A 57671-nucleotide genomic window follows, 5' to 3' on the forward strand; every position below is an offset into this window, starting at 1 on the left:
ATGGAGCCGCTCGTTGACCTGAGCGGAAACGAGCCTGACCCCGGCGCTGACAGTCGCGCAACTGCGGCTTCAATGGAGCCGCTCGTTGACCTGAGCGGAAACGAGCCTGACCCCGGCGCTGACAGTCGCGCAACTGCGGCTTCAATGGAGCCGCTCGTTGACCTGAGCGGAAACCTGAGCATCGAGTTCGGCATCAGCCAGCGCCTCCGCCAGCTTCAATGGAGCCGCTCGTTGACCTGAGCGGAAACCGGGCGCGCTCGCCAATGCGGCGAATGGGCCGATCACGCTTCAATGGAGCCGCTCGTTGACCTGAGCGGAAACGGGCGCCAAACGCGATCCTCACCGCCGAGGCGATGGTGCTTCAATGGAGCCGCTCGTTGACCTGAGCGGAAACGCGCGCGGCAGGAGGGGCGTCTCCTCACGGTGCAGCAGCTTCAATGGAGCCGCTCGTTGACCTGAGCGGAAACTGGCCCGACTGCCGCGCAGATCCTCGCGATCTACACGCTTCAATGGAGCCGCTCGTTGACCTGAGCGGAAACCGGCACCGGCATGGAAAACACCTACTTCTCGCTCACGCTTCAATGGAGCCGCTCGTTGACCTGAGCGGAAACGAATCGCAGTGGGATGAGCTGGGCACGCTGTGCGACGTGCTTCAATGGAGCCGCTCGTTGACCTGAGCGGAAACGCCACGAGGAGCGGGATGCCCTGATTCGAGCCGAAAGCTTCAATGGAGCCGCTCGTTGACCTGAGCGGAAACATCCTGGCCGAGCTGAAGCCGCGTGGCGATCGCGTCGGGCTTCAATGGAGCCGCTCGTTGACCTGAGCGGAAACGGTGCCCACGTCCGCCGGCAACCGGTGTGCGGTCGTGCTGCTTCAATGGAGCCGCTCGTTGACCTGAGCGGAAACCCTACATATCCCAAACTACTTCCCTGCAACAGCTTACAAGCGCCCCTGCGAGCGGGTACCCAGGAAGCCACCCAACGGAACCGCGCGCCGGGCGCCACGACCACACTACCGCCGCCAACGTGCTGCCACGCAATGACTTGGCGCACGCGAGCGGCCCGGGCGAAACCTGAAGCACCCCACCGCTCGCACCTCAGATGATCACCGCCCCTGGCTTGTCACGCAGGCTGATCCCCTCGCGCCCCACGAAACTCACCGCATGCGGCGCGCGACCGCTCATCGGACCGAGATCCACGAACATCACGCGATCCTCGGCCTGATGCATCACCTGTAACACCTGTTCCCGGAGCAACTGCAACTCCACGTCCGTGAGGTCGCAGATGAACACCGAATACTGCACGCCATCGCCATACCCGTCGAGCAATCGGTGCATCCGGCGCAGCCGCTTCGCCTCGCTCACGTCGTACGCGATCAGCCAGCGATGCCGCATCGTCCCTCCGCCTCAGCGTGTCGTGAACGGCCGGTACGCCGCCGTCTCGGCCAGCAACACCGCCCGCAACATGCGCGCCTGCAGGTCGAACAGCCGGCGGTAACTCACCTGATAGCCGAAGACGGGATGCATGATGAACTGCTCCAGCCGGCGCTCGAATCCCGCCAGCACGACCCGGCGACCCTTCGGCGTCAGCATCACCCCGCGCGCGCGGGCGTGGAAGGCCGACGGCTCGAGTTCACCCTGATTGAACAGAGTGATGCACACGGAATCGGCCACCAGCGGCCGGAACTCTTCCATCAGGTCGAGCGCCAGCGATGCACGGCCGTGGTGCGGCTCGTGCAGGATGCCCACGTACGGGTCGAATCCGGCCTGCAGCGCGGCCGAGGTGCACTCCCGCACCAGGTGCGAGTACAAGAAACTCAACACCGCGTTCACCGGGTCAAGCGGTGGACGCCGGTTGCGCCCGTTGGCCCGGAACTGCGCACCCGCCCACGCACCCCGTTCGCGGAACAGCGCCGGAAAGGCCGCGAAGTAAGTCCGTGCGGCGTAGCCTTCCATGCCCAGCAGCGTGTCGCGATCCGCCACCGTCCGTGACTGACGCGCGAGTTGAGCCAGTCGTCCCGTCACCGCATGGTCGGCCACCGGAAGATTGCGCCGCAGCAGGGTGCGCTGGTTCTGCACCTTGCCCGCCACCAGCGCCGCCGCGATCCGACCCTGCAGTGGTGTGCCGAGCGCACGGTGCTGCGCCATCCGGACCGATACGTTCCGGTGCCCGATCCCCGCGCCCGCCTGTCCCACGAACCAGCCGCCGAAGGAGTGGAACATCACCGGCGTTTCATCCTCCATCAGCGCGCGGATCGCCTGGGTGGTGACCTGGATGTTGCCATGCAGGACCACGGCGGAGATGTCCTTCGACAACACCTTGACCGGGTCCGCATCCGGGGCTGTCACCACGAGGGTGTCACCGACCTTCTTCACCACGCTGCCCTGTTCCTGCACGTACAATGGTCGTGCCACCGGCCGCGGCGCCACCAGACGGCGCACGGTGGTGGCGTCACCCCGACCCGCGAGCAGATTGGTCTCATCCAGCAGGCAGATTCCGTTCAACGAGCACCGGGTGCACTTCGGGCTGTCCACCAGCGGCGCCGGGCAGCGGCCGGACGACGCCATCGCCTGGACGCCCCGGATCGCGTCAGTGGCCAAGCTCACGAGCGCATCGTCGATCGGCACGTCGACCCGCTCCTTCACCTCGGCGAAGTACAGCACACCACGCTCCACGTGGTAGCCGTTGGCACGCAGGATCATCGCCTGCACTGCCAGCTGCACGCGCTCCGGATCGTACGCGCGGGCCGCGTTGTCGGGCGGCGCACCCTTCTTGTACTCCACCGGAGTGGCGAGGCGTCCGGACATCTCCAGCAGGTCGACCCGCGCGATCAGACCGTCGACCTCGGACGAGAGCAGGACCGAACGGGCCGTGAGCTCGTGCGCGGGCTCAGGTGTGTCGGAGCCATCCGGCACCTGGCGCGGCGTCGGCACATCGACACGCCGGTGCACCCAGCGCCCCTCGATCGTGTCGAGGTTGTCCGACCACTCGCCCTGCACCCATTCCAGGTACGCCAGACGCGGGCAGTAGACATACTCGTTCACCATCCTCGCCGGCACGAGGAGCTGATCTGATTCGGCGGTTTCCGACATGCTCGATGCGGTGCGTGAGGTCGACGGTTCCAGACCCAGACCGCGCGACGCCCGGAGCCCCCCGGGCCGCGATACGCGGCACACCGTTCATGACGTCACCATCCGCCTTCGTCTCTCACTGTCCCGAATGCCCGTCGTCCACGTTGCCGGCAGGGCACCGTGCCGGCATCCACCTACCGCTCCCCCCCCACCTCCCCCACCCGCTGCTCCACCCGCATCACGAACCGCATCGGCGGCATCCCCCCCTGACCGACCATCACCGCCCGCATCGTCATCAGCATCCGCGACCGCGTGATCCACCCCCGCCGACGGTCCAGCAGCACCCACCCGGTCACGCTCGCCCCCGCATCCACCGCCACGTCCTTCATCAGCCCGCGCACCGACACCCACGCGAAGTCGCCGAAGTGCGTCAGCGAGTCGAGCGTGAATTGCACATCGATGCCGTCGCCCGGCGCGCCGGCCAGCGCCATGTGCCGCGTCCAGCGCTCCCGCGCCCGCACCGGCGTCACGGGCAGCGCCGCCGGCACCCGGTCCACCAGCGCCGCCAGCGTCGCGATCGTGGCCGCGGTCTGCACCGACGCATCGTCCAGCACGATCAACTCACCATCCGGCGCCACCTTCATCCGCAGCGTGCGCCCCTGCAGCGCCATCCCGCTCGCGATCCGCGCCCGCCGGCTCTCCTCCTTGCCGCCGGTGGCCCGCACGGTCACGCTCTCCACCAGCGACGTGACCACCGCCCCCAGCGAGTCCACCGCGTCCACCCGCGACCGCAGCACCACCATCGTGCGCGTGCTCACACGCACCGTGGAATCACCACCCGCCAGCGCGATGGTGCCCTGCTCGTCCACGTCGTGCTCCACACGCTGGCGGATCATCTCGCCGGGATAGGGCCGCAGCACCAGCATCACCCGCAGGTCGGCGGGCGCCCGCGGGGCCGCCGCGCGCGCCCGCTGCGCCTGCAGCGATCCACACGCCAGCAGCACCAGCGCGGCACCGCGCCACACGTCAGAAACCGTACGGATCATCACCACCGGGCAGGGCGAGGGGCTGGACGAGCGGCTGCGGCACACCCAGCGGACGGGGGGCCACCTGCCGCCGGAACTGCGCCGTGAAATACGTTCGGACATCCCGCGGCTGTTCCCGCTCGGTGGCACGCACCGCACGCAGCACGTCCGCCTCGTCCACCAGCGCAGTGGCACTGCGCAGCCAGTCCAGCGTCAGCCCACCCTCCAGGCGCCGCAGCCGGCGCAGCATCGCGGCGTCGAACTCCTCCACCGGCGCCGCCGGGAACCGCTCCACCCCGGCGCGACCGGTGAGCACGCTGGGTCGCGGGAACCGCACGAAGACGGGCTGCGAGAAATGGGGGTGCCGGACCATCAACTGCCCCTTGTCGAGGGTGGACAACTTCGTCCGGACGGCCGGACTCAGCACCGCATACCCCGGTGTGGCCAGTTCGTCGCCATCCATCCGCCCGTAGAGCGCCGTGCCGGCATTCCCCACCACCCGCTTGTGCACCTGGCTGCGGAACTGCTGGGCCGAGAAGAGCACCATCCCCAGGTAGCGGCCCCGCTCGGCGATGTCGAGCAGCATCCGGCGCACGTAGGTCTCGGGCCCGTCACCGGGCGCGTACTTGTTCAACTCGTCCACGAACACCACCACGTGGTTCACCCCCAGGTCGCGGCGCTCGAGGTGCTCGCGCAGCTTGCTGACGACGCGCGCGAAGATCAGCCCCTGCGCATCCTCCTCCAGGTTCGCGACGTCGATCACGTGCACCGAACGATCCGCGAAGGTGCCGAACGGCAGGTCGCTCACGTCGGCACCGTCCGTCACCAGGCCGGCACAGCGCGTGGCCAGGTTCACGAGGCGGTTGCGCACCTTGCGCACGGTGGCCACGTGGTGCGTGCGCCACGTCTGCGCGTCCTTGCGTTCCAGCCCGTCCAGCAGCGTGCGGAACCACGCATCCAGGTCGGCGAAGGTCTGCACCACCATCTCGCCGCCGATCAGCGGGTCGCTGAACTTCTGGCCCACCACGCGGTCGGTGATGAAGTCGATCAGCGCATCGGCCTTGGCGTCGATGTCCTCGCGGTCCAGCAGCACGCCGGCATACTGCAGCACCTCGCGCAATCCCCACGTGAGCGGCTGCACGTTGTGCAGCAGCGCCTCGTTGCTCCGGATGGTCGCCAGTCCGCGCAAGGCCGCGTCGTAGGGGGCGTAGTATTGCACGTTCGCGAACGGTGCGGCCGGCACGCCGAGTTTCTCGTACATCGCCAGGTCGTCCGGCGCGAGCGTGGCCGGCTGGTCGAGGTAGAGCAGGTCGGGGCCCTTCACGTTGAAGCAGACCGCCGCCACCGAGCCCTTCTCCGCCGGGAAGTGCTGGAAGATCGACTGCAGCAGCCACTCCACGGCACTCGTCTTCGTCGCCAGCCCGCTCACGCCGGTGATGTTCAGGTGCGCGGCCTCGGGGCCGAGCAGGAAGTCGGCGTCGAGGTACACCGGGCTCTCGGTGCCACCGCTGCGGTACAGCCCCACCGGGATCGCGGTGCGGTGGTCGGAGGCGAGGTAGCTGTCCATCCGCAGTGCCAGCGCGACATCCGCGTCGTCCGCCAGCCAGACGGTGCCCATCGGCACCGGCTGCAGCGGCTCGTCGGGCATGTGGCGCAGCACGCTGGCGGTGTAAAGCCGGATCTCGGTGCGCTGCGTCGCCACCAGGCCGCCGTCGGGTTGCCCGTCGCGGCCGAGCACGTCGTCCAGCGGCGAGAGCATGTCGGTCCAGCCCTGCCCCTCCATCACCACGCCGAACACCTGCGGCACGTGGCCGTTCACCGCCAGGCTGCCGTCCACGCGCACGATGGTGCCGATGCCGACATTCGCGTCCAGCGCCGTCCAGAAGTGGAACTCGTGCGGCGTGCTCGGGCGGCGCTCGGTGGCCACCACACGGCCCAGCGGGCGGCGGGTGTCGTCTGCAGGCAGGTCAATCATGTCGGACATCATCTCGCACGATACGGCTCGGTGAAACGGGGATCGAACGTCAGGCCACCGCACGGAGGTACACTTCGCAGTCACGGATGGCGTACGGCATCACGTCCCAGCGCGAATCCGGGCGCGCCAGTGGTGCGCGCTCCGCCAGCAGCCAGCGACTCACGCGATCGGCGTGCCCCTCGGCGGCGGCGGCATCCATCTCGCGTGCCCCGGTCTCGACCCGGACCAGCCCGAAGAAGGGATCGTGCCCGCTGGCGCTGCGCAGGCGCAGGTACCACGTGAGGAAGTGCGGGTTCCCGTCGCCGCCGAATGCGGTGATGCAGGAGGTGCGCTGGCCGGACGCGAGGGACGTCACCAGCGGCAGGGCATCATCGGGGAGGTAGAGCGTGGCATGGCTCTTCACCACGCCCACCACGCCGGTGCTGCGCAACATCGCGCGGCTCGACCGCAGCGAGCCGTCCACGTACAGCGCGCGGGACGGGTGCGCACTGCACCAGGCCTCGCCCATGTCACGTTCCAGGTCGTTGCGCACGCGCGAGAGGCCGTCGAGCGCCTGCCGCAGCAGTGCGGACGGATGGCGGGACGGCACCGGGAGGTCGTCGTCGGTGTCGCGCAGCAGGTGGCCGCGCGTGTCGAGGATGTCACAGAGCGCCGCCCACGTGGCGTCGCCGATGAGTGCCCGCGACCCGTACACCGCGTGATCCACGGCCGGCCGGAGCCAGGTGGCCATGCGCCCCTCGAAGTCGCGCTCGCGGATGGCCGCCGCCGCGGTGCCGTGCAGCAGGGGCACGCCGTCGAGGTAGGCCACCGTGGCGCTGCGCTGGATGCCGTCCAGGAACCCCTCGAACGCCGCCACGACCGGTGCCTCCACGTCCAGCACGCGGAGCACGCCGCCCACGGGTTCCACGTTGGCCTGCTGCACGAGCGGCGTGTTGTCCTGCGCCAGGGCCTCGAGGCGATCCGGGCCGGCGAGGCGGACCCGATCGCCGAGTGATGCGCGCAGCACGCTGCGCGCCACCTCCACGGCACGGCCGGCAGGCGGTGCCGACGTGCTCACTCCACGCCGAGGTCCCACGCCTGCTCGAGATCCCGCTTCGAGTAGGCGCGGAAGGCGGTGAGCGTCTGCGTGCGCACGATGCCCGGCACCGTGATGAACTCCTCGGTCACCACCCGCGCGATGTCGTCCAGCTCCGGCACGCGCACGATCGCCACCAGGTCCCACGCCCCGCTCACCGAGTACACCTCGGCCACACCGCGGATCTCGGCCAGTTTCGTGGCCGTGGCCGGGATGCTGGCGGGTTCCGCCTGGATCAGCACGATGGTCGTGATCATGCGGACACCCGCGTGAGGGACCGGTACGTTTCACAGATGCGCCGCACTGCCTCCAGCACGTCGGCTTCGGCCGCCGCGTAGCTGAGGCGCACCCAGCCCGGTGTGCCGAACGCGGTGCCGGGCACGATCGCCACGCCGTGTTCCTCGAGCATCTTCGCCGCGAACACGGTGCCGGCGTCATCACCGCCGCCGCTGATCGCACTCACGTCGAGGTAGAAGTAGAAGGCGCCGGAGGGGTGGATGTAGGGTGGCGCCCCCGCCTCGTCCAGGATCACCATCGCCGCATCGCGCCGCGCGCGGAAGGCGCGCACCATCGCGGTGATGCTCTCCTCGGCGGCGTCACGCTCCGTGAGCGCCGTGAGGGCGGCGTACTGGCTGGGCGTGGCGGCGTTCGACGTGGTGTGGCTCTGCAGGTCTGTCATCGCCTTCGCGACGGCCCGCGGCGCCACCGCCCAGCCGATGCGCCACCCCGTCATCGCGTACGACTTCGCGACCCCGTCCACGATCACCAGGTTCGAACGGTCCGTCACGAGCTCCAGCGCACTCACCGCCGGCACCTCGTAGGAGATGCGCCGGTAGATCTCGTCGCTCAGCACCCACCAGCCGCGCGCGCGCGCCAGCGCCAGGATGTCGCGCAGGACGGCGGCATCCCAGGTGGCGCCGGTGGGGTTGCTCGGCGAGTTCAGCATCAGGCCGCGGGTGCGCGGCGTGGCCGCCGCCTCGAGATCGGCGACCGTCACCTGGAAGCCGTTGGCCGGATTCCCCATCACGGCCACCGGCGTCGCCCTGGCGAGGGCCACGATCTCCACGTAGCTCGTCCAGGCCGGCGTGGGGATCAGCACCTCGTCACCGGCGCCGAAGAGCGTGAAGCAGGCGTTGAAGAGCGTCTGCTTGCTGCCGTTGCTGACCACCACGTCGGCGGCGGTGGGCGCATCGGCCACCGCGCCGGCCCAGCGGTCGGCGGCGTGGCTGGCGATGGCCTCGCGCAGCGGCAGGATGCCCTCGGTGGCGGTGTACTTGGTGTGTCCGGCGGCCACGGCGCGGGCGGCGCCGGCCTTCACGAAGTCCGGGGTGTCGAAGTCCGGCTCCCCCACCCCCAGGTCGATGATCTGGCGGCCCTGCGCCTTCAGCGCCTTGGCCCGCGTCGAGACGGCGATCGTCGCCGAGGGGCGAAGCTGGGCGATGTTCGGGGACGGGACGAACTCGGCAGGCATGCGGCGTTTGGGCGGCGGGCGGTTTCTGGGTACCTTGATTGGCTTCCGTATGCTAATCCGCCGTGGTCAGGCGGCAACGGAGCACCCGCGGCCGGGATGTGCGACGCAGTGCGTGCGCGCGCCACGCGGGTCAGCGCAGTTCGATGTTTGACATCCCAGCGTCCGATCCCGCGCGCCCGTGAGTGGCCCGCCGGCTTCCTCACGTCTTCCCGCAACAACTCCGAGGCCCTTGTGCCCAAGGCCGATAACGCCGCCCCGTCCGCCCCGAAGGTCACCCGCAACCAGCAGGTGGTCCTCACCGCCCCGCCCACCGTGGCGGCGATGGTCTCGCTCGTCCAGCCCGCCCTCGAGCGGCTGCCCGCCGGATCGGCTGGGGTGCATCTCGTCATCCTCGTGCCCGACGCCGATACCGCGCTCGCCGTGGCGCAGGCCGTCCTGCCCGCCGGCGATGCCGCGCCGGTGCTGGTGCCCATGACCTCCGCCACTCGCGGCGCCCGCCTGCTGGCCGGCAAGCCCGCGGCGATCGTCGGGGCGCCCGCCGACCTGGCGGCGCTGCTGCCGAGCGGCCTGCTCAAGCTCGAGGGGGTCACGCAGCTCCTCGTGCTGCAGGCCGACCTCACCCTCGCCCTCGCCGACGAGCCGTCGATCACGACGCTCATGACCGAGCTGCCGAAGGACATCGCGCGCACGCTCACCATGGCCGGCGAGACCGATGCCGTGACGGCGTTCGCGAAGGCCTACATGAAGCGCCCCCGCCGCGTGGGTGACGACGTGATGGCCGAGGGCAGCGCCCCGGTCAGTGTGCACTACGTGCTGACCAGTGCCGCCACGCGGCCGGCCACGCTCCGGCGTGTGCTGGATGCCGTCAATGCACCGTCGGCGGTGGTCGTCGCGGCCGAGCCGGCGCAGCTCGCCGAGGCGGGTTCCGCTCTCCGCGCGCTGGGATACGACGCCGCGCAGGGTGACGTGCAGGCCACCGCCGGCCCGGTCACCGCGCACAGCGTGCTGCGCGTGCTCTACGACGTGCCGGCCTCCCGCGCCGCACTCGACGCCGCCATCGGTGGTGCCCCGGTGCAGGTGATCGTGCTCGTCACGCCGCGCCAGGTGCCGCACCTGCGCGCCCTGCTCGCCGGCGGGTCGCTCACCTTCTTCATCCTCCCCGACACCATGGCCCATGCCGTGGGCCGCGACGGCGCCCGCATGGGTGAGCTGCGGAAGATCCTCGCCGAGGGCGTGAGCGCCCGCGAGCTCGCCGCGCTCGAGCCGCTGCTGGACGAACACGACGCCATGGAAGTGGCCGCGGCGGCGCTGCGCCTGCTGGAGCGCGAGCGTGAGACGGCGAAGGCCCTGCGCATCGGTGTCACCACCGCGCAGCCGAAGGACGTGAAGCGTGCCCTGGCAGCGACGGCCGCGCAGGACGCCGGCGCCGCCCCGATGACGGCACCGGCACCGATGGCAGCCCCGGCGCCGACGGCACCCGCCGCACCGTCGCCGATCGCCGCGGACGGCACCCCGCACGAGTTCGTGGTGCTGTGGCTCAACATCGGCAACGATGACGGCGCGACCGCCTCGTCGTTCGTCGGCGCGATCACCGGTGAGACCGGCCTCGATCGCAGCGTCGTCGGCAGCATCGACCTCCGTGACAGCCACACGCTGGTCGAGGTCTCGGGTGCACACGCCGAGCAGATCGTGGCCGCGATGAACGGCACCACCATGCGCAACCGGCAGGTGATCGCCCGCATCGATCGTGTCGGCCCGATGCGCACCACGCGCAGCGCGCCGGCCGGCCGCGGCGGTGATCGCCCTGGGGCAGGCCGCAGCAGCGGCGGCTTCTCGCGCGATCGTGGCGATCGTCCGGCGCGTCCGTCCTTCCGCCGCGACGAGGGTGATGCGCCCCGCGAGCGCAGCGGCTATCCGCGCCGCGACGCCGGTGACCGGCCGGCCCGGCCGTCGTTCTCGCGCGATGATCGTCCCGCGCGTCCGCCGCGTGAGGGAGGCTTCTCGCGCGACGAGCGTCCGGCGCGCCCGTTCAGCCGCGACGACCGTCCTGCACGGCCGCCGCGTGAGGGCGGCTTCTCGCGTGACGACCGCCCGGCCCGTCCGTTCAGCCGCGACGACCGTCCCTCCCGTCCGCCGCGCGAGGGTGGGTTCTCGCGTGACGACCGGCCGGCCCGCCCGCCCCGCAGCGGAGGCTTCAGCCGTGACGAGCGTCCGGCGCGGCCTGCCGGTGGTGGCTTCAGCCGTGCCCCGCGTGACGCGGGCGCCCCGACCAGCCGCGGCTTCACCCGCGACCGCGGCGACGCCCCGTCCGGCCCGCGCACCGAAGGCAACGACTTCGCGGAGCGTGCCGAGCGCCTGCGCAATGCGCGCAAGCCGTCACGCACGGAGGACTGACTGCGGTGAGCGACGGCTTCGTGACGTCCTCCGGCGGGTGGATCGAGGTGATCGCCGGCGTGATGTTCAGCGGCAAGAGTGAGGAGTTGATGCGACGCGTGCGGCGGGCGACCATCGCCCGCAAGCGTGTCCAGGTGTTCAAGAGCCATCTCGACGATCGCTACACGGGGTTGTACAACGTCTCCAGTCACGACGGCCGTGACCTGGAGGCGATTCCCGTGGACTCGGCGAGCCAGCTCGCACACCAGCTCGACCCCATGGCGCAGGTGGTGGCCGTGGACGAGGTGCAGTTCCTCGATGCCGGCATCATCGCGCTCGCCACGGCCCTGGCCGTGCGCGGGCGGCGCGTGATCCTCGCCGGCATCGACACCGACTTCCGCGGTGAGCCGTTCGGCGCCATGCCGCAGCTCATGGCGGTGGCCGAGCAGGTGACCAAGCTGCACGCGATCTGCGTGCTGTGCGGCAATCCCGCCAGCCGCAACCAGCGGCTGATCGACGGCAAGCCCGCCCGCTGGGACTCGCCGACGATCATGGTCGGTGCGGCGCAGTCGTACGAGGCGCGCTGCCGCGCCTGTCACCGCGTGCTGCTGGACGACGACGTGCAGGTGCCGCTGCTGTAGTCGCGCCGCCGCGGCGCCCGGACACACGAACGCCCCGCCGGAGTCCCGGCGGGGCGTTCGTGTGTCCGTGGCGGCCGGCGATCAGTCGTCGGGCGTGAGCCGGTCGAAGAGCGTCGCGATGCTGAAGCCGACGGGGTCGATCTCCATGTACCGGTTGTCGAGGTACCGCCCGGTGGTGGGGAAGTACGGCGGTGGCCGCAGGTTCGCACAGCGGTCGTAAGTGTACTGCTTGATGAACCCGGTGCCGTTGGTGGCGGTGAAGGTGCCCACCGCGCCGCGGGCTTCCTGGATCAGGCCGCCCAGCAGCGCGAGGCAGCCCCGCCCGCGTTCCGTGCCGTTGCACGGGTTGCCGGTCACCTGGCCCTCGTCGTGGTTCTGCACGCGGAACGACATGTCCATCGCCATCACCACGCTGTGGAGCGTGAGGTCCTTGCTGTCGTCGAGCAGGCGGAAGCTGGTGGCGGCCGTCACGTCGGCGTCGGTCTGGTTGTTCAGCATGTTGTCCGCCACCACCACGTCCTTGTCGGACAGGATGCCCAGCACGTCCACGCAGCGCCCGGTGGTCGCCGGGTTGGTGCCGTAGCGCAGGTCGTCGAGCACCACGGCCGTGCCGGTGGTGTGCAGCGTCACGCGACCCACCAGCAGCCCGCTCAGGCCGACGGTGCCGGAGACGTTGATCACGCCGCGGGCGCCCGGGTTCACCGAGCGGTGCAGCGGGAAGAGGTAGGCGGCCTGGTTCGGGGCGCGCAGCAGCAGGCGCGGGTCGACCGCGCCACCGTACAGGCGCCAGGTGCCGTAGGCATCGGCGGGATCGAAGGTGGAGTTCGGCCCCACGTTCGTGCTGGTGCCACCGTACGAGGCCGGTGCCAGCTCCGCGAAGTTGAGCTCCGGCGCACCGCCCAGGAAACACTGCGACCGGTTGCCGGCCAGCAGCGCACCGCTGCGCGACAGGATGGAGCGCGTCTCGGCGGAGTTCAGCGGCGTCGTCTTGAAGTTCAGGCTGTTCACCATGTTGGTGCCGGCCACTGCGCCCAGCGCCGCCTGGAACCGCCCCAGCAGCCAGGTGCGCACGGCGGTCTGCTCGTGTGCATTGGCGGTGAAGAAGCGGTCACCGAAGCCGGGCACGTTGATCCACTCGCCGCAGAGGCCCTTGCGGGTCACCAGGTCGGTGGAGAACAGCTCCTGGTCGCCGCGGATCCACGCAATGGACTGCGACGAGCCGCTGTTGGTCGTGTAGACGCGGATGAAGCCGTCCTGCGGATCGGTGGAGCTGCCATCGTTGTCGAGGTCGATGTTCACGAACTCGATGCGCATCCGGACCGTGGTCTCGTCGCCGTTGGACGGGGCCACGAAATTCAGCCGGCCGCTGGCGGCGTACGTCGCCATGTTGCTCAGCGCCGCCGGCGTGGGCATCGGGATCGGGATCGAGTGCTCCGTGTAGCCCTTCCAGAAGTCGGCCTGGTCGGGCTGGATGATCATCTTCGCGGTGCCCACCACGTCGCGGAACTGGGCCGCCCACGGCAGCGCCGCCTTGCTGGTGATGCGGATCGTGTCGTTGGACCAGGTCGGGCCGAACAGCACGTCACCGCTGCCGAACCAGATCGGGCCACTGCCGCGGTTCTCGCGGTTCGACCAGTAGGCGAAGCGGGCGAAGTTCTCCTGCGCCAGCTCGAGCCGGCGCACGACCTTCGCGCCGGTCTGGTCGGTGGCCTGCGCGATCACGGAACCGAACGCGCCGAACTGGCCGGTGGTGGCACCGGTCGGCCCGGCCCACACCCTGACCTGCACGCCCGGGATCACGTTGCCCGAGGCGTCCTTCAGCACGCCACCATTGAACGTGATCTCGCGGTAGCCGGACTCCGGCATCGCGTCGGGGTCGGCGTTGATGTAGCTCTTGCCCATCTGCAGCGCCGCATCGGCCGCGTACTGCAGGTCGGCGGCGCGGTTCGAGAGCCCGGTCGCCAGCTTGGTGCCGCTGGCGAGGTACACCGCCGACAGCGCCAGCGCACCGAGCGCCACCGTCAGGATGAGAGTGATGATGATCGCCATCCCTCGGCGATCCGCCGGTCGCGTCGTCGCGCCGGACACCGGAAGTCGGGTGGAGAGTCGCATCAGGGCACCGTGATTTGGATGGCGGAAGTGAGCGCCGAGGGCGCTGGGGTGCAGTCGAGGGCGGAGATCGCGTACTCGTAGATCGTCCCGGACGCGACGGTGTTGTCGATGTACTGCAGCGACGACATGCCCGCCCCGGGCACGTTGGTCAGCGGCTCACCCCAGTCCACCGCGCCGGCCAGGCGCCGGTAGACGGCGTACATCTCCACGTCGCGCTCGCCCGCCAGCTCGTCGGTGCTGGCATTCCACACCAGCTTCACGGCCGGCAGGCCGGACAGCGTCACGATCGTCAGCGCCGGCGCGCCCGCGGCCAGCGGGCTCTCGCCGCACTGCGCGCGCTGCAGCAGCCCCTGGTTCGCGATCCGGATGTCGCGCGTCACGGTGTCGATGATGGTGCCGCCCTTCGAGTCGGTGTAGGTGGCGATCAGTGCGATCTTCACCACCGCGATCGAGTCGATCAGCGCCGCGCTGCCGGTGTCGGCGGCCGCGCCGTGCTTCGACACGCTGTGGAACATCGGCAGCGAGCCCGCCGCCACCTGTGTCAGCACGCCAGACAGGTTGCGCTTGTAGTAGCGGAACACCGGCAGCCCGGTGGTCTGCACCAGGTTGCGTGCGATCACCTCGGGCGACTGCCGGTTCACCTTGCGGTACAGCACCACCTTCTGCCCGCCGGGAATCGGCGAGGCGCCGGTGTCACTGACCACGTAGTAGTTGATCGTCTCGGCGTTGCTCACGTACGATGCCGTCGGGTAGGTGCTGGCCGAGTTCGGCAGCGTGATCGCCGTGCCGGTGTTGAGCGAGCCGAGCGCGGTGCTGTCAGCGTCCGGGTCGTAGAACACCGCCACCAGGTCGTTGGAGCGGGCCGTGACCATGTTGGCGTTGAAGGACACGGCGTTCACCGCCCCGCGGACCATCAGCGGCTGGCCGTCGAACACGCCGACCCCCGTGTTGCGCATGTCCTGCTCGATCGCATCGATGGCGAAGGTCGCCGACCGGGTGGCGTCCGTGCGCCCGGAGGTGCGGTTGACCGCCGCCGTCTGGGCCTGGTACAACGGTGCCGCCAGTGCGATCAGCACCAGCGTCACCGAGATCGCGATGAGCAGCTCGAGGGTGGTGAAGCCGGCTCGCAGCGTTCGCGCGCGCGGCATCGCGTGGACGAATGGCTGTGGCATCAGAACGCTCCGACGAAGGATGTCTTGGAGATGGTCGCACGGGCACCGGGGAGCTGGACCCGGACCGTCACGATCTTGTAGTCCACGGTGTCCGTCGGCGTCCCACCCACCCGCGTGACCTGGGTGGTGCGCGAGAAGCCCGGGGAACCGGGCAGGGCGGACTCGCTCGAGACCATCGTGTCGAGCGACGCGTACGGGGTGGCCGTGCGCACCGCCTCCAGGCGCTGGTTCGCCAGCTCCTGGGCACGCGCCGTCATGCGCGCGTACGAGTCGGTCTGCTGGTACTTGACCGTGAAGCCGGCCATCGCCAGCAGCGCGGCGGTCAGGATCACCGCCGCCACCACCACTTCCACCAGCGTGAAGCCCTTCCGGTTCGACAGGCGCGGCGCGATGACCGCGACAGGTGAGGTCGTCGTCATCAGATGCCCGCCCGGATCCAGCCGGTTGAGGAGTACTTGTAGCCGTCGGCTCGGCCGGTACTCTGCGTCACGTAGACCGCCCGCGATGCGCCCGCATCGCTCGGACGGGCCGAGATGAAGAACGCGGCGTCGGAGCTCGCGGCGCCATTGCGACGGAAGATCAGCGACGGATACCCGTCGAGCACCTTCGGCTTGGCGAAGGCCGTGGTCCCCGACAGGCCATCGAGTGCCGCCGGCGAGGTGGTGAACTTCACCCCCTGGTCGAGCGCCACCCAGTACGACCGGTCGCCGGTGTCGAAGACGTTCGAGTTGTTCTTGTCCTCCACCACGCGCAGCCGGCCGGTCGACACGTCCACGCTCACGATCACGTTGTACTGCTTCGTCAGCGCGGTGCGCTGCGCCTGCACGAACACCGTCATCATCTGGCGCAGTCCGGCATCACTGCGCATCCGACTGAGGTCGATCTTCGGCACCGCCATCAGGGCGACCACACCCATGATGATCAGCGTCGTGACCAGCTCGATCATTGAGAAGCCGCTTCGTCGCGACATCCGCATCTGGACCTGCCCGGGGCTACGAGGTGAGGAGTTCCACAGCCAGAGACGAGGCTGCGGAGCCGGCGTAACAGTCCAGGTCGGTACCCCCCGGTCCCGGGGGTCAGGTCAGGTGCGGCCCCGGGTCCACCGCGCCCCGTCGAAGCGCCAGAGCTGTACCCCCCCGGTCCGGCGGCTCACCTGCACCGCCCGCCAGGCGCTCGGTTGCGCGGGATCACTCGTCAGGTACAGGACCAGGTCGGCGCTGGCCCCGCCCGCGGGATGAAACGCCACCCGGCCCGCGGCCGACTCCGTCTCGGCACCGGCACCGCGGGCCGCCGGCAGCGGCAGCCGAACCGGCGGATCGCGCAGCTCGGCCGTCGGATCGAGGTCGGTCCAGACCTCCCGCTCCCCGCCATCCGGCCCGCCGTTGCCGTTCCGATCCTCGAGCGTGCCCAGCCGGCGGCGCGCCGAGTCCACGCGCACCACGACGTCCGTGCGGCGCTGGCGGGCGGTGCGGGCGGCCGACGCGAACACGCTCACGGCCTGCCGGGCAATCGCATCCGACCGGAAACGCGACAGGTCCACGCGCGGCGCGGCGAAGGCCGTCAGCAGCGTGAGGACCAGCAACACCAGCAGCAGTCCCACGAAGGACTGGCCGCGGCGTGGCTCGGCGCGTGGTACGGGCAAGGGCGTGGCTCCGGGTGGAAGCAAACGGGTCGTTCAGGCTGCAGACGAACACATGAGGACGGGGCAACCTTGTTCCGGTCGTCGCACCGGAGCGCCGCCGGACGCGCCGGCCCGGCTGCGGCGCCGGCATCCGTCCGGTACGTTCGGGCAGGCACACCGCCGCTTCCCGCACCCACCGTGTCGTGCACCTCTCCCCATCCGGCTCTCACTGGGTGTCCTGCCGCCAGTTCGGCAACGAGCTCGAGGCCAGCATCGCCGTCGCCATCCTCGATGCTTCGGGGATCCCGGCCATCGTGCGCAGCAACGACTCCGTCGGCCTGTTCGGCGCCGGCTTCCAGGGCTTCACGGCGATGGGCGTCTCCCTGATGGTGCCCTCGGCCGCCCTCGAGGCGGCACGGACGGCGCTCGCCCTTGCCGCGGCGCAGGAGTCGGCGTCCGGCGAGGCGGTGCCGGCCGACGACGGCGAGGACGGATCGGCGCCGTGACGCTGCTCGTCGGGCTCACCGGCAACATCGCCTCGGGCAAGAGCAGCGCGGCCGCCTTCCTCGCCGCGCGTGGCGCGGTGCTCGTGGACAGCGACGTCGCCGCGCGCGAGGCGGTGTTGCCCGGCACGGCGGCGCTCGCGGCGGTCGTGGCGCGCTTCGGCGCGGGGATGCTGCACGAGGATGGCTCGCTCGATCGCGGCCGGCTCGGCGCGCTGGTGTTCGGCGACCCGGCTGCCCGTGCGGCGCTCGAGGCGATCGTGCACCCGGCGGTGGAGGCGTCGCGCCAGCGGGCGGTGGTGGCCGCGCGCGCCGCCGGCGCCGGCATCGTGGTCTGCGACATCCCGCTGCTCTTCGAGGCCCGGCTGGCCTGGCAGTTTCCACGCATCCTGCTGGTCGACGCGCCGGCGCCCGTGCGCATCGCCCGGCTCGTCACCGATCGCGGCCTCTCCCCCGCCCATGCCGCAGCCCGCGTGGCCGCGCAGCTCCCGGCCACGCTCAAGCGCGGGCGGGCCGACCTGGTGGTGGACAACGACGGTGATCGCGCTGCGCTGCATGCACGGCTGCACGCGGCCTGGCAGCGGCTGCAGGCGTGGGCCGCGGTTGCCACCACCCAGTGCGCGGCCTAGACTAGCCGGCGTCACTTCTCACCGCCTTTCGGAGCTTTCAGTGTCGCAGATTCCCGCCGGTCTCCAGTACACCAAGGATCACGAGTATGTCGCCGGCGACGCCGATGCCGACATCGTGACCATCGGCATCACCGACTTCGCCCAGGGGGAACTCGGCGACATCGTCTACCTCGACCTCCCGAAGGTCGGTGCCACGTTCGCCGAGCACGCCGTGTTCGGCACCATCGAGGCGGTGAAGGCCGTCAGCGAGCTGTACTCGCCGCTGGCCGGCGAGGTGGTCGAGGTGAACGCACGCCTGGACAGCGAGCCGGCGCTGGTGAACACCGACCCGTTCGGCGACGGCTGGATGATCAAGCTCCGCATGGCCGACAAGGCCGCGCGGGCAGGCCTGCTCTCGGCCGACGCCTACAAGGCGATCGTGGGCTGATCCCGGGCCGGCCGGTGCCGGCGCCATGACGTCACGAAGCCCGCCGGCGCACCAGCGCCGGCGGGCTTCGTCGTCCCGTGCCGCACGGGCGCTCAGGCCTCGGCGTACGCCTCCATCGGCGGGCAGGTGCAGACCAGGTTGCGGTCGCCGAACGCGCTCTCGATGCGCCCCACCGTGGGCCAGAACTTCGCGGCCCGCACGTGCGGGGTCGGGAACGCGGCCTGCTCCCGCGGATAGGCGTGCGTCCAGGCATCGCTGATTACCGCGCTGGCGGTGTGCGGCGCATGCTTCAGCGGGTTGTCGTCACGCGGCAGCTCGCCGCGCTCCACCTGCGCGATCTCCTCGCGGATCGAGAGCATTGCGTCGCAGAAGCGGTCCAGCTCCGCCTTGTCCTCGCTCTCGGTGGGCTCGATCATCAGCGTACCCGCCACCGGGAAGCTCACCGTCGGGGCGTGGAAGCCGTAGTCCATCAGCCGCTTGGTGATGTCCTCCACCTCGATGCCGGCGCTGGCCTTCAGCGGGCGCGGGTCCACGATGCACTCGTGCGCGACGGTGCCGTTCGGGCCCTGGTAGAGCACCGGGTAGGCGTGCGCCAGCCGCTTCGCGACGTAGTTCGCGTTCAGGATCGCGACCTTGGTGGCGTAGGCCAGTCCCTCGGCGCCCATCATGCGGATGTAGAGGTAGCTGATGGGGAGGATGCTGGCGCTGCCGTACGGCGCCGCGCTCACCGCGCCGGCACTGGCCTCGGTGCCGAGGCCGGCGGGCGCGTGCCCCGGCAGGTGCGGCGCGAGGTGCGCGGCCACGCCGATCGGCCCCATGCCCGGGCCGCCGCCGCCGTGCGGGATGCAGAACGTCTTGTGCAGGTTCAGGTGGCAGACGTCGGCGCCGATGTCACCCGGGCGGCAGACGCCCACCATCGCGTTCATGTTCGCGCCGTCCATGTACACCTGGCCGCCGTGTGCATGGATGGTGGCGCAGATGTCGGCGATCGACTCCTCGAACACGCCGTGCGTGCTGGGATAGGTCACCATCAGGCACGCGAGGTTGGCCGCATGCTCCGCCGCCTTCGCCTTCAGGTCGTCCACGTCGATGTTGCCGTTCGGTGCGGTCTTCACCGGCACGATCGTCATGCCGCACATCGCGGCACTGGCCGGGTTGGTGCCGTGTGCACTGGCGGGGATCAGGCAGATCGTGCGATGGCCGTTGCCCTGGGCCTGGTGGTAGCGGCGGATCGTGAGCAGGCCGGCATACTCGCCCTGCGAGCCCGCGTTCGGCTGCAGCGACACCGCCGCGAAGCCGGTGATGTCGGCCAGCGCCGCCTCGAGCTCGGTGAACATCTGCGCGTAGCCCGCCGCCTGCGCCCGCGGGGCGAACGGGTGCAGGTTGCCGAATTCCGCCCAGGTCACCGGGTACATCTCGGTGGCGGCGTTCAGCTTCATCGTGCAGCTGCCGAGCGCGATCATCGAGTGGCAGAGCGAGAGGTCCTTCGCCTCGAGCTGCTTGATGTAGCGCAGCATCGCGGTCTCGCTGTGGTGCGTGTTGAACACCGGGTGCGTCATGAACGGCGACGTGCGCGCGAAGCGCTCATCGTAGCGTGGCGTGGTGGCCGCGGCGAGCTCGGTCACGTCGATGTCGAGCTCCGTCGCCTTCATGCCGCTGAAGATCGCCAGCAGCGTCGCGACGTCGGCCAGCGACGTGGTCTCGTCCAGCGACACGCCCAGTGACCCTTCACTGAGCTGCCGCAGGTTCACCCGGTGCGCCGCTGCCGCTGCCATGATGTCCTGCACGCCGTGCACCCCGACCTCCACCCGCACGGTGTCGAAGTAGTGCTCGTGCAGGACCTGCAGGCCCAGCGTCTCCAGGCCGGCCACGAAGGTCGCGGTCAGGCGCTGGATGCGGCGCGCGATGCGCGTGATGCCGGCCGGCCCGTGGTACACCCCGTACATGCTCGCCATCACCGACAGCAGCACCTGCGCCGTGCAGACGTTGCTGGTCGCCTTCTCGCGGCGGATGTGCTGCTCGCGCGTCTGCAGCGCCATGCGCAGCGCCGGCTGGCCGTGGCTGTCGCGGCTGACGCCGATGATGCGGCCCGGCAACAGGCGCTTGAACTCGTCACGGGTGGCGAAGAACGCGGCATGCGGGCCGCCGTATCCCATCGGCACGCCGAAACGCTGGGCGCTGCCGACGGCGATGTCGGCACCCCATTCGCCCGGGGGCGTGAGCAGCGCCAGCGCCATCAGGTCGGTCGCCGCCGTCACCAGCGCGCCGGCCGCGTGCGCCCGTTCGCAGAAGGCGGTGTAGTCCACCACCGCCCCATCGGTCGTCGGGTACTGGATCAGCGCGCCGAAGTACTGCGGCGTGAACTCGAACGACTGCGCGTCCCCGGTCACCACCGTCCACCCGCGCGCCTCGGCGCGCGTCTGCACCACCGCGATGGTCTGCGGGTGGCAGTCGGCCGTGACGAAGAAGTGCGTGCGCTCACCGCTCACCGCGGCATGCGACAGCGCAACCGCCTCGGCCGCCGACGTCGCCTCGTCCAGCAGCGACGCGTTCGCGATCGGCAGGCCGGTGAGGTCGGTCACCATCGTCTGGAAGTTCAGCAGCGCCTCGAGACGCCCCTGCGCGATCTCGGCCTGGTACGGCGTGTAGGCCGTGTACCAGCCCGGGTTCTCGAGCACCGTGCGCTGGATCACCGCCGGCACGATGGTGCCGTAGTACCCCTGCCCCAGGTAGCTCGTGAAGACCTCGTTCTTCGCGGCGATGCCCTTCAGCCGCGTCAGGGCGTCGTACTCGCTCTCGGCCGGTGGCAGGGCGAGGCCGCGACGGAAGCGGATCGACGCCGGGATCGTCGCGTCGATCAGCGCGTCGAGGGTGGCGTACCCCAGGGTCCCGAGCATCGAAGCGACCTCGTCGGACGAGGGGCCGATGTGCCGGGCGACGAAGCTGCCGGAATCGTCGAGTGCCGCCGGGGCGGCGGAGGCGGAACGGACGGGGACGGCCATGCGGCAGGACTCCACAGGGCGCCCGCACCGCGCGCCCGATCGTCAGATTGGATGTATCGGAAGGCGTCGGCTCGCACGGGAGACCCGGCGGGCGACGCCGAAAGCTAATCTCCATGAGCGGCCGCGACGGTGGTCGCGGTTCCCGTACCGGCATCCGCGTGACCCCTGAACCACTCTGGGCCGGCCCGGTGCACCTCCTCCGGGCAGACGGGCCCCGGACCGCCGTGGACAACATGGCGCTCGACGAGGCCCTCCTGCGGACCGCCGCCGAGCAGGGGGGCGCATGGGTCCGCATCTACGCCTGGGATCGCCCGTCGGTGTCATTCGGCAGGAACCAGCGGACACTCGGTTTCTATCACCAGGACCGCTGCGACGCGCTGGGCGTCCCGACCGTGCGCCGGCTCACCGGCGGCCGCGCCCTCCTGCATGGGCGGGAGGTGACCTACAGCGTGGCGGCGCCCACCAGCCGGGCCCCCACCCTGCGCGGCGGATACGAGGCCATCAACTCCCTCCTGCTCGACGCCCTCCGCGGCCTCGGGGTCCCGGCCACGCGCTCGGCGCCGGCCACGCGGACGCCGAGTCCCGGCCTCGCGCCCTGCTTCGAGACACCGTCCGCCGGCGAGTTGGTGGTGAACGGGCGGAAGCTCGTCGGCTCCGCGCAGCACCGCGAGGCCGGCGCCTTCATCCAGCACGGGTCCATTCTCCTCGACGACGACCAGGGAGTGCTCAGCCGCCTCGCCCTCGTGCCCCTGCCGCCGGTCCCGCCTCCCGCCACGCTGCGTGCCTCTCTTGCCGCTGTCACGTTTCCTGCAGTGGCTGCGGCGATCGAGGCGGCGCTGCGCCGCGTCGCGGCGGAACCCGTGATCGTGCTTCCCGACGATGCGATCGCCGGCCATCATGTGGACGCCGCGCGCAGTCGCTATCGTGACCCCCACTGGACGTGGCGGCGCTGAGCCACACCACGACCACCCCACCCGATGCACCACCAGCCGCTCCACCTGAAACACATCCCGATGCCGAGACTGCGCGCGCTCGCCCTGCTCTCCTCGCTCGCACTCGTCGCCTGCCGGGGCGGACGGGACGCCGCGACGCCCGCCGCCACCGCGGCTCCCGGTGGCACGGTCGTGATCGCGACGCCGGCCGAGCCGGACAACCTCCTGCCCCCGATCACCGCCTCCGCGTCAGGGCGGCAGGTCGAGGACCTCGTCTTCGAGCACCTGGCCGACATCGGCACCTCGCTCAACACCGTCGGCGACGCCGGCTTCACCCCCGCCCTCGCCCGCGAGTGGAGCTGGAGCGCCGACTCGCTGCAGGTGACGTTCGAACTCGACCCGTCAGCACGCTTCCACGACGGGCACCCGGTGCGTGCCACCGACGTAGTGTTCAGCGTGGGCCTCTACCAGGACCCGAAGACCGCGTCACCCACGGCATCGTACCTCACCAACATCGACTCGGTGACGGCGACGGACTCACTCACCGCCACGGTCTGGTTCCGGCGCCGCACGCCGCACCAGTTCTTCGACGTGGCGTACCAGACGTTCGTGCTGCCCCGGCACCTGCTCGAGTCAGCCGACCGCGCCACCCTCGCCTCGTCGGCATTCGCGTCGGCGCCGGTGGGCAGCGGCCCGTTCCGCTTCGTGCGGTGGGAGCGGGGCCAGTCGCTCGAGCTGGCCGCCGACACCACGGCCGGACGCCGGCGCGCCCAGCTCGATCGCGTGCTGTTCACCATGGCGCCCGACCCCGTCACGGCCTTCACGCGCGTGGCCACCGGCGAGGCCGACCTCTTCGAGGCGGTGCGCCCCGACAAGGTCGCCGACGTGCTGAAGAATCCGGAGCTCCGCCTCGTGATGATGCCGTCGCTGCAGTACCTCTTCCTGGGATTCAACCAGCTCGACCCGGTCACCGGCAAGCCGCACCCGATCTTCAGTGACCGCGCCGTGCGGCGCGCGCTCACGATGGCCACCGACCGGCGCGCCATCGTGGCCAACATCTACGACACGCTCGCCACGCAGTCGCGCGGCCCGTTCACCATCGCGCAGCCGAACGCCGACGCCACCACGCCCCTCATCCCCTACTCGCTCGACAGCGCCAACGCGCTGCTCGACGCCGCCGGCTGGGTGCGCGGTGCCGACTCGATCCGCACCCGCGCCGGTCGCCGGCTCGCCTTCGGCATCGCGGTCACCTCCACCAGCGTGCCGCGCATGCGGGCCGCCGTGCTGCTGCAGGAGCAGTTCCGCCGCGTGGGGGCCGACGTGAAGGTCGAGAGCTCGGACATGGCGGGCTTCATGGGCCGCGCCACCGCGCACAAGTTCGACACCTGGCTCGGCATCTGGGCAGCGGACCCCGGACCGGGCAGTGTGCGCGACAGCTGGACGACGGCCGGCGCCGGTCCCGGGGGCAACAACTATCAGGGCTACCGGAGTGCCGCGTTCGACGCGCAGGTGGACAGTGGCGAGGCCGCCTTCGCGCCCGCCGTCATGCAGCGCCACTTCGCTGCCGCGTGGCGCATCATCGCCGACGACGCCCCCGCGATCTGGATCGCGGAGCCGAAGGCGGTGATGGCGATCCACAAGCGCATCGAGACCACCGGCATGCGCCCCGACGCCTGGTGGGCCGGCCTCGCCCACTGGACGATTCCCGCCGCCGCGCGCATCGCCCGCGACGTGCCGGCACCGGCGCCCGCCCGCTGACCGGCACCATGCCCCGTCACCGCGACGGGTCATGCCCGGGCTGATCCAGCGCATCTGGCAGGGCCTCGTGGTCGTGGTGATCGTCGCCACGGCCACCTTCGTGCTGGTGCGACTCGCCCCCGGCGATCCGTTCGCGATGGCGCTCGAGAACGCACGGCTCACCCCCGAGCTGCGCGCGCAGTGGCGCGCTGCCTACGGCCTCGACGGCACCATCGGCACGCAGTACGTGCGCTGGCTCGGCGCCCTGCTCCACGGAGACCTCGGCTTCTCCATCAGCACCGCCCAACCGGTCACGCGCGCCATCGCCTTGGCACTGCCGCACACCCTGGCGCTGATGGGCATCGCCCTCGTTGTGGCCTTCGCGCTCGGCATGTCGCTCGGCGCGCTGCAGGCGGCGCGACACGACCGCGCCCTCGACCGCGGCATCGGCGTCACTACGCTGGTCGGCGCCGCGCTCCCCGATTTCTGGCTCGCGCTCGTGCTGATGCTCGGTGGGGCATACTGGTTCCGGATCTTCCCCGTCGGCGCGGCCAGCGATCCGCTGCTCCCGCTCTCGGCATCTCTGGGGACGATCCTGCTCGACCGCCTGCACCACCTCGTGCTGCCGGTGCTGACCCTGGTGATCCTCATCGCCGCGCCCGTCGCGCGACAGCAGCGCAACGCACTGCTCGACCGGCTCGGCGCCGAGTGGGTGCGCACGGCGACCGCCAAGGGCGTCGCGCCGCGGCGCGTGTTCCGCCGCCATGCCTGGCGCACGGCGCTCGGTCCCATCGTCACCCTCGGCGGGCTCGCCCTGCCGGCGCTGGTGGGTGGCGCGGTGTTCGTCGAGCATGTCTTCGCCTGGCCCGGCATGGGGCAGCTCGCCGCCACCGCCATCGCGTCACGCGACTACCACCTCGTCACCGGCTGCGTGATGGTGGGCTCGGTGCTGGTGGTGACAGGGTCGATCCTTGCCGACCTCGTCGCCGGGTGGCTCGACCCGCGCGTGCGTGCCGAGAGTGCACGGGAGCAGGCCGCGTGAGCGGCGCGCGCGGCGCCAGGGGCAACTGGCGCGCCGTCCTGCACCGCCTGCGGGCCGACCGGCGCAGCCTGCTCGCCGCATCGACACTCACGCTCGTCCTGCTGCTCGTCCTCGTCGGCCCGCTGCTCGTGCCCTATGCGCCGTACGAGCAGCTCGACATCACGAACCTCGTGCACCAGCGTCCCGGCGCCGACCACCTGCTCGGCACCGACGCCTTCTCACGCGACGTGCTCGCGCGCGTGCTGAGCGGCGGGCGCGTGTCGCTCGCCGTCGCGTGTGGCGCGGTGCTGGTGGAGATGCTGGCCGGCCTGCTGTGGGGACTTGCTGCCGGACTCGCCGGTGGCCGGACCGACGCCCTCATGATGCGCATCGTCGATGCCGGCATGAGTGTGCCGCGCGTGCTCGGCCTGCTCGCCGTGCTCGCCAGCGTGCCGCGCGTGCCGGTGCCGCTGCTCGTGCTGCTGCTGGGCCTCACCGGCTGGTTCGGCATCGCGCGCCTCGTGCGCGGTGAGGTGCGCAGCGTGCGTGGGGCCGATTTCGTGACGGCGGCACGCGCCCTCGGCGCCAGCCCGGCACGCATCGCAGCCCGCCACCTGCTGCCGCACGTGCTCGGTCCGCTGCTGGTGGCGGGCACCCTCGCCATCGGCAACGTCATCGTCCTCGAGGCGGGGCTGAGCTGGCTCGGCATCGGCGTGCAGCCCCCGCAGGCCAGCTGGGGCAACATCATCGCCGACGGCGCCGACTTCCTCGCCACCGCCCCGTGGGTCTCCATCGCCCCCGGCCTCTGCCTCGTGATCGTCGTCGTGGCGGTGAGCGCGCTTGGCGACGGGTTGCGCGACGCGCTCGCTCCCCGGCAGCTTCCCAATCCATGACCGACCATCGCATGTCCCCGTCCGACCCCCTGCTCGCGCTGCGTGACGTGCGTGTCACCTTCCGCACCGCCGACGGCGTCATCACACCCGTGGACGGGGTGTCGCTCGACATCGCGCGCGGCGAGACAGTGGCGCTGGTCGGGGAAAGCGGCTGCGGCAAGTCGCTCACCGCCCTCACCATCCTGCGCCTGATCGATCCCCCGGGCCGCATCGAGCCGGGGAGCCGCATCCTGTTCGAGGGGCGTGACGTGATGACCCTCGGCGACCGCGACCTGCGCGCCATCCGCGGCCGTGCGGCAGCGATGATCTTCCAGGAGCCGATGACCGCGCTCAACCCGGTCTACTCCGCGGGCGAGCAGATCGCCGAGGTGGTGCGCACGCATACGAATGCCAGCCGCAGTGAGGCCTGGGCGAAGGCCGTCGCGATGCTCGGTGCCGTGGGTATCCCGTCGCCGGAGATCCGCGCGAAGCAGTATCCGCACCAGCTGTCCGGCGGCATGCGGCAGCGCGTCATGATCGCGATGGCGCTGGTCATGGATCCCGCGCTGCTCATCGCCGACGAGCCGACCACGGCACTCGACGTCACGATCCAGGCGCAGCTGCTCGACTTGCTGCGTGACGCCCAGCGCGCCCGCGGCGCCTCGATGCTGCTCATCACGCACGACCTGGGGGTGGTGGCCGAGTCGGCGCAGAGGGTGGCGGTGATGTACGCGGGGCAGATCGTGGAGGAGGCGCCGGTGGCAGCGCTCTTCGCCGCGCCGCAGCACCCGTACACGCAGGGCCTGATGGCCGCCATGCCGCGCGCCGGCACGCGGCAGCAGCGGCTCACCACGATCCCCGGCACGGTGCCGCCACCGGGCGCGTGGCCGCGGGCGTGCCGCTTCGCCGATCGCTGCGCCGTTGCATGGGACCGCTGCACCACCGAGCCGCCACCGCTGCATTCGCTCGGGAACGGGCGCACGTCGCGCTGCCATCTCGTCACCGAGCCGGAACGCGCCACCGCGCCGCGCGCCGCCGAGGCCCGCGCATGAGCGCCCCGCTCCTCTCCGTCCGCGGGCTGTCGAAGGAGTTCCCGATCCGCGGCGGGATCCTCAACCGCGTGCAGGGCAGCGTCCGCGCCGTGACGGACGTCTCGTTCGACGTGGCGGCCGGCGAGACGCTTGCCGTCGTCGGAGAGTCGGGCTGCGGCAAGACCACCACGGGACGCTGCATCCTGCGCCTCATCGAGCCCACCGCCGGCACCATTCACTTCGACGGCAGCGACCTGCGCACCCTGCAGGGGGCCGCGCTGCGGAAGATGCGCCGCCACATCCAGCTCGTCTTCCAGGATCCGTACGCGTCGCTGAACCCGCGCATGACGATCGGCGACACGGTGAAGGAGGGGCTGGTCATCCATGGCCTCGCCGAGGGCGCCGCCGCCGACACGCGCGTCCGCTCACTGCTCGAGGAGGTCGGCCTGCGCCACGAGTGGGCGCGCCGCTTCCCGCACGAGTTCTCCGGCGGCCAGCGGCAGCGCGTGGGCATCGCCCGCGCGCTCGCCGTGGAACCGAAGTTCATCGTGCTCGACGAACCCGTCTCCGCGCTCGACGTCTCGGTGCAGGCGCAGGTGATCAACCTGCTGCAGGACCTGCAGCGCGACCGCGGCCTCACCTACCTCTTCATCGCCCACGACCTCGGCGTGGTGGAGCACCTCGCCACTCGCGTCGCGGTGATGTACCTCGGCCGCATCGTGGAAATGGCCAGCGCCGAGGTCCTCTTCCAGTCGCCGGTCATGCCGTACACGCAGGCGCTGCTCTCGGCGATCCCGCTGCCGGATCCGCTCGCCCCGCGCGATCGCATCGTGCTCGAGGGCGACCCGCCGTCGCCGGCCAGTCCCCCGGCGGGCTGCGTCTTCCACCCGCGCTGCTTCCATCCCGACCGGGACGTCGCTTGCACGCAGGTGGTGCCCGCACTCGAGGAGAAGGCCCCCGGTCACTGGGCCGCCTGCATCAAGCAGCCCGCCAACACCACCGATTTCTTCCTGCCGGCCGCCGCACTCCGCAGCCGCCGGTCCGCAGCACTTCCCGCGACCTGACCCCAGTGTCAACCGCCTCCGCTCCACCCGCCCGCGCGGTCACCGCGTCGGACGACCGCGCCTTCTTCGGCCATCCACGCGGCCTGGGCCTGCTCGCCGCCGCCGAGATGTGGGAGCGGTTCTCGTACTACGGCATGCGCGCCATCCTCGTGCTCTACCTGACGAGGGCGCTCCACTGGTCCGCCCAGGATGCGTCGCGACTCTACGGGGCCTACACCGGCGCGGTCTACCTCACCCCCATGATCGGCGGCTACCTCGCCGACCGCTATCTCGGCACCCGCCGGTCGCTGGTGCTCGGGGGCGTGATCATCGCGCTCGGCCACTTCATGCTGGCCATCGACAGCATGACGTTCTTCTACGCCGGCCTCGTGATGGTCGTCATCGGCACCGGCTTCTTCAAGCCGAATGTCTCCACCATGGTCGGCCAGCTCTACGCGGAGGGCGACCCGCGACGCGACGCCGGCTTCACGATCTTCTACAGCTGCTTCAACTTCGGCGCCTTCCTCGCCCCGCTGGTCTGCGGGTTCCTCGCCGAGGACGAGCGGTTCGGCTGGCATCTCGGCTTCGGCGCCGCCGGCGTCGGGATGGTCCTCGGCCTGATCGTCTACCTGCTCGGCCGCGACAAGTACCTCCCCGGCATCGGCCTCGTCCCCGATCATCGGCACGATGCGGAAGAGCGCGCCGAGATCGCCGAGCTGGGCATCCCGTCGTACGGCCGCAACGCCGCGCTCGGCGCCACCGGCGGTGTGGTGCTCGCGACGCTCGCCTCCGTCGGCACCTGGTCGCAGGTCGGCATCCCGACCTGGCTCTTCTCGCTGTCCGGGCTCATGTCGCTGCTTTACGGCGTGATCATCGGCGCCGCCTTCACCGTCGCGGTGCTCGGCACGCAGGGTGAGGAGCGGAAGCGGGTGTGGGCACTGGTGATGGTCTCGACGTTCGTCGTGTTCTTCTGGCTCGTCTTCGAGCAGGCGGGCAGCTCGCTCACGCTCTTCGCCGATCGCGACACCGACCGCTCCTTCGGGATGTTCGGCATCGACACCATCCCGGCAAGCTGGTTCCAGAGCATCCAGCCGCTCTGCATCATCCTCCTCGGCCCCTTCGCCGGCTGGTTCTGGCTCTACCTCAGCAAGCGCGGGCGCGAGCCGGCCACCACGATGAAGATGGTGTACGGCCTCTTCCTTGCCGGACTGGGATTCTTCCTGCTCTACTTCGCCGGCCGCGCGGTGGATGCCGGTGACAAGGTGTCGCCGCTCTGGCTCATCGGGGCCTATCTCTGCCACAGCTTCGGTGAGATCGCCCTCTATCCCGTCGGCCTGAGCTACGTCACGAAGGTCGCACCGGTGCAGTTCGTGTCGCTGCTGATGGGCACCTGGTTCCTCGCCATCTCGGCCGCGAACTTCCTCGGTGGCTTCCTCGCCGGCCTGATCGACGAGATCCCGAGCCGCGCGACCTTCTTCACCATCCCCACCGCCACCGCCTGGGGCGCCGGCGTGCTCATGCTGCTCTCCGTCCCGCTGCTCCGCCGGCTCACGCGTTCCGTCCCGGCGGCATAGTCACCAGGTTCGTTTCGCGGGCTGGCATCGTGGACAGTGTTCATGCGGAAGGCATGGATCACGGAACGGTCGGGCGCCTCGTGTCGGTCCGTGTCGTTTGGGAGATCGTCAACAGGGTTCACGCGGAAAACGCGGAAAGCGCGGAAACGTTCTACCGGATCGCGAGCGTCCATGCAGCCCGGCCTGCTGGAAATGCTGTAGGAACTGCGGGCGCGGTTTCGCAGTTCCTACAGCATCTCGTCACTTGCACAGCCACCGACGCCCGCGACCCCGGCTGACCTTTTCCGCGTTTTCCGCGTTTTCCGCGTGAACCCTGTTGAAGATCTCCCGAAGGGCACCGACCACCGCCGCGCGAAAGAACTCTCCGTGATTCACGCGTTTTCCGCGTGAACCTTGTCGACGATCTCGCGAAGGGCACCGATCACCGCCACGCGAAAGAACTTTCCGTGATTCCGCGTTCTCCGCGTGAACACTGTCGACGATGCCACCATCACGACGACCCGCGACCCACGAACCGCGCGACTAGAACGAGAACAGGTTCGTGATCAGCGACCGCTCGCGCGCCCGGCGCGTCTCGTCGGGATCCTGCCAGAAGATGCGCGTGAAGTTGCCGGAGGTCAGGCGCACCTCCCAGTTCCCGGAGCGCTGGTCCGGGTTCAGCGCATACACCAGGTCGAAGCGGTAGACCACGCGCGAGCGGGGCGGCACCGAGAAGAGCACGCTGGTGCCGAGTGACGACCGGAACGGCGTCTCGACGCCGTATGGCGCGCGGCCGGCCCACAGCTTGCCCGTCTCGAAGAACGCCGCGCCGCCCACGTCGCCGAAGCCCCACGGCCGGCCGAAGACGTGCCGCTGCTCGCCACGCAGGATCACGCGGCTCTGTCCTCCCTCGTACGACTCGCGCAGGCCGCGCACGCCCACCCGCGACGCGCCCAGCGGCACCTGGAACGGCACCCGCACGTCGTTGCCGCCCGTGTACTCCACCGAGCCGATCGTCGTGGACTTGAGCGACGGCTTCACGTAGGCCGCCGTCCGGCCCGTCACCAGCCGGCCGTCCCAGCCGCTGCTGTGTGACTTGCGCCCCGAGAAGATCCACTCCGAGCCCACGAACACCTTGTCGGTGCCCCACCCCGCGTACGCATCCCCGGACACGAAGAAGTCCGAGGTCGTGATGCCGCGCAGCTTCACCGGACGGCCGAACTGCCCGCCGAACTGCACGCCGATGCGGAGGTCCTGCACACCCGTCAGCGCGTCGAACCCCTGCACCGGAAGGAACCGCAGCGCGCGGCCGCCGAAGAGCAGGTTCATGCGCGTGATCTTCTGCGGCGGTGCCGGCAGCACCGGCAGCGCCTCGGCGAACGACACCGCGCCACTGTCGGTCACCAGCACCGCCCCACCCACGTCCTCCCCGTCATAGCTCACCGAGGCGCCCGCCAGCAGCAGGGCACCCGGCCGGCCGATCCGGGCCACGCCGCCGACCGAGGCGAAGCTCCGCTTCACGCGCTGGTACGGCAGGCCGCCGCTGTCGCGCAGGAAGCGCACGTAGTCGTCGTCGCGCCCCACCAGCGCGCGGAAGCCGAAGCGCTGCAGGTCGGTGTAGAACGGGTAGCGCACCTCGGCATCGGCGCGGCTGCCAAGGCCGTAGCGGTTCCAGGCCACGCTGCTCTGGATCGGCCGGCCGAACGTCACGGCCGTCCGCATCCGCATCGTCCGGCCGTCGCGCAGCGCGCCGTTGCTGCGCCACCCCACCTCGAACAGCACGCCGCGCCCCATCAGGTTCGAGTTGCCGATGGTCAGCCCACGCAGGTTGGTGCCGCTCACGTTCGCCCCGAGGATCATCGCTACTTCGTCCACGGTCGCCACGATCAGCTGCACGCCATCGCCGTCCGGGTACACCAGCACCCGCGCATCCTGCAGGAACCACTGCGCGCGCAGCACGCGCTCGGTCTCGCGGCGCTTGATCTCCGTGCACAGGTCACCCTCGCGGAACTGCACGAACTCGCGGATCACGCTGGCCCGCGAGTCCGCGTGGAACTTCCGCACCAGCCCCGTGATCAGCCGCGACGACGCCGAGCGGCCGCCGAACTCCGGGCCCATCGGCTCGATCGAGATCTTCGTGATCCGCTGCCCGAGGCAGCGCTTGAGGGTCGTGTCGGCGCTGGTGATCACCGTCGTCGTCGGGGGTGGCGGCGACGGTGTGGCCGGCGGCGTGACCTGGGCGGTGCCGCGCGTGGCAAGCAGGGCACCGGTCACCAGCAGGAGCCAGCGCCTCATCAGCGCCCCATCTTCCGTTTCAGCTCCGCCAGCCGCTCGTCGGCGGCCTGTGCGCGTGCCGCATCGTCCAGCCCGCGATACTCCGACGCGTCGGCCCGGTCGGGCGCCGGCGCCCCCGGCGCCTCGCTCCCCGGTGCCGAGGGCGCCGGCCCGATCCCCGTCACGCCACGCAGCTCGGCCTCCATCGCCGACACCGTCTGCTCGGCCAGCGACAGCTCCTCCTCCTGCACCCCGAGCTTCCGCTCCAGCAGCGAGACCGTGCTGCGCTGCGTCTCCGCGAAGCGCTCCGCCACCGCCACCGTCTCCGTGTCGTCGATCTGCCGCGCCAGGTCGCTGCGGCGCAGGATGGTCGCCAGCTCGGTGCGAGCCGCCGCCAGCCGTTCCCGCGATGTCGCGCAGGCCTTCCGCACGTCGTCGCGCGCGAGGCGCGCCACGGCCAGCGTCTGCTTCATTTCCGCCAGCTGGCGGCGCGAAGATGGATTGCCGAACGACGACGACACCGGGGCGCTGGGAAACGGGGACTGGGATGCGACGATGCTCACGCCAGAGTACCCACGCGTGCAGCATCGCCGCAACCGCTATGCGCGCACCAGGACCGTCATGACGCCAGTCGCCAGCGCGCCTCGTCCTGCACCTGCCGCATCAGGCGTTCGGGTGTGTGCTGGCCGGGAAACAGCAGGCGGTCACTGACCCGGTTCAACGCCTGCCGGATCAGCGGAAACTCCCCTGCGGCACGGGCGAACACCGGACGCAGCCCCGTGCTGTCCGCCAGCCGGTGCTCGGCCGCCAGCAGGAAGCCCTGCCGGCCCATCTCGTCGTAGTAGGTCAGGTCGGGGCCTCCCTTGCGCCACTTGCGGAGCATCACGTGGTCCGGGAACAACCCCGAGAGCCACAGCGCATGGTTCGCGAGGTGCTGCCGAACCAGGAAGCTCCGGTCCGGGTCGGACGACGCCGCATCCGAGAGCAGCCCGGCCAGCGTGTCGTAGGTGGCGTCATCGTGCACCGCCACACGCCAGGCGCGATCGTGCCCGGCGAAGTGCACCACGACGCTCGCCACGTAGTCGGCCACCACGCGTTCGCCCTCGCCCAGCTCGCGCAGGGAGTGCCGCACCACCACGTACACGAACAGCGGCAGCGACGCCCGCACCGCCCGCGCGTCCCCGGTCAGCGCCACCAGCAGCCGCGGGTCGTCCAGCAGCGCGTCGATGCCCTCGTGCCGCAGCGCATCCTCGGCCGCCTCGCGGTCGCGCGGGGACTCCCGCGCCACGAGGTGCAGGGCCAGCTGTGCGTCGTCACGAGTCAACGTGTGGCGAAGGTCGGCCTGGATCATGCGTCCGTTCTCCGTGCTGGCGGTGGGCGGGCAGGGCTGAGCGAGGACCGTTCCGACACGATACCCCCCAGCGACGCCGCGGGACGGCGCGGGGCAACACCCGGACCACCGGCACGGCCGGCAGCGTTCGCGCGCATCGATCCCGTGTGCATTAGGTCGCGTGGCCCGCATCATGCCGCTCGTGGTATCGGCCCCCGTCGCCGCAGGGTTAGATTCGTCCGGTTCCTCCTGCCGTTCCCACCCACCCGTCCGACGTGCTCCGCATCTGCATCCCGGTCCACAACGAAGCCACCACCATCGGCGTGCTGCTGTGGCGCCTCCGGTCGGTCTTTCAGGGCTTCTCCCGGGAGTACGATGTCGTCGTGTACGACGACGCGAGCACCGACGGCACCGCGGAGGTCCTGGAGCCGTACCGCTCGGTCATGCCGCTCACGGTGCTGCGCAACGGCACGCACGTGGGTTACGCCGGCAGCATCGATGCCCTCGTGCGGCACGTGGCAGCCGATGACGAGTACGCGCGCCGCGATACGATGGTACTGATGCAGGGCGACTTCACCGAGTCACCCGAACACCTGCCGGAGCTCGTGAAGCGCTTCGAGGGCGGCGCCGACCTGGTGGCGGTCCATCGTACCGTCTCCGACGCCACGCCGCAGGACGAACGCCGCCTGCGCCGCTGGGGCCGCTGGGCGGTGAAGCCGTTCCTCCGCCTGCCGCCGCTGGCAGATCCCTTCACGGGCTTCCGCCTGATCCGCATTTCGGTGCTCCGCGACCTGCTGAAGGCCATGGGCAGCCGCCCCGTCTGCGCCGGCGAGGGCTGGGCGGCGAACGTCGACTTCGCGCTGAACGTCACGCCCTTCGCGCGGCGGATCGAGAACGTCGAGTTCGCCCCGCGCTACGACGTGCGGCAGCGGGCCTCGCGGCGGCGCGGCTGGCCCGATGTCGTCGCGCTCTTTCACTGGGCGCGCGCGGCCCGGCGCACCGCGCGACCGGCGCCGGGTGGCAAGCCGCTCCCGGATTCCCCGCGGGCCGAACGCACCACGGAACCCACGCAGGTGGCGGCACCGCTCGAGCGCGGCCAGCGCGCCGCCCCGTCGGAGCGGGAGCGCGACCGGTCCGAGCGTCGCCCCCGCGGCGGCGACCGTCCCGACCGGTCATCGCCGCGCGAGCAGGCGGGCGCAGCCGCGCCTCCCCCCGCCCGCGAGGAGCGCCAGCCGCGCGAGGCCCGTGGTGCCCGCGAGGAGCGCGCGCTCCGTGGCGAGGACCGCCCCGCCCCGCGCTCCGACGACCGAGGCAGGAAGGCCGACAGGCCGCCACGTGAGCCGCGCCTGCCCCGGGGTGAGCGGGAGCCGGTCCGCACCACGGAGCCGGTGGCCGCAACGGCCCCACAGGCCGCGCCCGTCGCCGGTCCCGACGACGAGCTCCCGCCGCGTCCGCCGCTCGAGGCCTCCGTCGGGGAACGCATGGACGCCGACGCCCCCGCCGCAGAGGGCGCCGAAGCGGAGGCGTCGGGCGAAGCCGGTGCGGAGCGCAAGGCGCGACGCCGGCGTCGCCGCTCCCGGCGTGCCCGCGGCGAGTCGCGCGGCGGCGAGCCGGGTGACGAGGCCCCGGAATCCGGGGACGACGGGGGAACCCCTGACGACGCGGCGGGTCAGGATGACGGGGGAAGCGATGACGGCGACGGCGACGGCGGCGACGGCGACGTGGGTGGAGCCGAGGCCGGCGCCGAGGGCGCGCGGCGCAAGCGTCGCCCGCGCCGGCGCCGCCGGGGTCGACGCCCGGGCAGCACCGACGGCGCCGACGATGCTTCCACTCCACCTGCTGCCGATCCGCCGGCGGCGTGACGCCGTCGTCCCGTACCGGGGGGTGCCAGTGCCGTACGTCCGAACCGCCTCACTGCTCGGCCTCGTGGCCGGCCTCTCCGCTTCGTCCGCGCCGGAAGCGGTACCGTCCCGCGCTGCCCAGCCGGCCCCGGCCGCCAGCCAGCCGGTCGTCACCCCGCGCATTCCCCCCGTCGGCGAGCGGCTCACCTACGACGTGAAATTCAGCGCGGTGCGCGTCGGCTCCGGCTTCATGGAAACCGTCGGGTACGAATCCGTCCGCGGGCTCAACGCGCTCCATGTGCGATTCGTCGTTCGAGGCGGCACCTTCTTCTACAAGGTGAACGACGTCCTCGAGAGCTGGATCGACACCACCCGCTTCCTCTCCCTCCGGCACAAGCAGGACCTGTCGGAAGGGTCGCGCGACCGGGAGCGCACCTTCGAGTTCTTCCCCGAACGGCGCACCTTCTCCCAGGACGGCCAGCCCGAGGTCCCGGGCGTCGCTGACCCGCTCGATGAGGGAAGCTTCCTCTACTTCGTCCGGCGCGTGCCCCTCGAGGTCGGCCGCACCTACGAGTTCCCGCGCTACTTCAAGCCCGACCGCAACCCGGTGCGCATCATCGTGCTGCGGCGTGAGCGCATCCGCGTGCCGGCGGGCGAGTTCAACACCATCGTGATCCAGCCGATCATCAAGGCGAAGGGACTCTTCAGCGAAGGCGGAAAGGCGCAGGTCTGGCTCACCGACGATTCCACCCGCGCCATGGTGCAGATGAAGTCGTCGCTCCCCATCGGCTCGCTCAACCTCTACCTTCGCGAGTACCGCCCGGCAACGGGCGCCGCACCGGTCCGCGGCAACTGATCCGCGGCAAGATCCGCGGCAGCTGATCCGCGCCCCCCCGAGCCGCGCCGCCCGCACTCCCCGCCACTCGCCGCGTCCCGCATGCACATCGTCGTCGAGGCCATCGCGATCACGCGCAACCTGCGCGGCATGGGACGCTACGCCCGGAGCCTGCTGTCGGCCATGCCCGCCGTGCGCCCCGACCTGCGCTACTCGATCTTCGCCCGCAACGCGGCCGACGTGGGTCCGCTGCGCGAGCAGCTCGCGGCACTCCCGCACGTGCTCGAGCGCGCGACGATCGGCCCGGCATCGGCGATGCCCGCCGTGGACTGCGACGTGGCGTGGTACCCCTGCAACTTCACCACGCACCTGCCACGCAGCGGGGCGATCGTGCCGACCGTGCACGACCTCTTCCCGATGCTGCAGCTCGACGGCCGGTGGTGGAAGTTCTACAAGCGCACCCGCGCCAGGCGTCGCTACACGCGCACCATCGGGCGCGCCGACCAGGTCATCACCGGCGCCACGCGCGCCGCCGAGGAACTCGTCGCGACATTCGGCATCGCACGCGAGCGGGTCAGCGTCGTGCCGCACGCCGCTGACGACTTCCGCGCTGCGGATCCCACACTCGTCGACGCGCTGCTCACGCGCCTCGGCGTGACGGGCCCGTTCCTGCTCGCCGTCGGCTCGCAGGAGCCGCGCAAGAACCTCGGCGTGCTCTACGAGGCCATGCGTCACCTGGAGCGGCAGGGGTGCGACATCCCCCTCGTCCTCTGCGGCCCGCGCGGCATCCACGGCTTCCGCGAGGGCGACGCCACGCCACGCTGGCTGCGCCACGCCGGCTTCGTGCGCGACGATGAACTCGCCGCACTCTACGCCCGCGCCAGCGCGCTCGTCTTCCCGTCGCGCTACGAAGGCTTCGGGCTCCCCGTCCTCGAGGCGATGACGGTGGGCGGCGCCGTCATCTGCTCCGATGCGAGCACGATGCCCGAGGTCGGCGGCGACGCGGTGCTGTACTTCCCGCCCGACGATGCCGACGCCCTCGCCGCACAGGTCCTGCGGCTGCTGCAGGAACCGGCACTCCGCGCCGCCCTGCTCCGTGCCGGCACCACGCAGGCAGCGAAGTACGCATGGGCGCGCAGCGCGGCAGGCACGCTCGCCGCGTTCGACGCCGCGATCGGGCGCTCGCGCACCACCGCCTCCTGAAACGCCGAACGGCGGACCGTCGCGGGTCCGCCGTTCGCCTGCACGCCACCCGTGCCGGTGTCAGTACGTGCGCGGGGAGTTCACCTTGTCCCGGAGGCGTCGCGCCGCACCCGGCGCCACCACCAGCATCACGCCGTACACCACCGCGCCTATCAGCAGGATCTTCACCGCCAGCCCGATCAGCGGGAAGAACAGCACGCCGATCAGCTTCAGCGCAAAGAGGCCGAGCAGGGCCAGCACACCGATCGTGAAAATCGTCTTCAGCATTTCATCTTCCTCCGGGAAGTCCTGCCCCGACTACGGTCCCGGTGACCCGGGAGTTTCAGTGCCGGCGATATTGCCCTCATGCCCTCCAGGATGAATACACCGTGACCCGCACCAGCGCTGACGTCGTCATCATCGGAGCCGGGGTGTCGGGGCTCTGCAGTGCCCTCGCCCTCGCCGACGATGGCCTCGATGTCGTCCTCGTGTCCGACGTCCGGCCGGGCGAGGCGTCCGCTGCCGCCGGCGGGATCCTCGACACCGCCCACGGCTGCGCCGCGACCGATCCCGGGCTGCAGGCCGTCTTCCGCCAGGCGCGCGACCTCTGGCCGGCCTTCACCGCATCGCTCTGCGACCGCACCGGCGTCCCGGTGCCGATGAACCGCGATGGCATACTCGAGCTCGCCACATCGATCCACGCGGCGGACGCCCTCCGCGACCGCGCCGGCGTCGAGGCGGAGTGGTTGGACGCCGCCGCGCTCACCGCCCTCGAGCCGCAGCTCGGCCACGCCAAGGGCGCCCTGCGCCACCGGCACGACGGCGCCGTGAATCCGCTGGTCCTGCTCCGCGCGCTGAAGGCCGCCGTCGGGCGCCATGTCCACGTCAGGATCGTGACCGGCACCGTCGCCGGCATCTCCCCGGGGGCTGCCGGCGCCGCCACCGGCATCGCGCTCGCCGACGGAACCGCGATCAGCACCATGCGCGTCGTCCTCGCCGCCGGCGTCTGGTCGGGCGACATCACCGGGCTGCCCAGCCCGCTTCCGCTGGCGCCGCTCAAGGGCCAGATGATCTCGGTCGCCAGCCGCGCCCTCCGCCACGTGGTCATGCTCGGCGACGGCTACGCCATTCCCCGCGGGGACGGACGGACGATCCTCGGCACCACGGCAGAGCACGCCGGATTCGATGCCCGCCACACCGAGGAGGGCGTGCAGGCCATCCGCGCCCTCGCCACCGCCATCCTCCCTGCACTCGGCTCGGCCGGGCTGCTCAACGCCTGGGCGGGCTTCCGACCCATGACGCCGGACGGGCTGCCCATCATCGGCCCCGATCCCATCGCGCCGTCGCTGATCTACGCCTGCGGTCACGGCAGGAACGGCATCCTGCTGGCCCCGCTGACAGGCCAGCTCGTGCACGCGGCGGTCACGCTCCGACCGGCGCGAACCGATGGAAACGCCTTCAGCCCGTTACGACTTCGGTGACAGGAACGGCCGCCAGACACATCACGGCTGCAGTAACCAGCTAAACGAATTCTCTAGGTTACAGTCCTTCCGATGCCCATTCCGCGCCGATACTTTCCCGGCACACCGGACAGCGCGGCGGCGCGACGGCGGTAGAGCGGCGTATCGTCGGCGCTCCCGTCCCGCTCGAGGCGACGTCCCTGGCTGTCGGATCATGGAAGAACGCCTGTACCAGATCCTCGGACGCCACCGCGCCGAGCCCCTTCCCGAGCGCAAGCCCAGCTGGCTCAAGGTCAAGGCGCCCGGGGGCGGGAACTACATGCACATCAAGGGGATGATGCGCGACCTCGGCCTGCACACGGTCTGCGAGGAGGCGCACTGCCCGAACATCGGTGAGTGCTGGGAGCACGGCACCGCCACGTTCATGATCCTCGGCGACGTCTGCACCCGGAACTGCGCCTACTGCGCCGTGTCGCACGGCCGTCCGCCCAGCTTCGACCTGGCCGAGCCGGAGAAGGTCGCCAGCGCCGTGGCGGCCATGAACCTGCGCCACGCCGTCATCACCTCGGTGGACCGGGACGACCTCCCCGATTTCGGCTCGCATCACTTCCACGAGACGATCCGCCTGATCCACGAGATGGTGCCGGCCTGCTCGGTCGAGGTGCTCGTCCCCGACTTCCAGGGCCGGCAGGACGCCGTGGAGCACGTGCTCGATGCGCGGCCGGAGATCTACAACCACAACACCGAGACGGTGCCGCGGCTGTACAAGAAGGCGCGGCCGGGCGGACGCTACGAGCGGGTGCTGAACATCTTCCGCATCGCCAAGGCGCACGCGCCGGACATCCTCACCAAGACGGGCATCATCCTCGGCATGAGCGAGACCATCGAGGAGGTCGTGGAGGTCATGAAGGACCTCCGCTCGGTGGACGTCGACATCCTCACGCTGGGCCAGTACCTGAAGCCGTCCGAGAGTCACATCGCCCTCGACCGATACTACACCCCGGCGGAGTTCCGTCACCTGCGCGACGCGGGCATGGCGATGGGCTTCCGCCATGTCGAGAGCGGCCCGCTGGTGCGGTCGTCGTACCATGCCTGGGAGCAGGTGCAGGCCGCCACGGTGGCCTGAGGGGTCTGCTGGTCCCGGTGGCCGCGCGGAGTAGTCGCGGGGTCGCTGCGCAGTTCGTGCCTCGCGTCGCTCACAGTAGGGAGCGTCCTGACCATCGTGTGCCTGCCCCCACCGGGCAGGCGCATGACTCGTGGACAGCATGTCCGCCAGTTCAACCCACTGTCGCCCAACCCATGGCCAAGCGCACCTCCCCGGCGAAAGCCTCGCCGAAGTCCGCTGCGTCCGCGCCGCCCGCCGCGCCGGATGCGGAGCGCACGCTCCATCTCTCGCTGCTCCGCTCCATGCTGCTGCAGCGGCGCTTCGAGGAACGCTGCGCCGAGGCGTACGCCATCGGCCGCATCGGCGGCTTCTGCCACCTCTACATCGGGCAGGAGGCTGTGAGCACCGGCACCCTCAGCCTGCTGCGGCCCGACGACTACATGATCACCACCTACCGTGACCACGGCCAGGCGCTCGCCCGCGGCATCACGCCGCGTGCCGTGATGGCCGAGCTCTTCGGCCGCATCGACGGCTGCGCCGGCGGCAAGGGTGGATCGATGCACATGTTCGACAAGGCCACCGGCTTCCTGGGCGGCCACGGCATCGTCGGCGGGCACCTGCCGATCGCCACCGGCGTCGGCTTCGCGATCAAGTACCGCGGCGGCGACCAGGTGATCTGCTGCTTCTTCGGCGAGGCGGCCGTGAACAACGGCGCGTTCCACGAGGCACTCAACATGGCCTCGCTCTGGAAGCTGCCCGTGCTCTTCATCATCGAGAACAACCGGTACGGCATGGGCACCGCCGTCGAGCGCGCCTCCGCCATCAACGACATCTACCAGCGGGCCGGCAGCTACGACATGCACCGCGCGGTGGTGGACGGGCAGGACGTGCTCGCCGTGCGCGCCGCCGTGGAGGAGGCCGTGGCCCGCGCACGCAGCGAGCAGAGCCCCACGCTGCTCGAGATGCGCACCTACCGCTTCATGGGCCACTCGATGTCCGACGCGGTCAGTGGCACCTACCGCACCAAGGCCGAACTCGACGAGCACCTCGAGCGCGACCCGATCTCGCTGCTGCGCGCGCACATGGAGTCGCGCGGCACGCTGTCCGAGGCGGTGATGCACGAGATGGACACCGAGATCAAGGCGATCGTGCAGGATTCCTGGGACTTCGCCGAGGCCAGCCCGGAACCCCCGCTCGCGGCCCTGATGGAGAACATCTACGTGGACACCACCTCTGATTCCGGCGCCGCCGGGGCGTGGGGCTGAACCGATGGCAATCATCACGTACCGTGACGCGCTGAACCAGGCCCTCCGCGAGGAGATGCAGCGCGACGCGCGCGTCTTCCTGATGGGCGAGGAAGTCGGTGTCTACCAGGGCGCCTACAAGGTGTCGAAGGGGCTGCTGCAGGAGTTCGGCGAGATGCGCGTGGTGGACACGCCGATCACCGAGCTCGGGTTCGCCGGCGTCGGCGTCGGCGCCGCGATGGTGGGGCTGCGCCCGATCATCGAGTTCATGACCTGGAACTTCGCGCTGCTGGCGCTGGACCAGGTGGTGAACGCGGCCGCCAAGATGCTCTACATGTCCGGCGGGCAGTTCAACATCCCGATGGTCTTCCGCGGACCGAACGGTGCCGCGCTGCAGCTGGGGGCACAGCACAGCCAGGCCTGGGAAAGCTGGCTCGCGCACATCCCGGGGCTCAAGGTCGTCGCCCCCGGCACGCCATACGACGCGAAGGGGCTGCTCAAGGCCGCCATCCGCGACGACAACCCGGTGTGCGTGCTCGAGGGCGAGATGCTCTACAACAACAAGGGCGAGGTGCCCGACGGCGAGTACATCGTGCCGCTCGGTGTCGCGGACCTGAAGCGCACCGGCGAGCACGCCACGATCGTCACCTGGGGCAAGCAGGTGCTGGTGGCGATGGCGGCCGCCGACCAGCTCGCGAAGGACGGCATCCGGCTCGACGTCGTGGACCTGCGCAGCATCCGTCCCCTGGACGAACGCGCGATCATCGACAGCGTGCGCAAGACCAACCGCTGCGTGGTGCTCGAGGAAGGCTGGTACTTCGCCGGCGTCGGTGCGCAGGTGGCCGACCTGGTGCAGCGCGAGTGCTTCGACGACCTCGACCACCCGGTGCTGCGCGTGACACAGGCCGACGCACCGATGCCGTACGCGAAGCAGCTGGAGAAGGCGGCCAAGGCCGACCTGCCGAAGACCATCGCCGCGGTCCGCCGCGTCCTCTACCTCGACTGATCCCACTCCGCCGGTATCCTGACGATGGCCACCAAGGTGATGATGGAAGCGCTCTCTCCGACCATGGAAGAGGGGCGCCTCGTGAAGTGGAACAAGAACGAGGGCGATGTCGTGAAGGCGGGCGACGTGCTCGCCGAGGTCGAGACCGACAAGGCGATCATGGAGCTGGTCGCCCGCGGCGACGGCGTCCTCCGGGCACGCCTGATCCCCGAAGGCACCACCACGCCGGTCGGCCAGCTCATCGGCGTGATCGCTGCGCCCGACGAGGACATCGCGTCGCTGACGGCTGCGGCTGGCCCGGCCGCCCCGGCCCCCGCAGCCGCCGCTCCGGAGGCTCCAGCGGCTCCAGCGGCTCCACCTGCTCCAGCAGCGGCCGCCCCGCCGGTCCCGGCCGCGCCGGCCGCCGCGGTCGCCCCGCGTACCACCATGCCCCACGTGATCGACCACGCGTCGGAGCAGCCGTTGCACGCAAGCGACACCGGGGGTAGACAGCTTGCATCACCCCTGGCCCGCCGGATGGCCAGCGAACGCGGCCTGGACATCAACCAGGTGCGGGGATCCGGCCCTGGCGGACGGATCATCAAGCGCGACATCGAGGAGGCGATGGCAGGCGGCACGGCACTCCTGGCCGGCGCCCGTCCCACCGCCGCCGGTGCGAGCGCCGCCGACTACACCGACCAGCCGCTGACCCAGATCCGCAAGACGATCGCCCGGCGCCTGGCGGAGTCCATCGGCCCGATCCCCACCTTCTACCTGACGGCCGAGTTCGACCTCGGCCGCGTCACCGACATGCGCGCCGCCATGGCCGCGATCGGCCCGGAGTACAAGGTCAGCGTCAACGACATCATCCTGAAGGCCGTTGCCGTCGCCCTGACCCGGCATCCGGAGGTCAATTCCCACTGGATGGGCGACAAGATCCGCCAGCACAGCCGTGTGCATGTCGGCATGGCAGTCGCGATGCCCGAGGGGCTGATCACCCCGGTCATCTTCGACGCCAACCAGAAGGGGCTGTCGCAGATCAGCCAGGAAGCCCGCGAGCTGGCCAAGCGCGCCCGCGAGCGGAAGCTCCAGCCGCACGAGTACACGGGGGCGACGATGTCGGTGTCGAACCTGGGCATGCTCGGCATCGACGAATTCACCGCCATCATCAACCCGCCCGAAGCCGCCATCCTGGCCGTCGGCGCGGTGGAAGACAAGCCGGTGGTGATCAACGGCGCCATCGAAGTCCGCAAGCGGATGCGCGTGACACTCTCCTGTGACCACCGGGTGATCGATGGAGCACTGGGCGCACAATTCTTGCAGAGTTTGAGGCGTCTAATCGAAAATCCGCTCATGCTGGTGTATTGAAATATCACTGATTCCGGGCCTCATGGCGCACGACGAAAACCCGACCACTGAGGCTCGCGACGAGGCGCCCTCCCCTGCGGAATCCGGCCAGCCGGACCCAGCCAGCGGCGTACCGGACGAAGGGTCCGGCGCGGCGGAGCCCGAGGCTGCCGCACCGCGCCGGTTCACCCTGGCGTCACTGCTCGACCTCGACGACGCCGATCTCGCCGAGCCGCTGTCACGGACGGCGCCACCGGAACACCGGTGGGAGCAGCTGTCGCTCCGGGTCACGCCCGAGACGGGTGAGGCCATTCCCTCCTCCATCCGCTCCGGCCAGGCGTCCTCGCCGCCGGGCGGGGAGATGGAGCTGATCCCGGGACTCGACGATCCCGGTGCCGTCGAGGTGCCGGTGTACCTGGCCGGCCGGACGCTTTTCGAGTTCCTGCACCCCACAGGTGAGGCCGACCCGCCACAGGCGGCGCCGGTCGAGCAGCCCGACCAGGCCGACTGGGCCGTGTCCGGCGCGATCGAGCCTCCGAAGCTCCTCGCGTCCGCCGTCGAGGAGCCGGCCTCGGTGCACAAGCCGACGCCTGCGCATGTGAAGCCGCTCGCGCTGGCCACGAAGTCGGTGCGCCGACCGCGCCGCCGCATGGACGCCCCGGTCGCGAACTTCGAGAAGTCGGAGTCGGCGTCGGTGCTCTGGCCCAGCCGGCGCTCCCCCACCACGCCGGGCATCATCGTCCGTGAATGCGCACGCTGCCGCGCCCCCTTCACGGCGGAGCGCTGCGAGTCGTGCGGCCACGGCGAATCGGTCGCACCGCGGCTCGCGCCGCTCAGCGCCCCCCAGCGCCTCGTCGGCTACCTGCTCGACCACAAGAGCCGCGCCGTGCGGACCATCAGCGCGCTGCTGCTTGCACCGGGCGAGCTCACCGCCGACTACCTCGCCGGTCACCGGCGCCGGTACTTCGGGCCCGGTGTCGTGTTCGGCATCGCCATCGTGATCCTGCTCGCCACCTGCATGCTCGCCGGACTCCGGCCGCGGCCTGATCGCGCGCTCGCCATCGGCGACGATCGCACCGAACTCGCCGCTGCCGGCCTTGCGGACCGGCAGATCACCGGCACGATGTACGAGCAGCCCGACGCGGTGCGTGACACGCTCCAGCTCGTCAACCGCTTCCCGGTCGTCTGGGTGGCACTCATGCTGCTCGGCGTGCTGTCGGTGGTCGCCGCGATGCGGATCACGCAGCGCCGCGACGGACCCGCCGAGATGGTCTTCACCGCCCATTTCACGGGCTGGTTCGTCGTCTGGTGGGCGCTCCTCGTGCCGGCGTCGCTGCTCCTGCTCCGCTGGGGCTTCGAGTACGCGGCCGTGCTCAACGACGTCACCGCGGTGCGCTACATCGACGACGGCCAGGTGGCCGGCATGTCGCGCATCTGGAACGCACTGCGGGCGATGGTCATCACCCCGTGGTTCCACAGCGCGCTCCTCGCCTGCGGCATCGTGCCCTGGTGCGTGCTGGCCTACCGCCGCGCCTTCGAGGATCCGTGGGCCCGCGCCATCGTCGCCGGCGTGATCACTGCCGCCGTCCCCCTCCTCCTCCTCCTCCCGTTCGCCTGACCCGCCGCGACACCAGTGTGGCCGCCCCTCGCCACACTGGAGCCGACCGGTGGAACCGGGCATCTTTCCCGGGCTCCCGTTCCGGCATGGACCGGTGAGCCACGGTGCGGCGTCTGCCGCCCGCTCCCCCACGCGAGATCGTCATGGCTTCGTTCGACGTCATCATCCTCGGCGGCGGTCCCGCCGGGTACGTCTGCGCCATCCGCAGTGCGCAGCTTGGCCTCCAGGTCGCAGTCATCGAGCGTGAAGCGCTCGGCGGCACCTGCGTCCTCTGGGGCTGCATCCCCGCCAAGTCGCTCCTCGAGAGCGCGTCGCTGGCCAACAAGGTGCGGAAGGCGGCCGAGCATGGCATCACCACCGGCGAGGTGCAGTTCGACTTCGGGACGGCGATGAAGCGTTCGCGCGGGGTCAGCACCCAGAACTCCAAGGGCGTCGAGTTCCTCCTCAAGAAGAACAAGGTCACCTGGATCCGCGGCACCGGGCGCGTGACCAACGCGACCACCGTCGAGGTCAAGGATGCCGACGGCAAGGTCGAGTCGCACAGCGCCAGGAAGGCCCTCGTCATCGCGACCGGCTCCCGCGTGCGCGGCCTGCCGCAGGTCGGACTCGACATCAACCGCAAGTCCGTCCTGTCGTCCGACGAGGTCCTGGTCCTCGAGGCCGCACCGAAGACCATGGCGGTCGTGGGCGCCGGTGCCGTGGGCTGCGAGTTCGCCGACGTCTTCAACGCCTTCGGCACGCAGGTCACCCTGATCGAGGTCGCGCCGCGCATCCTCCCGATCGAGGATGCCGACTGCTCCGCCGAGCTCGCCCGTGCCTTCAAGAAGCGCGGGATCGAGTCGGTGACCGGGGCGAAGATCACCGCCGCCAAGGTCGGCGAGACCTCGGTGACGCTCTCGTTCGAGGCCGCCGGCCACGCCCGCGTCCTCACGGTGGACAAGGTCCTCGTCGCCGCCGGTCGCGCCCCGAACACCGACGGCTTCGGACTCGAGGCGCTCGGCGTGAAGAAGTCCGACCGCGGCTTCATCGCGATCAACGAGCGGTTCGAGACCTCGGTGAAGGGTGTCTACGCCATCGGCGACGTGGCCGGCAACCAGATGCTCGCGCACAAGGGCTCGCGCGAGGGCCACGTGCTCGCCGACATGCTCGGCGGGCACGCCACGCACCCGGTGAACTACGGCAACATCCCGAGCTGCACCTACTGCCACCCCGAAGTGGCCTCCATCGGCCTCACCGAGGAGCAGGTCAGGGCCAAGGGCCTCGAGTACAAGGTCGGGAAGTTCCCGTTCTCGGCCAACGGCCGCGCCCGCACCTCGGGCGACACCGACGGCTTCGTGAAGATCATCCGCGACGAGAAGTACGGTGAGATCCTCGGCGCCCACATCGTCGGCGCCCACGCCACCGAGCTCATTCACGAGCTGGTCGTGGCCCGCGAGAACGAGTTCACCGTCGAGGAGATCGACCTCGCGCTGCACGCGCACCCCACGCTGTCTGAGGCGGTGGCCGAGGCGGTCCTCGACTCGATGGGGAAGATGGTCCACGCGTGAGCCGTGCGTGGGTGACGGTGCGCCCGTGAGCACGCGCCGCCTGCTGGTGGTCACCCTCGGGCGCCTGGAGTTCAGCGAGGCGCTCGGGCTGCAGCGGGCCGTGTCGGTGGCGCGCAGCAGCGGCACCGTGCCGGATGACGTGCTGCTGCTGGTGGAGCACCCGCCGGTGGTCACGCTGGGACGCAGTACCAAGGGCGACAACCTGCAGATCCCCGACGCGCTTCTCGCCGCCCGCGGTGTCGCGCGCTTCGAGATCGAGCGCGGGGGCGATGCCACGTTTCACGGGCCGGGCCAGCTCGTGGGGTACCCGATCGTGGACCTGAAGCAGCACACGCAGGACCTGCACTGGTACCTGCGCCAGGTGGAGGAGGCGCTCATCGTCGCCCTCGCGCAGGTGGGGCTCCAGGCCGGTCGCGTGGCGAAGTACACGGGCGTCTGGGTCGACGATCGCAAGATCGCCTCCATTGGCGTGCATGCCCGCGACTGGGTCACGCGCCACGGCTTCGCGCTCAACGTCGACACCGACCTGTCGTACTTCGACCTCTTCACCCCCTGCGGCATCGCCGACGTGGTGATGACCAGCACCCGCCGCGAACTCGGCGAGGCGGCACCGACACTGGCGGCGATGCAGTCCCTCGTCGCCGGTGCCTTCGCGACGACGTTCGCGCTGAGCGCCACCCCGTGCTCCCGCACCGATCTCGAGGCACTCCTGCCTGTGCCGGCGCTGCCCTGACGCCCCTGGTGTGGCCGGGCATCCCGGGCAGCGCGTGCCCACGCCGCGGACGGGCACGCTCGACCGGCACCGGCCGTCTGCCCGGTCCCGTGTGACGGCGGACAGACGGCCCGTGCTATCGTTCAGCATGTCGACGCCAGACGAGATGCCGCCCTCCGGCGCACGCGCCGCAGCAGGTGCGCGCGTGCCGCTGGGACACGCACTGGCGAGCCTCAACACCGAGCAGCGCGCGGCCGTGCTCCACGGCGATGGCCCGCTGCTCATCGTGGCGGGCGCCGGCACGGGAAAGACGCGGACGCTGGTACACCGGGTCGCATCACTGATCGAGCGCGGCGTGCCGGCGGAGCGCATCCTGCTGCTCACCTTCACCCGCCGCGCGGCCGAGGAGATGCTGGTGCGCGTGGAACGCCTCACCGGGCACGCCGGCCGTCGCGTGCAGGGCGGCACCTTCCACGGCACCGCACACCAGGCACTCCGGCGCTTCGGGACGCAGGCCGGCATCGCCGAGGGATTCACGATCCTCGACCAGGGTGACAGCGAGGACCTCATGCAGCTCGCGCGCGCGGCACTCGGCTTCGGTGCGCGTGAACGCCGGTTCCCGAAGAAGGAGACGCTGCAGGCCCTCTACTCGCGCCACATCAACACCGACCGCACCGTCGAGGACCTGCTCCGCGACGGCTTTCCGCAGTACGTGGACGACCTCGCGGACATCGGCCGCGTGTTCGCCGAGTACGTGGAACGGAAGACGGCGCGCAACCTGGTGGACTACGACGACCTGCTGCTGTTCTGGGCGGCGATGCTGGAATCGGAGCCGCTCGGCGAGGCGATCCGCTCGCGCCACGACCACATCCTGGTGGACGAGTACCAGGACACCAACGTGCTGCAGTCGCGCATCCTGCGGGGCCTCTGCCGGTCGCACCGGAACGTCACCGTGGTGGGTGACGATGCACAGAGCATCTACGCCTTCCGCGGTGCGACGGTCCGCAACATCCTCGACTTCCCCCAGCAGTTTCCCGGCACCACCATCGTCACGCTCGACCGGAACTACCGCAGCACGCAGCCGATCCTCGACACCGCGAACGCCGTGCTGGCACAGGCGACGGAGGGGTACCGGAAGCGCCTGCGGAGCGTGGATGACCGTCCGGGCGACCTGCCCTGGCTGGTGCCCACCCGGGATGAGCAGGCGCAGACGATGTTCACCTGCGACCGGCTGCTGGAGCTGGTCGAGACGGAGGGGCTGCGCCTGGACCAGGTCGCGGTGCTGGTGCGCGCGGGCTACATGAGCGCCGACCTCGAGATCGAGCTCGCGGCGCGCCGCATCCCGTTCGAGAAGTGGGGCGGGATCAAGTTCCTCGAGGCGGCGCACGTGAAGGACATGCTCGCCTTCCTGCGCGTGGCCGAGAACCCGCGCGACGAGGTGAGCTGGTTCCGCCTGCTGCAGCTGTTGCCCGGCATCGGTGAGGTGTCGGCGCGGCGCGCGATCGCGGCGCTGGAGGGGGCGGCCTGGCGCGTGGAGGGCCTCGCAGCCTGGCAGGCGCCGCCGCGCGCCGGGGCCACGCACACGGCGCTGGTGTCGCTCATGGCCCGTCTGTCCGCGGCCAGCGGCGCCGACCCGGCGGCGGACATCGCACAGGTGCGCGGCGTCTACGACGACATCCTCCGCCATCGCTTCGACGACGCCGAGGTCCGCCTCAACGACCTCGTGCAGCTCGAGCACATCGCCAGCGGCTATCCCGATCGCGGCGCGTTCCTCAGCGCCCTCGCGCTCGAGCCGCCCTCGGCCACCTCCGACCTCGCGCAGGGCAGCGAGACCGACGAGGCCGACGCGCTCGTGATCAGCACCATCCACTCCGCCAAGGGCAAGGAGTGGGAGGCGGTCTTCGTGCTCTGGGCCGCCGACGGCTGGATTCCGTCCACCCGCGCGATCCGCGACGTGCAGCAGGTGGAGGAGGAGCGGCGGCTGTTCTACGTCGCGATCACCCGCGCGAAGCGCCACCTGCACGTGAGCTATCCGCTGTACGCGTACGCGTCGCGGTGGAGCGCCGACTTCGCGCTCGACCAGAAGTCGCGCTTCCTCGATGACGGCGTGCTGTCCACCATGCAGCGCATCACCCTCGCGCCGCCACCCTCGCCCGAGCCGGCGCCTGACGCCGTGCCGCCGACGTCCACCCTCGACCTGCGCGCGGCGCTCCGTTCGCGGTTCAGCTGACGTCGGCGATGGCACCGGGCCGCTGAACTGCGTGACGCAAGGACGCAAGCGGCCCCCGGCCGCGCCAGACATTGCGGAATCCTGCGCCGTAGTGCGTCGCCCCGCGCAATGTCAGCGTCGGCGGATTGAGGGTGGTGTTTTCAGTTCCCACCAACGCCCCCGGCAGGCTTGAGCGTGGCGAAGCGCGGCGATCTGCGCTGCAGTTTTGCGCGACCGAAGGTCGCTTGCGTCCTTGCGTCACGCTGTTCAACGTGTGGAACTCGAATCAGGCACCGGATCCCCGAGGTATCGACGGACCGCATCGTAGGGCTGCCGCGTGTCGGACTTCGCGAGATCGATCAGCTTCGCGATCGTCAGTCGGATGTCGGCCTGCTGCTGCGCGTAGACCCGTTCGAAGAGCTCCAGGTCGGTGAGGTAGATGCGCCGCGCGAGCACCGAGGCGGTGTTGAGGCGCACGCGGCTGAGCGCCGCCGAATCCATCGGCGGCAGCTGCGGCCCGAGGCCGGCGCGGAGCTCGGCGCGTGCCCGCACGAACAGCGTGTCGCGTGCCACGAGACGCGCCTTCGGCTCGCCCGGATACAGGCGGAAGGCCGAGTCGAGTGCGGTGTAGAGCCGCGTCCAGAAGGCACCGAACACCCGTTCCTCGTCCCAGCGCCGCGCCGTCTCGACCGCCGCGGCGGGCTGGTTGCGGGCGCGGAAGAACCGCTCCGCACCGCGCGAGCCCACGAAGTTCGCGACGCTCTCGTTGAAGATCGCCTGGCCCGGCGCGTAGTACGTCGTGTGCACCAGCTCGTGGATCACCGTGTTCGCCAGCTCGAGCGAGTCGAGCGACAGCGTGGTGGGGAGCAGCGGGTCGTTGAACCAGCCGAGCGTGCTGAACGCCGACGCCGGCCGCAGCACGGCGTCGAAGCCGGCGGCATCCACGGCTTTCGCCTCACGCTTCCCCGCCTCGAAGTCGAAGAATCCCTTGTACGGCACGCGCCCCACCACCGGGAACCACCAGCTGCGGAAGGCCAGTGAGTCGCGGTACGCGGCGCTCAGCACCAGCACCAGCGTGTCGCGGTCGAGGCGCGAATAGGTGGTGAACTCCTCGTCCGCGTGCAGCCCCAGCGAGTCGATCGCGAACCGACGCGCGTCCAGCACGAGCTGGAGCTTGGCGCGCAGTGCCGCATCCGTGCCGGGGGCGGCAATGAGCTCGGCGATCGGCTGGCGGCGCCACAGGATCTTCCCCTCCTCGTACGCGGCGCGCGCGAGGTAGCGGCCGATGGGCACCAGCGTGAGGAATCCGGCAATGAGCACCAGCAGCGCCAGCAGCGCACGCCGCAGCCACGTGAACGCCCGGCGACGCATCATGGCGTCACCGGGCATCGGGCATCCTCCACAGCATCATCCGGCGGCAGCGTGTGGCCGGCCGGCACGACTCACGGGTTCGGCAACCGGACCACCGTCACCTGCGCATTGAGGTTCGCCTGGAACGTGCCCGTCACCGGCTTGAACGCCAGCCCGGCGTTCGGCGTGGTCGAGGTGAACTGGAACAGGTCCAGCGACCCGGGCTTCATCTGGCGCGAGAGCGACACCGAGGTCGGCACCAGCTTGCTCGACGCCGGAAGGTCGTTCACGTCCAGCGGATACGCCGTCGGGTACTGCGTCGCCGCAATCGAGTTCAGGCGCGCGTAGATCGCCCGCAGGTTGCGGCTCGTGAACTGGTAGCGCGCCGGGATCTGGCCCGCCGTCGCCCCCGGGAAGTCGTCGAGCAGCGTGGCCGCGAGGAAGTCGGCATACAGCGCCGTGAAGCTCTCGCCGGCCACCGCCTCGATGTTCGCCGTGCCGGTCGTGCGCGTCTGCACCAGCTGCGTCAGCTTCGCGCTTCCCTTCTGGTCCACCAGCCAGCGCAGGAACAGCCACGCCACGCCGCGCTCCTCGATCGTGCCGAAGCCGGTCGGGGAAGTGAGCGAGAAGTCCTGGCGCGACGAGAAGAAGTCGTATGCGTTGCCGAAGTTCGGCGGCAGGAAGCCCTGCGCCGAGTCGGGGAAGATCTGTGCCGTGCTCGCGCGGCCCGGTGACACCGGGCAGGGCGGCAGGTTCGGGCACGGATACCGGTCCTCGTACAGCTTGCCGCCCAGCTCCTCCGCCATGTGGCTCAACCCCTCGTTCAGCCAGACCGCCTCCGTGCTCGCATTGCGGCTCAGCACGTGCTGGTTGTACGAGATCATGTGCTGCAGCTCGTGGATGAACGTCGCGGGCGCACTCTGGCGCACCGTCGCCTGGGGCAGCGCCTGGCAGGTCGGGCCACCGGCCGGTTCACCCGGCACCGACGAATAGAAGATCTCGGCCCGGTTCGCGTTCGCGTTGCCGGAGAGGTCGGCACCGTTGAAGAAGCCGGCGACATACGAGCCGCACGAGCCCGATGTCAGCGTGAGGCGGTTCACCACCGGCGTGAAGAGCACGTAGGTCTTCCCGTTCGCATCGATGTCCGACGTCTGCCCGAAGGCGGCGACGTCGATCGGGAACAGGTCGATGTCCATCTGCCGGCCGAAGTTCGCGTACTCTGCGTCGGTGAAGCCGCCGGTGACCGGGGCCGCGTTGTCCACGTAGAGCAGGATGTTGGTGCCGGTGTAGATCAGCCGCGCCGAGACGGTGGTGTAGGTGCTGCTGGTGAGCGACGAGAGCACCTTGAAGTCGCGGTCCCCCACGGCGAGGCCGGTGGCATCCACCCGCAGGCTCACCGGCGGGCGCGCCTTGAGCTGCTGCATGTAGGCGATGGCGCGCGGCGCCTCCTCACGCTCGATCTCGCGCAGGCGCAGGTGGAACGCCTCCGCCGCCGTGAGCTGTGCCGCCGGCGTGGATGGCACCCGGTCCACCCGGGCCGTGATGGTCCCGAGTCCACCGATCGTGAACGGGAAGTCGGCGACCGAAGCGCGATTCGTCCCCGTGGCGAAGTCGTTGGTCGCGGCGAACTGCGGGATCACGGCGTACTTGCCGGGATTCGCAAAGCTCACCCCGCCGCTCCCCCCGACAGTCTTCACCCCGAAGACGTCGAGGGTGGCCGTGGTGATGGAGGGATCGACCGATGGCGGGTCGTTGGGACCGTCGCCGTCACACCCGGCCAGCCCCACGGCGGCCAGCGGCAGGCCGAGCAGGGCACAGCGACGGAAATACCTGCCTAAGATGTTTGGCATCAACGGTTTACACTCGATTCAGGGTCGGTCCGGCACGCCACTGCGCCACCGTGCACAGTTAGATTATCGATCTCATGTCCTTCGTGCACCTGCATTGCCACTCGGAATACTCGCTCCTCGACGGCGCGAACCGGATCGATGACCTGATCCGGCGGGCCGCCGAGCTCGAGCAGCCCGCGCTCGCGATCACCGACCACGGCAACATGCACGCCGCCTGGGAGTTCCAGGAAAAGACACGCAAGGCCGGTCTCCGCCCCATCATCGGCATGGAGGCGTACGTCGCCACCGGAGACCGACGATTCAAGGCCCGCCCAGGTCCCGGACTGCGCCCGTACTACCACCTGGTCTTACTCGCCCGGGACCGTGTCGGTTACCAGAACCTGATCAAGCTCTCCTCCCTCGGCTTCACCGAGGGCTTCTACACCCGACCCCGCGTCGACCGGGAGCTGCTCCAGAAGTACTCCGAGGGGCTGGTGGTCAGTTCCGCCTGCCTCGCCGGCGAAGTGGCCCACCACCTGGAGGCCAACCGCTGGGAGGAGGCCCGGGCCACCGCCGCCTGGTACGCCGAGGTCTTCAAGGACCGGTACTACCTCGAGGTCCAGGCCCACGACTCCGGTGGCCAGGCCCGCCTCAACGAGCAGATCTTCACGCTCGGCGCGGAGATGGGCCTCCCGGTCATCGCCACCAACGATGCCCACTTCCTCACCCACGCCGACCACGACGCCCACGACGTCCTGCTCTGCATCGGGCTCGGGAAGGACCGGAACGACGCCAACCGCATGCACTACGACGGGGGACTGTACTTCAAGTCCGCCGACGAGATGCGGGCCCGCTTCCCCGACCGGCCCGACGTCCTCGAGAACACGCTGAAGATCGCGGACGAGACCGACGTCCAGTTCAGGAAGCAGTACTACGTCCCGGCCTTCCCGCTGCCCGAGGGGGTCACCAGTGAGAACGACCTCCTCGTGCAACTCGCCGAGGCGGGCGCGCGCGAGCGCTACGGTGACCCGTATCCGGCGGAGGTGAAGGACCGCCTCGCGTATGAGCTGGACGTCATCACACGCACGGGCTACGCCGGCTACTTCCTGATCACGGCCGACTTCATCAAGGCCGCCCGCGACCGCGGGATTCCGGTCGGCCCGGGCCGCGGGTCCGCCGCAGGCTCGCTGGTGGCGTACGCGCTGAAGATCACGAACGTCTGCCCGCTCAAGTTCGACCTCCTGTTCGAGCGCTTCCTGAATCCGGAACGCGTCTCGATGCCCGACGTGGACGTGGACTTCTGCTTCGAGCGCCGCGGCGAGGTGATCGAGTACGTGCGCCAGAAGTACGGCAAGGAAAGCGTCGGCCAGATCGTGACGTTCGGGACCATGAAGAGCCGCGCCGCGGTGAAGGATGTGGGTCGCGTGCTCGGCTTCTCCCCGGCGGAGACCGATGCCCTCGCCAAGCTGATCCCGAACGCGCCGAACAACTCGCTCACCGTGAAGGAGGCGGTGAAGGACGTGGCTGACGTGCGCTCGCGCTACGAGAACGAGGAGCGCTACCACCAGCTCCTCGACTACGCCTCGGCGCTCGAGGGCCTGTCGCGGCACACCGGCGTGCACGCCGCCGGCGTGGTGATCGCCCCCGGCCCGCTGGACGACTACGTCCCCATCTGCACGCAGTCGTCGAAGGGCGCCGGCTCCGGCGACGACGAGACCGTCGTCGTCACGCAGTACGACATGAACAGCCTCGAGAAGGCTGGCATGCTCAAGATGGACTTCCTCGGCCTGACCACGCTCACCGTGGTCACCGATGCGGTGAAGAACATCCAGGCACGGCACGGGATCCTGATCGACCTCGACACGCTGGCCCTGGATGACGAGGCCACCTACCGCATGCTGCGTGCGGGGCGGACGGCGGGCGTGTTCCAGTTCGAGTCGCCGCTGGCCACCGACGTGCTGCGCAGCATGCGCTGCGACCGCTTCGACGACCTCGTGGCCTCGAATGCCCTGCTGCGTCCCGGCCCGCTGGATGCCGGCATGCACAAGGTCTACATCCGGCGCAAGAAGGGCGAGGAGCCCGTCTCGTACGCGCTGCCGGAGCTCGAGCAGATCCTCTCCACCACCTACGGCGTCATCACCTACCAGGAACAGGTGATGCGCATCGCGCAGGTGCTGGCCGGCATCTCGCTGGCCGAGGCCGACGTGCTGCGCAAGGCGGTGGGCAAGAAGGACTCGGAGCTGATCCTCAAGGAGCTCGGCAAGTTCGAGGCGAAGGCCGTGGCGCGCGGGCACGATGCAAAGATCATCAAGGATCTCGCAGGGCAGATCGAGACGTTCGGACGGTACGGATTCAACAAGTGCCTTGTCGGAAATACGGAGATCTACGACGCCGCGACCGGACGCACCGTTCGCATTGCCGACGTGCATGCGGCACGCTCCGCATTGTCGTCAGTCGCGACGTGCGACGTGAACACGCTGCGTCTCGATACGGGTCGCGTTGTCGACGTGATGGACAACGGCGTGCGCCCGGTGTTCCGCTTGCGCACGCAGTCGGGTCGCGAGATCACCGCAACGGCGAACCACCCGTTCCTCCTGCACGACGGCTGGCGGAACCTCGACGCCTTGCGTGTCGGGGAACACATCGCAGTGCCGCGGAGCCTGCCGGGCGGCATGCGCACCGCCTGGGCGGAGCATGAAGTGATTGCCCTCGGCCACCTGCTTGCCGAGGGCAATCTCGGGCATCCGAGCGGCGTGTACTACTACAACCAGGATGAAGCCGCCGTCGCGGACTTCATCAGCGCGGCAGAGTCGTTCACGAACGTCCGCTGCACGCGATGCACCCACAAGGGAACGGCGTCGATCTACACCGGGCGCCTCGATCGCAAGGCTGCAAACGGCATCTTCGAGTGGGCGCGACACCTGGGCCTGCTCGGCAAGGTCGCGACGAACAAGGAAATCCCGCCCGACGCCTTCACGCTGCCCGATGCGCAACTGGGCCTGCTGCTTGGCCGCATGTGGGACGGTGATGGACACGTGAACCCTCGCGACCGCTTCGCGTACTATGCCACCGCGTCGAGGCGCCTCGCGCACCAGGTGCAACACCTCCTGCTGCGCCTTGGCATCATCGGTCGCGTCCGCGAGGTGATGTTCCCCTACGTGCGCGGCCCGCGTGTCGGCTACCAGGTGTTCGTCACGGGCGTCGAGAACCTGCGACCGTTTGCCGCGACGGTTGGACGCCACCTCGTCGCGCCGGCAAAGCGCGCAGCGATGGCCGCGATGCCGCTCGAGGCGGTGTCGGGGCCGTCGCGTGACCTTGTCCCCGTGGCCCCGGTGCGTGCACTTGCGCGTGCAGCGAAGGTGCGCACGGGTGAAACGTGGATGGAGATCGAGGCCGCAGCCGACGTCAGCTCGCGCGACGTCACGCCAGCCGGGACGAACGCCGCCAAGCAGGGCTTCACGCGTGCCATGGTGAACCGGCTCGCCACGCACTTCCGCGACGTCGAGCTGCAACGGCTCGCGAACAACGATGTGCTGTGGGATCGGATCGTCTCGATCGAGTCTGCCGGTGAGGAACGCACATACGACCTCGAGATCGCGGACACGCACAACTTCGTGGCGAACGACATCATCGTTCACAACAGCCACAGCGTCGCCTACTCCGTCGTCGCCTACCACACCGCCTACCTCAAGGCCCACTACCCCGCCGAGTTCATGGCGGCGCTCCTCTCCTCGCAGATCGGCGACACCGAGAGCGTCATCAAGTACATCGCCGAGGCCCGCGAGATGGGCATCGAGATCCTCCCGCCCGACGTCAACGAGTCGAACTTCAAGTTCACCGTCATCGCCGACCGGCGGATCCGCTTCGGGCTCGGTGCGGTGCGGAACGTCGGACGCGCAGCCATCGACTCGATCCTCGCCGCCCGCGCCCGGGAGCCGTTCACCTCGCTCTTCGAGTTTTGCGAACGCGTCGACCTCCGCCTCTGCAACCGCCGCGTCTTCGAGGCGCTGATCCAGAGCGGCGCCCTCGACGCACTCGGGGGCCACCGGGCCCAGCTGATCGCTGCGCTCGATGCCGCCATCAGTGAAGCCGGTCTCAAGCAGGAGGAGGCCAGCATCGGCCAGGGTTCCCTGTTCGGCGACCTCGGCCCGGCCGCCGACACCGTTGACGGCGCCCCGCGCCATGGCCCGACCCTGCCCAACACCCCCGTCTGGTCCGACTCGGAGCGCCTCTCCCAGGAGAAGGCCATCCTGGGCTTTTATATCTCCGGACACCCGCTCGAGCCCTTCCGGACCGAGTGCGAGCTCTTCGCCACCCACACCGTCGCCCAGCTCCAGGGCTGGAGCGCCGACAAGATGGCCCTCGGCTGCGTGATCACCGCCGCCAAGCGCCAGGTCAGCAAGAAGTCCGGCAACGAGTTCGCCCGGCTCACCATCGAGGACTTCTCCGGGTCCGCAGAAGTCCTAGTATTCCCGGAAGCCTGGGCGGTGCTCGCCGACCGGATCCGGACCGACGTCCCCGTCCTGCTCAAGGGCGGGTACGGCCGCCGGGACCAGGACAACGAGAAACCCACCTTCATCGTCGACGACCTGGTCCCGCTCGCCGAGCGCCGGACCAACGGGGCGGTGATCGTGGCATTACAGTTGGAGGCGAGTGCCGGGATGTCACCCGCCGTGATGGACGACATCCGGGCCGTGGCCGAGGGCCACCCCGGAACGGCACCGCTGGAAGTGAGCTGGAATGACGGGCGTGGACGCTCGTCGCGCTTCCGTTCCCGAACGCTGACCATGGCGGCCGATGGGGCTGCCTTGACCGAATTGCGCGCCTTGCTGGGCCACGAGCGGGTGAAGCTCGTCCGCGGCAACTGAGCGCGCAGGAGAGACAGGACCATGGCAACTGCTGCAGCGCTCGAGTTCGAGAAACCCATCGCGGAACTCGAGCAGCGCATCGATGACCTCAAGCGGCTCGCCGGCGACGCCTCCTTCGGCGTCGCGCTCGAGATCGAGCCGCTCGAGAAGCGCCTCACCGAGCTGCGCCGCGAGATCTACAAGCAGCTCACGCCGTTCCAGCGCGTCGAGGTCGCGCGCTTCAAGATGCGTCCGTTCACGATGGACTACGTGGACCGCATCTTCACCGACTTCATCGAGCTGCACGGCGACCGCGCCTTCCGCGAGGACGCGGCCATCATCGGCGGCTGGGGACGCCTCGAGGGCGAGACGGTCATGATCATCGGCCACCAGCGCGGCCGCGACACCAAGGACAACCTGAAGCGCAACTTCGCGATGCCGCACCCGGAGGGCTACCGCAAGGCGCTCCGGCTCATGAAGCTCGCCGAGAAGTTCCAGGTGCCCATCCTCACCTTCATCGACACCCCCGGTGCCTGGCCGGGCCTCGGCGCCGAGGAACGCGGCCAGTCCGAGGCGATCGCGCGCAACATCTTCGAGATGAGCAAGCTCGCCGTCCCGGTCATCGCCACCGTCATCGGCGAGGGCGGCTCCGGCGGCGCACTGGCCCTCGG

At 70.4% G+C, this 57671-nt stretch carries 45 protein-coding genes and 1 CRISPR repeat array (1 of these 46 running past the window's edge); of the genes, 26 read left to right on the forward strand and 19 right to left on the reverse strand.

Annotation, left to right across the window (positions count from 1 at the left end):
* The first annotated feature begins 66 nt into the window (after positions 1 to 66).
* Positions 67 to 906: direct repeats of the CRISPR family, unit length 36 nt; unit sequence GCTTCAATGGAGCCGCTCGTTGACCTGAGCGGAAAC.
* Positions 907 to 1096: 190 nt separating this feature from the next.
* The 7 genes from cas2 to IT355_10715 form a co-directional block, all read right to left on the reverse strand.
* A complete protein-coding gene (cas2, locus tag IT355_10685) occupies positions 1097 to 1393 on the reverse strand; it encodes a CRISPR-associated endonuclease Cas2 (GenBank protein ID MCC7053723.1) in 297 nt (98 codons plus the stop codon).
* 12 nt (positions 1394 to 1405) lie between these two features.
* Positions 1406 to 3091 carry a CRISPR-associated endonuclease Cas1 gene (gene cas1, locus IT355_10690; GenBank protein ID MCC7053724.1) on the reverse strand — a complete coding sequence of 562 codons (1686 nt, stop codon included), beginning with the start codon at positions 3089 to 3091 and terminating at the stop codon, positions 1406 to 1408.
* A gap of 173 nt (positions 3092 to 3264) precedes the next feature.
* Complete coding sequence (locus IT355_10695; GenBank protein MCC7053725.1) at positions 3265 to 4116, reverse strand: hypothetical protein; 852 nt, start codon at positions 4114 to 4116, stop codon at positions 3265 to 3267.
* On the reverse strand, positions 4097 to 6070 hold the full coding sequence (locus IT355_10700) for an ATP-binding protein (protein ID MCC7053726.1): 1974 nt from the start codon (positions 6068 to 6070) through the stop codon (positions 4097 to 4099). The genes IT355_10695 and IT355_10700 overlap by 20 nt, the downstream gene beginning before the upstream one ends.
* Positions 6071 to 6119: 49 nt before the next feature.
* Positions 6120 to 7127, reverse strand: coding sequence for a hypothetical protein (locus IT355_10705; protein MCC7053727.1), 1008 nt, complete (start codon positions 7125 to 7127; stop codon positions 6120 to 6122).
* The gene (locus IT355_10710) at positions 7124 to 7402 is read right to left on the reverse strand and encodes an Lrp/AsnC ligand binding domain-containing protein (protein ID MCC7053728.1); all 279 of its coding nucleotides are present in this window, start codon (positions 7400 to 7402) and stop codon (positions 7124 to 7126) included. Before IT355_10710 ends, IT355_10705 begins: the two co-directional genes overlap by 4 nt.
* A complete protein-coding gene (locus tag IT355_10715) occupies positions 7399 to 8616 on the reverse strand; it encodes a pyridoxal phosphate-dependent aminotransferase (protein ID MCC7053729.1) in 1218 nt (405 codons plus the stop codon). Before IT355_10715 ends, IT355_10710 begins: the two co-directional genes overlap by 4 nt.
* Before the next feature lie 231 nt (positions 8617 to 8847).
* On the opposite strand from IT355_10715, the gene IT355_10720 reads away from it, so the two are divergent.
* Positions 8848 to 11010, forward strand: a complete 2163-nt coding sequence (locus IT355_10720; protein ID MCC7053730.1) for a DbpA RNA binding domain-containing protein — start codon at positions 8848 to 8850, stop codon at positions 11008 to 11010.
* Between the two features lie 5 nt (positions 11011 to 11015).
* Complete coding sequence (locus IT355_10725) at positions 11016 to 11630, forward strand: thymidine kinase (GenBank protein MCC7053731.1); 615 nt, start codon at positions 11016 to 11018, stop codon at positions 11628 to 11630.
* Positions 11631 to 11711: 81 nt separating this feature from the next.
* On the opposite strand, the gene IT355_10730 is transcribed toward IT355_10725, so the two are convergent.
* The 5 genes from IT355_10730 to IT355_10750 form a co-directional block, all read right to left on the reverse strand.
* On the reverse strand, positions 11712 to 13742 hold the full coding sequence (locus IT355_10730; protein ID MCC7053732.1) for a hypothetical protein: 2031 nt from the start codon (positions 13740 to 13742) through the stop codon (positions 11712 to 11714).
* Complete coding sequence (locus IT355_10735) at positions 13742 to 14914, reverse strand: type II secretion system protein (protein MCC7053733.1); 1173 nt, start codon at positions 14912 to 14914, stop codon at positions 13742 to 13744. Before IT355_10735 ends, IT355_10730 begins: the two co-directional genes overlap by 1 nt.
* Positions 14914 to 15333, reverse strand: a complete 420-nt coding sequence (locus IT355_10740; GenBank protein MCC7053734.1) for a prepilin-type N-terminal cleavage/methylation domain-containing protein — start codon at positions 15331 to 15333, stop codon at positions 14914 to 14916. The genes IT355_10735 and IT355_10740 overlap by 1 nt, the downstream gene beginning before the upstream one ends.
* Positions 15333 to 15884: a type II secretion system protein gene (locus IT355_10745; GenBank protein MCC7053735.1), complete on the reverse strand. Its 552-nt coding sequence runs from the start codon at positions 15882 to 15884 to the stop codon at positions 15333 to 15335. Before IT355_10745 ends, IT355_10740 begins: the two co-directional genes overlap by 1 nt.
* Before the next feature lie 111 nt (positions 15885 to 15995).
* Entirely contained in the window at positions 15996 to 16556 is a 561-nt protein-coding gene (locus tag IT355_10750; protein MCC7053736.1) for a hypothetical protein, read from the reverse strand.
* 182 nt (positions 16557 to 16738) lie between these two features.
* On the opposite strand from IT355_10750, the gene IT355_10755 reads away from it, so the two are divergent.
* Genes IT355_10755 through gcvH form a run of 3 tightly spaced genes read left to right on the forward strand, consistent with a single transcriptional unit; the run spans position 16739 to position 18094 of the window.
* Positions 16739 to 17041, forward strand: coding sequence for a DUF2007 domain-containing protein (locus IT355_10755; protein MCC7053737.1), 303 nt, complete (start codon positions 16739 to 16741; stop codon positions 17039 to 17041).
* Complete coding sequence (locus tag IT355_10760) at positions 17038 to 17667, forward strand: dephospho-CoA kinase (protein MCC7053738.1); 630 nt, start codon at positions 17038 to 17040, stop codon at positions 17665 to 17667. Before IT355_10755 ends, IT355_10760 begins: the two co-directional genes overlap by 4 nt.
* Positions 17668 to 17707: 40 nt before the next feature.
* Positions 17708 to 18094 (forward strand): glycine cleavage system protein GcvH, encoded by a 387-nt coding sequence (gcvH, locus tag IT355_10765; protein MCC7053739.1) that lies wholly within the window; start codon positions 17708 to 17710, stop codon positions 18092 to 18094.
* 92 nt (positions 18095 to 18186) lie between these two features.
* Here gcvH and gcvP read toward each other — a convergent pair whose 3' ends face one another.
* Complete coding sequence (gene gcvP / locus IT355_10770; protein MCC7053740.1) at positions 18187 to 21096, reverse strand: aminomethyl-transferring glycine dehydrogenase; 2910 nt, start codon at positions 21094 to 21096, stop codon at positions 18187 to 18189.
* A 158-nt stretch (positions 21097 to 21254) separates the two neighbouring features.
* On the opposite strand from gcvP, the gene IT355_10775 reads away from it, so the two are divergent.
* From IT355_10775 to IT355_10805, 7 genes are read left to right on the forward strand one after another with little or no spacing between them, the layout of a single operon-like run.
* Positions 21255 to 22049, forward strand: a complete 795-nt coding sequence (locus IT355_10775; GenBank protein MCC7053741.1) for a lipoate--protein ligase family protein — start codon at positions 21255 to 21257, stop codon at positions 22047 to 22049.
* 60 nt (positions 22050 to 22109) lie between these two features.
* Entirely contained in the window at positions 22110 to 23786 is a 1677-nt protein-coding gene (locus IT355_10780; protein MCC7053742.1) for a peptide ABC transporter substrate-binding protein, read from the forward strand.
* A gap of 31 nt (positions 23787 to 23817) precedes the next feature.
* Positions 23818 to 24807, forward strand: a complete 990-nt coding sequence (locus IT355_10785) for an ABC transporter permease (protein ID MCC7053743.1) — start codon at positions 23818 to 23820, stop codon at positions 24805 to 24807.
* Entirely contained in the window at positions 24804 to 25679 is an 876-nt protein-coding gene (locus IT355_10790; GenBank protein ID MCC7053744.1) for an ABC transporter permease, read from the forward strand. The genes IT355_10785 and IT355_10790 overlap by 4 nt, the downstream gene beginning before the upstream one ends.
* An 11-nt stretch (positions 25680 to 25690) precedes the next feature.
* Positions 25691 to 26710, forward strand: a complete 1020-nt coding sequence (locus IT355_10795; GenBank protein ID MCC7053745.1) for an ABC transporter ATP-binding protein — start codon at positions 25691 to 25693, stop codon at positions 26708 to 26710.
* Complete coding sequence (locus tag IT355_10800) at positions 26707 to 27753, forward strand: ABC transporter ATP-binding protein (GenBank protein MCC7053746.1); 1047 nt, start codon at positions 26707 to 26709, stop codon at positions 27751 to 27753. The genes IT355_10795 and IT355_10800 overlap by 4 nt, the downstream gene beginning before the upstream one ends.
* A 5-nt stretch (positions 27754 to 27758) precedes the next feature.
* Positions 27759 to 29306, forward strand: coding sequence for a peptide MFS transporter (locus tag IT355_10805; GenBank protein ID MCC7053747.1), 1548 nt, complete (start codon positions 27759 to 27761; stop codon positions 29304 to 29306).
* A gap of 522 nt (positions 29307 to 29828) precedes the next feature.
* Here IT355_10805 and IT355_10810 read toward each other — a convergent pair.
* Genes IT355_10810 through IT355_10820 form a run of 3 tightly spaced genes read right to left on the reverse strand, consistent with a single transcriptional unit; the run spans position 29829 to position 32910 of the window.
* A complete protein-coding gene (locus IT355_10810) occupies positions 29829 to 31580 on the reverse strand; it encodes a hypothetical protein (protein ID MCC7053748.1) in 1752 nt (583 codons plus the stop codon).
* Positions 31580 to 32122 (reverse strand): hypothetical protein, encoded by a 543-nt coding sequence (locus tag IT355_10815; GenBank protein MCC7053749.1) that lies wholly within the window; start codon positions 32120 to 32122, stop codon positions 31580 to 31582. Before IT355_10815 ends, IT355_10810 begins: the two co-directional genes overlap by 1 nt.
* 56 nt (positions 32123 to 32178) lie before the next feature.
* A complete protein-coding gene (locus tag IT355_10820) occupies positions 32179 to 32910 on the reverse strand; it encodes a hypothetical protein (protein MCC7053750.1) in 732 nt (243 codons plus the stop codon).
* A 254-nt stretch (positions 32911 to 33164) separates the two neighbouring features.
* On the opposite strand from IT355_10820, the gene IT355_10825 reads away from it, so the two are divergent.
* The 3 genes from IT355_10825 to IT355_10835 all read left to right on the forward strand — a co-directional run bounded on the left by IT355_10825 (position 33165) and on the right by IT355_10835 (position 36768).
* The gene (locus tag IT355_10825; protein MCC7053751.1) at positions 33165 to 34751 is read left to right on the forward strand and encodes a glycosyltransferase family 2 protein; all 1587 of its coding nucleotides are present in this window, start codon (positions 33165 to 33167) and stop codon (positions 34749 to 34751) included.
* Positions 34711 to 35586 (forward strand): DUF3108 domain-containing protein, encoded by an 876-nt coding sequence (locus tag IT355_10830; GenBank protein MCC7053752.1) that lies wholly within the window; start codon positions 34711 to 34713, stop codon positions 35584 to 35586. Before IT355_10825 ends, IT355_10830 begins: the two co-directional genes overlap by 41 nt.
* Before the next feature lie 81 nt (positions 35587 to 35667).
* Positions 35668 to 36768, forward strand: a complete 1101-nt coding sequence (locus tag IT355_10835; GenBank protein MCC7053753.1) for a glycosyltransferase family 4 protein — start codon at positions 35668 to 35670, stop codon at positions 36766 to 36768.
* 60 nt (positions 36769 to 36828) lie between these two features.
* Here the strand turns inward: IT355_10835 and IT355_10840 are convergent, their stop codons facing one another.
* Complete coding sequence (locus IT355_10840; protein MCC7053754.1) at positions 36829 to 37035, reverse strand: hypothetical protein; 207 nt, start codon at positions 37033 to 37035, stop codon at positions 36829 to 36831.
* Between the two features lie 101 nt (positions 37036 to 37136).
* On the opposite strand from IT355_10840, the gene IT355_10845 reads away from it, so the two are divergent.
* The 9 genes from IT355_10845 to IT355_10885 all read left to right on the forward strand — a co-directional run bounded on the left by IT355_10845 (position 37137) and on the right by IT355_10885 (position 48995).
* Positions 37137 to 38228, forward strand: coding sequence for an FAD-dependent oxidoreductase (locus IT355_10845; protein MCC7053755.1), 1092 nt, complete (start codon positions 37137 to 37139; stop codon positions 38226 to 38228).
* 193 nt (positions 38229 to 38421) lie between these two features.
* On the forward strand, positions 38422 to 39333 hold the full coding sequence (gene lipA, locus IT355_10850; protein MCC7053756.1) for a lipoyl synthase: 912 nt from the start codon (positions 38422 to 38424) through the stop codon (positions 39331 to 39333).
* Between the two features lie 173 nt (positions 39334 to 39506).
* On the forward strand, positions 39507 to 40577 hold the full coding sequence (gene pdhA / locus IT355_10855) for a pyruvate dehydrogenase (acetyl-transferring) E1 component subunit alpha (protein ID MCC7053757.1): 1071 nt from the start codon (positions 39507 to 39509) through the stop codon (positions 40575 to 40577).
* A 4-nt stretch (positions 40578 to 40581) separates the two neighbouring features.
* Positions 40582 to 41562 carry a pyruvate dehydrogenase complex E1 component subunit beta gene (locus tag IT355_10860; GenBank protein ID MCC7053758.1) on the forward strand — a complete coding sequence of 327 codons (981 nt, stop codon included), beginning with the start codon at positions 40582 to 40584 and terminating at the stop codon, positions 41560 to 41562.
* Between the two features lie 24 nt (positions 41563 to 41586).
* Positions 41587 to 42909, forward strand: coding sequence for a pyruvate dehydrogenase complex dihydrolipoamide acetyltransferase (locus tag IT355_10865; GenBank protein ID MCC7053759.1), 1323 nt, complete (start codon positions 41587 to 41589; stop codon positions 42907 to 42909).
* A gap of 22 nt (positions 42910 to 42931) precedes the next feature.
* Positions 42932 to 44506, forward strand: coding sequence for a DUF3667 domain-containing protein (locus tag IT355_10870; GenBank protein ID MCC7053760.1), 1575 nt, complete (start codon positions 42932 to 42934; stop codon positions 44504 to 44506).
* A gap of 143 nt (positions 44507 to 44649) precedes the next feature.
* On the forward strand, positions 44650 to 46053 hold the full coding sequence (lpdA, locus tag IT355_10875; protein MCC7053761.1) for a dihydrolipoyl dehydrogenase: 1404 nt from the start codon (positions 44650 to 44652) through the stop codon (positions 46051 to 46053).
* A gap of 25 nt (positions 46054 to 46078) precedes the next feature.
* Positions 46079 to 46786: a lipoyl(octanoyl) transferase LipB gene (gene lipB / locus IT355_10880; protein ID MCC7053762.1), complete on the forward strand. Its 708-nt coding sequence runs from the start codon at positions 46079 to 46081 to the stop codon at positions 46784 to 46786.
* A 127-nt stretch (positions 46787 to 46913) separates the two neighbouring features.
* Positions 46914 to 48995 carry an ATP-dependent helicase gene (locus tag IT355_10885; protein MCC7053763.1) on the forward strand — a complete coding sequence of 694 codons (2082 nt, stop codon included), beginning with the start codon at positions 46914 to 46916 and terminating at the stop codon, positions 48993 to 48995.
* 246 nt (positions 48996 to 49241) lie between these two features.
* Here IT355_10885 and IT355_10890 read toward each other — a convergent pair whose 3' ends face one another.
* Entirely contained in the window at positions 49242 to 50348 is a 1107-nt protein-coding gene (locus IT355_10890; protein MCC7053764.1) for an aminopeptidase, read from the reverse strand.
* A 68-nt stretch (positions 50349 to 50416) separates the two neighbouring features.
* Complete coding sequence (locus IT355_10895) at positions 50417 to 52174, reverse strand: hypothetical protein (GenBank protein ID MCC7053765.1); 1758 nt, start codon at positions 52172 to 52174, stop codon at positions 50417 to 50419.
* A gap of 74 nt (positions 52175 to 52248) precedes the next feature.
* On the opposite strand from IT355_10895, the gene dnaE reads away from it, so the two are divergent.
* Both dnaE and IT355_10905 read left to right on the forward strand, forming a co-directional pair.
* Positions 52249 to 57021, forward strand: coding sequence for a DNA polymerase III subunit alpha (dnaE, locus tag IT355_10900; protein ID MCC7053766.1), 4773 nt, complete (start codon positions 52249 to 52251; stop codon positions 57019 to 57021).
* 21 nt (positions 57022 to 57042) lie between these two features.
* Positions 57043 to 57671, forward strand: partial view of an acetyl-CoA carboxylase carboxyltransferase subunit alpha gene (locus IT355_10905; GenBank protein ID MCC7053767.1) — the 5' portion only. The gene runs 340 nt beyond the window's last position; the window shows 629 of its 969 coding nt (coding positions 1-629); it begins with the start codon at positions 57043 to 57045; its stop codon lies beyond the right edge, outside the window.

The organism is Gemmatimonadaceae bacterium (assembly GCA_020851035.1).
Classification (GTDB): domain Bacteria; phylum Gemmatimonadota; class Gemmatimonadetes; order Gemmatimonadales; family Gemmatimonadaceae; genus JACMLX01.

Bases quoted from the DNA above. Each gene is read 5' to 3' on its own strand.
- cas1 (MCC7053724.1), bottom strand. From the start codon at position 3,091: ATGTCGGAAACCGCCGAATCAGATCAGCTCCTCGTGCCGGCGAGGATG.
- cas2 (MCC7053723.1), bottom strand. From the start codon at position 1,393: ATGCGGCATCGCTGGCTGATCGCGTACGACGTGAGCGAGGCGAAGCGG.
- IT355_10710 (MCC7053728.1), bottom strand. From the start codon at position 7,402: ATGATCACGACCATCGTGCTGATCCAGGCGGAACCCGCCAGCATCCCG.
- IT355_10715 (MCC7053729.1), bottom strand. From the start codon at position 8,616: ATGCCTGCCGAGTTCGTCCCGTCCCCGAACATCGCCCAGCTTCGCCCC.
- lipA (MCC7053756.1), top strand. From the start codon at position 38,422: ATGGAAGAACGCCTGTACCAGATCCTCGGACGCCACCGCGCCGAGCCC.
- IT355_10780 (MCC7053742.1), top strand. From the start codon at position 22,110: ATGCCGAGACTGCGCGCGCTCGCCCTGCTCTCCTCGCTCGCACTCGTC.
- IT355_10830 (MCC7053752.1), top strand. From the start codon at position 34,711: ATGCTTCCACTCCACCTGCTGCCGATCCGCCGGCGGCGTGACGCCGTC.
- IT355_10745 (MCC7053735.1), bottom strand. From the start codon at position 15,884: ATGTCGCGACGAAGCGGCTTCTCAATGATCGAGCTGGTCACGACGCTG.
- IT355_10800 (MCC7053746.1), top strand. From the start codon at position 26,707: ATGAGCGCCCCGCTCCTCTCCGTCCGCGGGCTGTCGAAGGAGTTCCCG.
- IT355_10820 (MCC7053750.1), bottom strand. From the start codon at position 32,910: ATGATCCAGGCCGACCTTCGCCACACGTTGACTCGTGACGACGCACAG.
- IT355_10885 (MCC7053763.1), top strand. From the start codon at position 46,914: ATGTCGACGCCAGACGAGATGCCGCCCTCCGGCGCACGCGCCGCAGCA.
- lpdA (MCC7053761.1), top strand. From the start codon at position 44,650: ATGGCTTCGTTCGACGTCATCATCCTCGGCGGCGGTCCCGCCGGGTAC.
- IT355_10895 (MCC7053765.1), bottom strand. From the start codon at position 52,174: ATGCCAAACATCTTAGGCAGGTATTTCCGTCGCTGTGCCCTGCTCGGC.
- IT355_10740 (MCC7053734.1), bottom strand. From the start codon at position 15,333: ATGACGACGACCTCACCTGTCGCGGTCATCGCGCCGCGCCTGTCGAAC.
- IT355_10810 (MCC7053748.1), bottom strand. From the start codon at position 31,580: ATGAGGCGCTGGCTCCTGCTGGTGACCGGTGCCCTGCTTGCCACGCGC.
- IT355_10700 (MCC7053726.1), bottom strand. From the start codon at position 6,070: ATGATTGACCTGCCTGCAGACGACACCCGCCGCCCGCTGGGCCGTGTG.
- IT355_10890 (MCC7053764.1), bottom strand. From the start codon at position 50,348: ATGATGCGTCGCCGGGCGTTCACGTGGCTGCGGCGTGCGCTGCTGGCG.
- pdhA (MCC7053757.1), top strand. From the start codon at position 39,507: ATGGCCAAGCGCACCTCCCCGGCGAAAGCCTCGCCGAAGTCCGCTGCG.
- IT355_10730 (MCC7053732.1), bottom strand. From the start codon at position 13,742: ATGCGACTCTCCACCCGACTTCCGGTGTCCGGCGCGACGACGCGACCG.
- IT355_10870 (MCC7053760.1), top strand. From the start codon at position 42,932: ATGGCGCACGACGAAAACCCGACCACTGAGGCTCGCGACGAGGCGCCC.
- IT355_10785 (MCC7053743.1), top strand. From the start codon at position 23,818: ATGCCCGGGCTGATCCAGCGCATCTGGCAGGGCCTCGTGGTCGTGGTG.
- IT355_10795 (MCC7053745.1), top strand. From the start codon at position 25,691: ATGTCCCCGTCCGACCCCCTGCTCGCGCTGCGTGACGTGCGTGTCACC.
- IT355_10735 (MCC7053733.1), bottom strand. From the start codon at position 14,914: ATGCCACAGCCATTCGTCCACGCGATGCCGCGCGCGCGAACGCTGCGA.
- gcvP (MCC7053740.1), bottom strand. From the start codon at position 21,096: ATGGCCGTCCCCGTCCGTTCCGCCTCCGCCGCCCCGGCGGCACTCGAC.
- dnaE (MCC7053766.1), top strand. From the start codon at position 52,249: ATGTCCTTCGTGCACCTGCATTGCCACTCGGAATACTCGCTCCTCGAC.
- IT355_10840 (MCC7053754.1), bottom strand. From the start codon at position 37,035: ATGCTGAAGACGATTTTCACGATCGGTGTGCTGGCCCTGCTCGGCCTC.
- IT355_10835 (MCC7053753.1), top strand. From the start codon at position 35,668: ATGCACATCGTCGTCGAGGCCATCGCGATCACGCGCAACCTGCGCGGC.
- IT355_10860 (MCC7053758.1), top strand. From the start codon at position 40,582: ATGGCAATCATCACGTACCGTGACGCGCTGAACCAGGCCCTCCGCGAG.
- IT355_10695 (MCC7053725.1), bottom strand. From the start codon at position 4,116: ATGATCCGTACGGTTTCTGACGTGTGGCGCGGTGCCGCGCTGGTGCTG.
- IT355_10865 (MCC7053759.1), top strand. From the start codon at position 41,587: ATGGCCACCAAGGTGATGATGGAAGCGCTCTCTCCGACCATGGAAGAG.